This window comes from Erythrobacter mangrovi (genome assembly GCF_013260645.1).
Classification (GTDB): domain Bacteria; phylum Pseudomonadota; class Alphaproteobacteria; order Sphingomonadales; family Sphingomonadaceae; genus Qipengyuania; species Qipengyuania mangrovi.
On sequence record NZ_CP053921.1, the window covers coordinates 1,286,779 to 1,344,449 of the forward strand.

A 57,671-nucleotide genomic window follows, 5' to 3' on the forward strand; every position below is an offset into this window, starting at 1 on the left:
GGCGAATCGACCAGCGTTTCGTAATCGACCGTCGCCCAGCTCAGCGTGTCGCCCTTGCGCGCCTTGCCGTCGAGTGCGGTGAAGACTTCCCAACCCTGCGGCACCGTCACGCTTGGCGTCACCGCGATGCGGCGGGTGTAATGGCCCGCGGGGTAGAGGCTCATCTTCTCCCACTGCAGGTTGAGCATCTCCTGCGTCATGGTGATGCGTCCCTCGCTGCCGGTAATCGGCGAGGTGTGGACGAAACTGGCGACTACTTCGCGGGTTCCGGCAGGGACGCTCACGATGAAGCGGTACACGTCGAGTGCATCGCGCTTCCAGCTCAGCGGCTTGCCGCCGGCGGTAAAGCGGATGTTCGAGAGCTGCGCGATCGGCCCGCGCGGTGCGTGATTGCCGGGCAGCCATTCCGGAAACAGTAACACCAGCTCGCGCGTATCGGCGGTCACCGGAATGGTCTCCGTCACGCGATAGACTCTGCGCTGTGTGTCGCTGGCATCGATGGCGAGCCGGATCGTCCCGCCCGGCCAGGGCGTGTCTTGCGGCAGCGGGGTCGCATCTTGCAGCTGTGGTGCGATCGGCGCGGAATTGCCTTCGGGACGGGCTTCGGCAGCGGGGGTGAGAAGGAGGGTGGCGGCGAGTGCGAACGGCGCGGTGCGAATAATCATGGCGCGCCTCATGCGAAAACCTGCCTTGCGAGGCAAGGGCAGGCTCGACGAGCGGCTTTCCCCGTTCCGCCGAACGCGCTAAGCGCCGCGCCAACATGAGCAAGACTCCCCAAGCCATTCGCGGCACGCAGGACATTTTCGGTGCCGATGCCGAAGCCTTCGCTTTCGTGGTCGAGACCTTCGAACGCGTGCGCAGGCTCTATCGCTTCCGCCGGGTCGAGATGCCGGTGTTCGAAAAGACCGAGGTATTCAGCCGTGCCATCGGCGAAACCACCGATGTCGTATCGAAGGAGATGTACTCTTTCGACGACCGTGGTGGAGAGAGCCTGACGCTGCGTCCCGAATTCACCGCGGGGATCGCGCGCGCCTATCTCACCAATGGCTGGCAGCAGCATGTACCGTTGAAGCTCGCGACCCATGGCCCGCTCTTCCGCTACGAACGGCCGCAGAAGGGTCGCTATCGCCAGTTCTACCAGATCGACGCCGAGATCATCGGCGTGGCCGAACCGCAGGCCGATGTCGAATTGCTGGCGATGGCCGACCAGATCATTCGCGAACTCGGCATCGAAGGCGTGACATTGCACCTCAACACGCTCGGCGATGGCGACAGCCGCGATGCCTGGCGCTCGGCGCTGGTCGAGCATTTCCGGGCGGTGAAGGATGAGTTGAGCGAAGATTCGCAGGAGCGGCTTGAGAAAAATCCGCTGCGCATCCTCGACAGCAAGGATCCGCGCGACAAGCGCTTCGTTGCCGATGCGCCGAAGATCGACACCTATCTGTCGGACGAGGCGCGCGCCTTCTTCAATGCGGTGACCAGCGGCCTCGACGCCGCGGGGGTGAAATGGGTTCGCGCGGAAAGCCTCGTGCGCGGGCTCGACTACTATCGTCACACCGCCTTCGAATTCATTCCCGATGAGGGCAGCGAGGCGGCCGGCAAACTCGGCAGCCAGAGCACCATCCTCGGCGGCGGTCGCTACGACGGGTTGATGGAAAGCCTCGGTGGCGCCCCCACACCGGCGGTAGGCTGGGCGGCCGGGATCGAACGGCTGGCGATGCTGGTTGGAGACAAGGGCGAACCGAAAGCGGATGTCGTCGTCGTGGTCGAGGATGACGAGCTCATCGCCAACGCGATTGCCGCCATCGGACGGATCCGGGCGGCGGGTCACTCCGCGGAGCTCGTGGCGACGGGCAGCCCGCGCAAGCGCTTCGACAAGGCCGTTAAGGCCGGTGCCGAAAAGATCGTTGCCTTCGCGCTTCGCGATGGGGTCGAACATGTTCGGATCAAGGCGGATGATGGTGCACGCAGCCACATCGAAGGCCTGCTCGGCTAAACATGACGATACCCGCCGAACGCCTTGACCAGATCACGCATCGCTTTGCCGAGCTCGAGGCGCGCATGGCCTCGGGTACGCTCGAGGGCGAGGCCTTCGTGCGCGCGAGCCGCGACTATGCCGAGCTTGAGCCGGTGGCCAAAGTGGCGCGTGAAGTGCGCGAGATTCGCCATGAGATAGCCGAACTGGCGCTGCTGGTCGAAGATCCGGAGATGAAGGCGCTGGCCGACGAGGAACTCGCGCGGCTGCGCCAGCGCCTGCCCGAGGCCGAGCGTGAGCTGGCCATCGCCATGCTTCCGCGCGATGCGGCTGACAGCCGTCCCGCCATGCTCGAAATCCGCGCCGGCACCGGTGGGGACGAGGCGGCGCTGTTCGCGGGCGATCTCTATCGCATGTACGAACGTTTCGCCGCCGAACAGGGGTGGAAGGTCGAGCCGGTGAGCATGAACGCTTCCGAAGTCGGCGGCTTCAAGGAAATCGTCGCCGCCGTCACCGGCAACGGGGTCTTCGCCAAGCTCAAGTTCGAGAGTGGCGTCCACCGCGTCCAGCGCGTGCCCGAAACCGAAAGCGGCGGACGCATCCACACCAGCGCCGCGACCGTAGCGGTCCTGCCCGAACCCGACGAGGTCGATGTGCAGATCGATCCGGGCGACCTCAAGATCGACGTCTATCGCGCCAGCGGCGCCGGCGGGCAGCACGTCAACACCACCGACAGCGCGGTGCGCATCACGCATCTGCCGACCAATACGGTGGTTACCTGCCAGGACGCGCGCAGCCAGCACAAGAACCGCGAGAAGGCGATGCAGGTGCTTCGTGCGCGGCTCTACGAAGCGCAGCGCGAAGCGACGCAGGGCGCCGAGGCCGAGGCACGCAGGGCGATGGTCGGCAGCGGCGACCGCTCGGAGCGTATCCGCACCTACAACTTCCCGCAGGGCCGCGTGACCGATCATCGCATCGGCCTGACCCTGCACAAGCTGCCCGAAATCCTCGCGGGACCGGGCCTCGCCGAGCTCATCGACGCGTTGATCGCCGAGGATGAGGCCAAGCGGCTCGCGGCGCTCAGTGACTGATACCGTCGCCGGGGCGCTGCGCAGGGCAAGCGAGCGGCTCTCGACTTCGAGCGACACGGCCCGGCTCGATGCCGAGTTGCTGATGGCGCATGCGCTGGGCGTCTCGCGCTCGGACCTGCTGTTGAAGCATATGCGCGATGCCGCCCCCGAAGGGTTCCTGCCCCTCGTCGAGCGTCGCGCGAAGAAAGAACCGGTGGCCCACATCGTCGGGATGCAGGAGTTCTTCGGTCTCGATTTCACGGTGACCCCCGATACGCTGATCCCGCGTGGCGATAGTGAAACGGTGGTGCTGGCTGCCCTGGAGGCGGCCCCCGATGCGGCGCGAGTGCTCGACATGGGGACCGGTACCGGGGCCTTGTTGCTGGCTTTCCTGCATGAGTGTCAGCAAGCGCGGGGCATCGGGATCGATGCTTCGCCCGGCGCGCTGGCAGTGGCGCAGGTCAATGCCGAGCGGCTGAGACTGGTGGGCAGGGCAGGCTTTCGACTTGCCTCGTGGCATGAGAAAGGCTGGACCGACGAGCTTGGCCGGTTCGACCTGGTCCTGTGTAACCCCCCCTATGTCGAGGATGATGCCCAGCTCGAGCCCGACGTCCGCGATTATGAACCGGGAACTGCCCTGTTTGCGGGACCGGAAGGGCTTGACGACTATCGCGCAATCGTCCCGCAGCTTGGCAAGCTTCTTTTGCCGGGAGGCGTCGCGGTCCTCGAAATCGGTGCGAATCAGGCGGAGTCGGTGTCCGCCATCGCCCGCGAATCGGGGTTCGCTGTGGAGCTTCGCCGAGACCTTGGTGAGCGGCCTCGTGCACTGATTCTCAGATAAGGCTTGGCAAAGCCGATTCGACCCTCTACCTCTGGCCGTAGGCCAGTGGTGCGCGACACGTTCGTCCCAGGGGTCTAGCTCCGACATTTGCAGTTCCGGTGCGCGGCCACAAGCCTCGTATACCATGCACAGACTGGGGCACGCGATCCGCGACAAGCGCGGGCGCGCAAGGGGTCACGCGGCCAGTGCGAACCGATGGGTTCGTGCCGCGAATTTGATGAGGACCAGCTACCCTTGAACAACAATCGCAATAACCGTCGTCGCGGACGCGGTAACAATCGCAGCCAGGGCGGTGGCAACAATGCCAACCGCATCGATAGCCGTGCGCGGGGCAATGCGCCGCAGCTGCTCGACAAGTACAAGAAGCTCGCCCAGGACGCGCAACACAACGGCGACCGGGTGCAGATGGAATACTACCTGCAGTTCGCCGACCATTATTTCCGCGTGATTGCCGACAACAAGGCGCGCCAGGACGAAGCCCGGGGCAAGCGCTTTGACGAGCGCGATCAGGACGAGGACGAGGATGAGGACGGCGAGGATCGCCGCCGCAGCCAGAACAACCGCCGCGAGCGCGGCCGCCGCGACGATCGCGACGCCGACCGTAACGACGAACCGCAGGGTGAAGACAGCGATGGCGGCGCATATGAGCCGCCCGAGAATCCCTTCACCCGCCGCGAGGAAGAGCCGCGCAAGCGCCGCGCCCCGCGCAAGTCTCGTCGTGATGAGGAAGGCACCGGTGGCAAGGACGGCGAGATCGATGCAGCGGTGCTGCCGCCGTCCCTCAGCTCGAACGATGATGATGCGGCTGAAAAGCCCGCTCCGCGTCGGCGTCGGCGCAAGCAGGAAGAAGACGAAGAAGCCAGCGTGGCCTGATCACGCTTGATTGGCTGAACCAAAACCCTATTGGGCGAAGCCGATGGATGTGACCCTCGGCTTCGCCCGCCGCCACCCCCGATGGACCGCACTGGCGCTGGGCGCCTTGGTCGCGCTCGGTCTTCCACCGCTCCATCTGTGGCCGCTGGCAATCGTTGGGATGGGTGCCTTTGCGCTGCTCATCGCCGAAAGTCCCACGCGCAAGGAAGTCTTCCTGCGCGGCTGGTTGTTCGGGGTCGCCCATTTCACCTTGGTGAACAACTGGATCGCGACGGCCTTTACCTATCAGGCGGAAATGCCCGCCGTTCTCGGTTGGGTCGCTGTGCCGTTGGTCTCGCTCTACCTCGCGGTCTACCCCGCGATTGCGGCGCTGCTCGCCTGGTCGATCACACGCCGCGGCCCCATGCCAGCCTTTGCCCTGTCGTTGGGGGCAAGCTGGGTCCTTGCCGAATGGCTGCGCAGCTGGGTCTTTACCGGATACGGCTGGGGTCCGTTCTCGCTGATCCTGCTGGGGGAATGGGATCGACCGGGTTGGGGCATTCTTCTCCCCTTCATCGGGACCTATGCGCTTTCGGGCATCGCGGTCACGCTTGCCGGGTTTGCTGCTTGGCTGGTCGTACAGCGCAACTGGCTGCCTCTCGGCAGTCTCACAGTCCTGCTTGCAGTTGGCATGTACTGGCCCGCTGCCCGGCCCGATGAGGGCGTGCTTCCGCTCACCCTGGTGCAGCCCAATCTCAAGCAGGAAGAGATCGTCGATCCGACCAAGTTCGAGGGCCAGTTCCAGAACCTGGCGCAATTGAGCATGCCGCTGACCCCGCTCAGCCATCGGCTGGTCCTGTGGCCGGAAAGCGGGGTGCCCGACTACCTGCGCGAAGGCTATCCGCAGCGCTACTACAACCAGATGACCGCCGCCGGCGATCCGGTCTTCGCCAGGCGCAGGATCGGCAGCGTGCTCGGCAGCGGCGGACTGCTGCTGACCGGCGTGGTCGATCTCGAGATCGGCGATGTCGACGGCATGCGCAGGGCCGTGGGGGCCTACAATGCGATTACCTGGATCGACCCGGCAGGCAATCTTGGCCCGCGCTATTCCAAGGCCCACCTCGTCCCCTATGGCGAATATCTCCCGCTCGGTTGGCTGCTCGAGCCGCTCGGTCTTTCGCGGCTGGTGGCAGGTTCGATCGAATTCATCCCCGGCCCCGGCCCGCAAACCCTGAATCTTGGCGATTACGGCAAGGCGGGGATGCAGATCTGTTACGAGATCGTCTTCTCGGGCGAAGTGGTCGATCCAGGCGAACGCCCCGACTACATCTTCAATCCTTCGAACGATGGCTGGTTCGGATCTTGGGGGCCGCCGCAGCACCTCGGCCAGGCGCGCATGCGGGCCGCTGAAGAAGGGCTACCCGTGTTGCGGTCGACCACCACCGGCATCAGTGCGGTCATCGATGCGCGGGGCGTGGTGCGCGAACATATCGACCGGCAGGTCGCGGGCCGCATCGATACGCTGGTACCGCCGGCCGCGCCGCCGACGCTGTTTGCGCAGCTCGGGCATTGGTTGACGCTGGCCTGGGGTTTGCTGCTGCTCGCGCTTTCGCTGGTTGCCATCCGGCGGGCGGGAGGCTACCGCCCGCGTAGCACATAAAGACTTCTTTATATCGGGATCTATAGCTGCATGCGCACCAACTACTTGTTTACCTCCGAAAGCGTCTCGGAGGGTCATCCCGACAAGGTTTCCGACCAGATCAGCGACGCGATCGTCGACCTGATGTTGGCGCAGGACCCCGAGGCGCGTGTCGCCTGCGAAACCATGACCACGACCCAGCGCGTGATCCTTTCGGGCGAAATCCGCTGTGCCCCGATGTACGACGCCAAGAACCCCAACTGGGCCGAGAATGGCGGCTGGGCCCCCGGCGCCAAGGAAGAGATCGAGAAGGCGGTGCGTCGGACGGTCCGTGAGATCGGCTATGAGCAGGACGGCTTCCACTGGCAGACCCTGACCTTCGAGAACCACCTCCACGGCCAGAGCGCGCATATTGCGCAGGGGGTCGATGCCAGCGGCAACAAGGACGAAGGTGCCGGCGACCAGGGCATCATGTTCGGCTTCGCCTGCGACGAGACGCCCGACCTGATGCCGGCGACGATCGACTATTCGCACAAGATCCTCGAGCGGCTCGCCGCAGACCGCAAGAGCGGTGCGGCACCCTTCCTCGAGCCCGACGCCAAGAGCCAGGTGACATTGCGCTACGAAAACGGACGCCCGGTCGAATGCACCGCGGTGGTCGTTTCGACCCAGCATGCGCCTGGCTATGACGAGGGCGAGAAGGAAGCCGAGCTCAAGAACTATATTAAGCGGGTGGTCGACGAAATTCTGCCCGATGGCTGGATTACCGATGCGACCGAATGGCACATCAACCCGACGGGCGCCTTCGAGATTGGCGGGCCCGATGGCGACGCAGGGCTGACCGGCCGCAAGATCATCGTCGATACCTATGGTGGAGCGGCCCCGCATGGCGGCGGCGCCTTCAGCGGCAAGGACCCAACAAAGGTCGATCGCTCGGCTGCCTACATCACCCGCTACCTTGCCAAGAACATCGTCGCAGCGGGTCTCGCGAAGCGCTGCACCATCCAGTTGAGCTATGCGATCGGCGTATCGAAGCCGCTTTCGCTCTACGTCGACACGCACGGCACCAGTGCGGAAGGGGTAACCGACGAAGGGCTCGAAGAGGCAATCCGCGGTATCGACAAGCTTGGCGGCCTGACCCCGCGCGGCATCCGCACGCACTTGGGCCTCAACAAGCCGATCTATCGCCCGACCGCTGCCTATGGCCATTTCGGGAGGCAGGCCGATGGCGACTATTTCCCGTGGGAACGAACCGATCTCGTCGCCGACCTGAAGGCCGCTTTCGCCTAGGAGTCCTGCCCCTTGCGCGGGCTCGGCCGATCGAGCGCGAGCTCGGCATCGGAAAAGGTGAAGGGGCTGCGCACGCCGGGGATGCCGTCGAGTTCGATCTGCATCCCCCGTGCGATGACCTGGCGGTCGGCGAAGACCTGATCGATCGCGTTGATCGGCCCGGCCGGGATGCCAGCGTCGCCGCATTCGGCCAGCAGCTCTTCCTTCTGCCACTTGGCGGTCTCACCCGCGATCAAGGCATCGAGTGCGGCCCGATTGGCGAGGCGTCCCTCGTTGCTGGTAAAGCGCTCGTCACCGAGCAGGTCCTCGCGACCGAGCAATGACAGCAATCGCCGGAACAGGCCGTCATTGGCGGGCGCCAGCACCACTTCGCCATCGGCCACCGGGAATACGCCATAGGCGCTGACCTGTGCATGTTCGTTGCCCATGCGCGGCGGATTGGTGCCGGTCGTCAGGTAGTGCATCGCCTGGCTGGCGAGCAGGCCGACCGAGCAGTCGAGCAGCGCCATGTCGACATGCTGGCCGCGCCCGGTCCGCTCCCGCATGGCCAGCGCGGCCTGGATTCCGATCACTGCGTAAAGCCCGCAGGCCAAGTCGGAAATCGAGACGCCCATTTTCATCGGCTGCCCTTGCGGCTCGCCCGTCAGCGCCATGAAGCCGCTCATGCCCTGGATGACGAAGTCGTAACCCGCCTCATGCGCGCGCGGGCCGGTCTGGCCGAAACCGGTGATCGAGCAATAGACGAGCCCGGGATTGGCTTCCGAAAGCACTTCGTAGTCGAGCCCGAACTTCGCCAGCGTGCCGGTCTTGAAGTTCTCCAGCACCACGTCGGCGCTTTCGGCAAGGGCCCGGACGCGCGCGAGGTCGTCGGGATTCTTGAAGTCCGCGACGATGCCGCGCTTTCCGCGATTGGTGCCATGATAATAGGCTGCCTCGCGCGCACCGTCTTCGCGCTCGATCCAGGGCGGGCCCCACTTGCGGGTCCCATCGCCATCGGGGCTTTCGACCTTGATCACGTCCGCGCCGAGGTCGGCGAGGATCTGGCCCGCCCAGGGGCCGGCCAACACGCGGGCAAGTTCGAGGACTTTCAGTCCGGCGAGAGGGGCCTTGGGGTTGCGCGGGTTATCGAGCCACATGGGCAGCGCTGCTGCGCTTCCGGATCGTCCCGGTCAAGCGTTCAGATGGCGTAAGCGTTGGGGTCTTCGTCGGGCCAACGCACCAACCTTGGGTTGCTGCGGTTAAGGAAGACCGCGGGCAGCTTGGCCAGCATCAGCGACTTGTGGATCCAATAGTCGGTCCACTTCTCGCGCCAGCGCGGCTTGGGGCGGCGGCCATGCGCCCGCAGCCAGCTGTCATAAGGCATCCAGTGGCTCGGTTCGTCCTTCTCCACCACCTCGAAGATGCGCTTGAGGCCCTTGTCTGAGAGGATATGGCGGTTCTTCAGCAACACCTCGACCTGGTCCATGCCGCGCTGTTCGGTGATCATGATCACCCGACAGAGTTTCTCGAATTCCTCGCCGTTGGCGACGATCGCCTGCGTGTCGAGTTCGTCGATGGTGCAGCCAAACACGGTCTCGATGAAATGGTCGATATGCCCGCAGGTGCGGTCGACCTTGAGCGGCATCTTGCCCTGCAGTTCGAACCAGCGGCGGAACATGCGATAGTGCTTTTCCTCGTCGGCGCGGTGCTTTTCAACCGCGGCAATGAACTCCGCATCGTCGGGGCAGCGCGCCCGCACCGCCTCGAGCACGCGATCGAGCGAGGTGTATCCCCGGTGCTCGTTGTAGATGTATATCGACCCGAGCACGTCGAGAAACCGGTTACGAAAGGCAGCCTGCAAACCCATGCGACTAGTGTCGCATGGATCGCGAGTCGGCGCGAAGCCTTATTCGGCGAGCAGGCCCGAAAGTCCCGACACTGCCTCGATGAATTCCTCGCGGAAATCCTGCACGACCTGGCGACTCGAGCGCACCTGTTCGACCAGCCCGACGCCCTGGCCGACGAAATAGCTCACCAGCTCTCGGGCTCCGTCATTGCCCGCGGCAGCCTCGCGCTCGATCCGCGCAAAGGCGGGTTCGGAGACCATGCCCATCAGCGGCATGGGCAGCGTGCCGGGCCCATCGGGCGCATCCCAGGCATCGTGCCAGGCGGTCTTGAGCTGGCGCGCGGGCTTGCCGGTACGGCTTTTCGAACGGACCGTGTCGCGGCTGCGCGCGGCGACCATCTTCTCGCGGAAGGCTTCGGAGGTCTCGGCCTCGGGCGTGGCCAGCCAGATCGACCCGGTCCAGGCGCCTTGCGCGCCGGCCGCCATCATCCCGGCCATCTGCCCGCCGGTCATGATCCCGCCCGCTGCGAGCACGGGAATCTGGTGTCCGGCACGGTCGAGTGCGCGGACGACTTCGGGGATCAGCACCAGGGTCGAAACCTCGCCGCAGTGCCCGCCTGCCTCGGTGCCTTGCGCAACGATGATGTCGACCCCGGCCTCGGCCTGGCGGATCGCGTGTTCCTTGGCCCCGACCAGCGCCGCCACCGGCACGCCGCGCTTCTTGCCTTCGGCGATCATGTCGGGCGGGGCGATGCCGAGTGCGTTGGCGATAAGCTTGATCGGGTGGCGGAAGGCGACCTCCATCAGCGCGAGACCGTTTTCGGGCGTTATCCCCATGCGTTCCCTGAGGATCGGCATCTGCGCCTCGGGCGCGATGCCGTAATTGCCCAGCACCTCGTTGACGAAACCCTGGTAGGCCGGGTCGATCGCGGCGGCACGGCTGCGGTTGTCGGCCAGTTCGCGCACGCGTGGGTCGATCACTTCGGGGACGAGCACGTCGACGCCGTAAGGGGCACCATCGACATGCACGTCGATCCAGGCGAGCTCTTCTTCGAGTTGTTCGGGGCTGAACCGCGTCGCGCCGAGCACGCCGAAGCCACCCGCCTTGCTGACCGCGGCGACCACGTCGCGGCAGTGGCTGAAGGCGAATAGCGGGAATTCGGCCCCGGTCAGTTCGCAAACGCGATTCATCGGCATCGGTGTTTCCTCTCTCCTGATCACTGATGTTAGCTATCGGGCCTTCGACCCGAAAGGAACAGCATATTGCCGCATGGTTCGGCAGCTTCGAGGGTGAAGTGCCTTTCGAATGCGGCGATCACATCGTCGCGCGTTTCCGGCTCGGCGGCCTCGCCTTGCTTGTAGAGCTGGCGCAGCATGAAATCGCCGGGGTTGCGTCCGGCCAGTGTCAGCGTGCCAAGCGCCACGGGTGCGCCCGGGCTGACGAGGTCGCGAAGCTGGGCGAGGTAGCCCGACTTGCTGCCAAATACATGCAGCATTCCCCACCCCATCGCTCCGGCGAAGCTGGCCGGCGCAAAGGGCGGGGCAAAGGCATCGCCCTGTATGAAGCGTGCGCCGGGAAGGCGCCCCTGGGCGCGCTCCAGCATGCCCAGCGAGCGATCGAACAGCACCAGGCGCTGTTCGTGTCCGCGATAGGCATTGGCGGTGAAAACCAGCGATCCGCACCCGAAATCGAGCAGGGGGCCGTCGGTTCTGTCGAGCATTCGCCGTGCGGCGGCGTCATAAGCCCGCTTCGGGCATCCCCAGACAATCCGATTGTATATCGGATTGCCGACTACCAGATCGTAAGCCTTTGCGAGCCGGTCGTACTCCGCGCCGCGCTCGGCTTCCGGCAAGGCAGTCTCGATGCCACCGGGTAGCCGGTCGAGCTGCCCATGCTTTGCCACTAGATTGCGACTTCGTAGTTTGCCGTGGTTCTTGCCGCGATTTCGTCTGCGGTGATGCCGGGGGCCATCTCGATCAGCTTGAACGGGCTGTCGTGATCGGGTCGCTGGAACACAGCGATGTCGGTGATGATCATATCGACCACGTTCTTGCCGGTCAGCGGCAGCGTGCAGGCCGGGATGAACTTGGGGCTGCCGTCCTTGGCATTGTGTTCCATCACCACGATGATCTTCTTCACGCCCGCGACGAGATCCATTGCGCCGCCCATGCCCTTGATCATCTTGCCCGGGATCATCCAGTTGGCGATGTCCCCGTTCTCGGCCACCTCCATCGCACCCAGCACGGTCAGGTCGATGTGCCCGCCGCGGATCATGGCAAAGCTCGCCGCGCTGTCGAAATAGGCGCTGTGCGGCAGTTCGCTGATGGTCTGCTTGCCTGCGTTGATCAGGTCCGCGTCGACCTCGTCCGCATAGGGGAAAGGGCCGATGCCCAGCATGCCGTTCTCGCTCTGCAGCGTCACATGCATGCCTTCGGGGATATGGTTCGCGACCAGCGTCGGGATGCCGATCCCGAGGTTGACGTAATACCCATCCTTCAATTCGCGCGCCGCGCGGGCGGCCATCTGGTTGCGGTCCCAGCCGGTGCGGGTCGCGGTATCGGTCATCTTACTTGCCTTCGTTCATGATGTCGGGCGCGGTGCGCACCAGGGTGTCGGGTGTCCAGCGGGCGTCGGGCGGGAACACGTCATCGATCGTTCCCTTCTGCCAGAAGCCATAGGCCGCGTTGGGGATCAGGAACCAGCCATTGCCCCACAGCTGCGCGATATCGCCGCGCGCGGCGAGCTCGCGACGTTGCTGCACGCTGAGCGTCCTGTCGTTGAGCAGCTCGGCAAAATCGCCAAGGTTGTCGCCGCCCAGCGCGATCACGCAATAGCTGTCCGAAATGATCTTGCGGCGGCCGTCCTTGTTCCCGCCCAGGGCATCGTCGCCAGACAGGTACAGCGTTTCGCCGTGCACCGCCGGGCCAACTCCGGCTTTCTCGATAGCGGCAATCGTGCCTGCAGCGGTCGCGCTTGGGCGGTTGGTATTGAAAAGCACCGCAATCCCCGCTTCGCGCAGGCGGCGAATGCCAGTGACAGCGCCAGGGACCGGTACCGCATAGGCCGCGCCCTCATTGGCCCACTTCATGAAGGCTTCCGGCGTGAAGTCGTTGCCGAGGGACAGCCAGTATTCGTAGCCGCGATTGAGGATGACCGTCTCGTCGACGTCGAACACCGCGGCGAAGGGCTTCTGCGTCCCGTCCTCGCGCTGGCAGCTTGGTGTGCCGAGGCCTCCGGGCGTATCGGGAAGGCCGAGCGGAACCGACTGCGGCAGCCTGCGCTGGCGCGATACGGAGATGGTGTAGTCGGCGATCAGGCGCCAAGCCTGGATCGACGCGGCCGCAGCCTCGCCTGAACCATAGGTCCAGCGCATGGGATCGGGGGCAGGCGCTTTGCCGCCCATCGGGGCGGGCGCGGCGACGGGCGCTGGTGCACTGGCCACCTCGCTGGGCGCAGTTGCGCAACCCGCCAGGGCCAGGGCTGCAAGGACACTGGTGCCGGTAAACCTCATCGGGAAGCCTCCATATCGGCGGGCAGGGGAATATCGGGTTGCTCGACCTGCCACAGCAGCGAGAGCACGCGCCAGCTGCCGTCCGCCTGCCGCATGAGCTGGAATGAATTGATCCCTCGCGTGCCGCCGGTGGTGCCATCGGGCTCGGTCCAGTTCCCCGAATAGGACGACCATACATGGGCAATCCCGCCATAGACGAGCACCCGATTGACCAGCGTGCCTTCGCTGAAACCATTGGCGACGAGGAAGTCGCGCTTGGCGGCGATGTATTCCTCGAGCGTACAGCTCTCGATGCCATCGGCGCGAATGGCGGTCAGCCGTGCATGCGGCAGATAGAGTGCGCGCATCGCATCCCAATCACGCCCCTGCCCGGCGGGGCCGGAAATCGCCGCGTAGACTGCGTCGACTATGCGACAAATCTCCGTCTCTTCGCTCATTGCATTGCGCTCACGCGATCGAGCCGGTTTCGGGGTCGATCTGCCGTGGCGTATCGGTGGGGTATGATCGCTCCGCGTCGAAACCTTCCCAGATCCTCGCCAAGGCTTGTTTCTCGGATATGCCGACCGCCTGTGCATAGGCCTTGGCGCCGTGGCGCGCAGCATCGACCAGCGCCATACCAAACAGGAATGGATCTGCCCCGATGCCGCGAGGTTCGATTATCGCCGTGAGATTTTCGCCATCTTCGCTCCAGAGCCGGGCAAACTCGGTGGACTTCGCGAGGAAGCCGAAGTCGGAGACGTCTAACTCTCCTGGCCAGGCCTTCTTCCTGCCGAACATCACGCCACCTCTCTTTCGCGCGTAGTGACGAACTCGATCTTCTTGTCGTAGGGGGCGCCAACGATCATGCGCTGCACATAGACGCCGGGCAGGTGGATACAGTCCGGATCGAGGCTGCCGACGGGCACTATCTCTTCGACCTCGACCACGCAGACCTTGCCGCAGGTCGCGGCGGGCTGGTTGAAGTTGCGGGCGGTCTTGCGGAACACGAGGTTGCCGGTTTCGTCGGCCTTCCACGCCTTGACGATGGCGAGATCGGCGAAGATGCCGCGTTCGAGGATATATTCCTCTCCGTCGAAGACCTTCACTTCCTTGCCCTCGGCCACCTGCGTCCCAACGCCGGTCTTGGTGTAGAAGCCGGGAATGCCGGCGCCGCCCGCGCGCATTCGTTCGGCCAGCGTGCCCTGCGGGCAGAATTCCACCTCGAGCTCGCCCGAGAGGAATTGCCGTTCGAACTCCTTGTTCTCGCCGACGTAGGACGAGATCATCTTCTTCACCTGGTGCGTACGCAGCAGCATCCCGATGCCCTCGCCATCGATCCCGGCATTGTTGCTGGCGAAGGTCAGTCCTTTCACACCCGAATCGCGGATTGCGACGAGCAGCCTTTCGGGGATCCCGCAAAGGCCGAAGCCTCCGCTTGCGATCAGCATGTCGTCCTTGAGGAGCCCGTCGAGGGCGGCGGCGGCATCGGGGTAGAGCTTGTTCATGGGCGCGACTTAACCACTTGCGGCGCGTCTGTCACGCGCATGCCGTAGCGTCCGCGGGGCATGCCCTGTTTTTGTTGCATTGCAAAACACTGTGACCGCAATGTGATTGCCAAGATCGTGATAATTCAATAGGTTGAACCACATCGACTATGTATGTGTTGCAACGCACGCAACAAAAATTGCCCTTTTCGCACTTGCACAATACGGGTCCGGGCAACATATCTCGACCTGCCTTTCAGGCATCCTCTCCCAAGACTTTCAAGCCCGGTGGGTTCGCCCGCCGGGCTTTTTTCTTGCCGATTCCGGACCCGTCTCGCCTATTCGTTCATTGCATCGGCAAGGCCCAGTTCCCAGCTAGGGCCAAGCGATTGATTGGACGGATGAAGGGATTGGATCTCCCATGGCGGAAGTGGACGCGGCAGTAGCGGACAAGACGGTGCGGCTGCAGGTTGCGGCGGCGCGGCAGGAAGAGAGCGGTCAGGGCATCGCCCGCATGCCGCGTTCGGCCTTCCAGGCGCTGGGCATCACCGAAGGCGATGTGGTGGAGATCACCGGCAAGCGTTCGACTGCGGCTGTCGCCATGGCCGCCTATGACGAGGACCAGAGCCTCGACGTGGTCCGCCTCGACGGGCTCCAGCGTGGAAATGCCGAAGTCGGCTCGGGCGAGCACGTCAAGATCGCCGCTGCGGAATCGCGCCCGGCCACCCGCGTGGTGTTTGCACCGGCGCAACGCGAAATGCGGCTGCAAGGCCCGGCCCAGGCGCTGAAGCGCAACTTCTTCCGCAAGCCGATTGTGGCTGGCGATCTTGTCGCAACCACCGGACAGCAGCCGGTCGAGAACATGCCGCCCGAGGTGCGTCGCATGTTCAATGCACCCGCCTATGCGCTCACGCAGATCCGGCTCAGCGTCGTCTCGACCGTGCCCAAGGGTATCGTCCACATCGATGACGATACCGAAGTCGAGCTGCGCGCCGAATTCGAGCCGCCGCGCGACGGTCGCGCGGTAGTGAACTATGACGACGTCGGCGGGATGGGCGATACCATCCAGGCGCTGCGCGAAATGGTCGAACTGCCGCTCCGCTACCCCGAACTCTTCACCCGCTTAGGTGTCGATCCGCCCAAGGGCGTGCTGCTCCACGGTCCACCGGGAACCGGCAAGACCCGCCTCGCCCAGGCCGTCGCCAATGAGAGCGATGCGAGCTTCTTCACCATCAACGGACCCGAGATCATGGGTTCGGGTTATGGCGAGAGCGAGAAGCGGCTGCGCGAAGTGTTCGAGGAGGCAAGCAAGTCGGCCCCGGCGATCATTTTCATCGACGAGATCGATTCGATCGCTCCCAAGCGCGATCGCGTGCCGGGCGAGGCGGAGAAGCGCCTTGTCGCGCAGTTGTTGACGCTGATGGATGGGCTCGAAGCGCGGGCGAACCTGGTGGTGATTGCCGCGACCAACCGGCCCGAAGCCATCGACGAGGCGCTGCGCCGCCCCGGCCGTTTCGACCGCGAGATCGTCATCGGCGTTCCCGACGAGAAGGGGCGTCGCGAAATCCTCGGCATCCACACCCGCGGCATGCCGCTGGGCGACAAGGTCGACCTCGATGAACTGGCGCGGGCGACCTACGGATTCGTCGGCGCGGATATCGCCGCATTGGCACGCGAAGCGGCCATCGACGCTGTCCGCAGGATCATGCCGCGGCTCGATCTTGACGAGCGCACCGTGCCGCAGGAGGTGCTCGACGACCTTTATGTGAGCCGCGAGGACTTTCTCGCCGCGCTCAAGCGCATCCAGCCTTCGGCCATGCGCGAGGTTATGGTGCAGATGCCCAACGTCCGCTGGAGCGACATCGGCGGCATTCCCGACGCCATCGCCACGCTCAAGGAAGGGATCGAGCTGCCACTCAAGAATCCCGATGCCTTCCATCGCCTGGGCATCCGGTCAGCCAAGGGCTTCCTGCTCTATGGCCCTCCGGGGACGGGCAAGACCCTGCTTGCCAAGGCCGTCGCCAAGGAGGCCGAGGCCAACTTCATCTCGATGAAGTCGAGCGACCTCCTGTCGAAATGGTATGGTGAGAGCGAGCAGCAGATCGCCCGCATGTTCAAGCGCGCCCGCGCGGTTGCGCCATGCGTCCTCTTCATCGACGAGATCGACAGCCTCGTGCCCGCGCGCGGATCGGGCCAGGGCGAGCCGCAGGTCACCGGGCGGGTGGTCAACACGATCCTTGCCGAGATGGACGGGCTGGAGGAGCTCCAGTCCGTCGTGGTCATCGGCGCAACCAACCGCCCCGCCTTGGTCGACCCGGCGCTGCTGCGCCCGGGCCGGTTTGACGAGCTCGTCTATGTCGGTACGCCGGATAGGCCGGGGCGCGAACAGATACTGGGCATCCACACCGCCAACATGCCGCTCGCGAAAGATGTGAAGCTGGCTGACATTGCGGAGAAGACCGAACGCTTTACGGGCGCAGACCTCGAAGACGTGGTTCGCCGCGCTGGTCTCAACGCGATCCAGCGCGGTGGCGGTGAGGTCAAGACGGTCGCTGCAGCGGATTTCGAAGAGGCGCTCAAGGACAGCCGCGCAACGGTCACTCCCGAGATGGAGAGCGAGTACCGGAAGATGCGCGGCGAGCTGAAGAAGCGAGCCGCCGAAGTCCACCCGATCGGCTTCCTGCACGAAGGAATGGTCGAAAGCACCCGCGCCGCCAAGCACGAGTAGCGGGGGCTATTTGCCCTGCTTGGCTCGCTGGTTCGCCGCTTCGACCTCCAGCCGGTGCCGGATCAGCGCGCCGGGTTGTTCCTTGCGCAGCCAGCCGAGCATATGCTCGCGTACGTCGCAGCGCAGGGTGAACAGGTCGCCGATGGTATTGGCGCTCATCGCCAGGCGCAGCTCGATACTCTCGGGGTAGGCTTCGGTCATCAGCAACTGCAAATTGCGCCCATCCCACAGCGGGTGCTCCCGGACATAGCGCTCGAATTCCGCGCGAATCGACCCAATCTCGGTGTCCGGGTCGAGGTGAAGGAACACCGGGCCGGTCAGCTTCTCGTTGATCCGCGACCAGTTCTCGAAGCTCTGGTCGAGGAAGCGGCTGGTCGGCACCACGATCACGCGTTCGTCCCAGGTTCGCACCGTCACGAAGCTCATGCGGATTTCCTCGACCCGGCCCGTCTGCTCATCGACCTTGACTAGGTCGCCCAAGCGAAGCGGCTGGGTCAGCGCCATCTGCAGCCCGGCGATGATCGACTTGAGTGCCGGCTGGGCGGCGGCACCCACAGCCAGGGCGGCCAGGCCCGCCGATGCGAGCATGGTCGTGCCGACATCGCGAACCCCGGGAATGTTGAACAGGATCAGCGAGATGGTGATTATCGTTATTGTTACGCGGATCGTCCGCGAAAGCACCGCAATACGGGTCAGTCGCCCACGCTCGGCAACCGGATCGGCAGACTTATTGACCTGCTCGGCAAAGCCAAGGGCGACACCCTTGACTGCGGCATAGGCGACCCAGCCGACTACGGCGGGGGTCAGGAAGCTGGCCAGCACATCCCACTCGCGCCCGACCAGGGCATCATTCTCCGCTGCGATGGATACGGCGAAGGTGATCAGCGCGAGCCGCACCGGGCGGCGGACCTTCGCGATCACGACGTCGTCGAGCGGGGTGTGCGATTGCGTGGCCAGGCGCTTGAGGATGGCAAAGCCGATCCAGTGGATGATCAGCGCGCCGGCAATGGCGACGCCGAGTACCGTAAGCACTTCGATCAGGGCGGAAGTCGATATGGTCCAGCTGCGCGGCAGGAAAGGTTCGAGCATGGTTGGCATGCCTATGGCCCCAAGGCGCCCGATTCAACCCACCCGTTCAATCGGCAGTGGGCAGGTCGATGCAAACGATCAGCCCGCCGGGCGTGAATTCCCGAGTGACCGTTCCACCGAACTGGCGTGCCGCGCTGTCCATCATCATGGTTCCGAAACCCTTGTTCCCGGGCTCGCCAACGACTTCGGCACCATCTTCCTTCCAGGTCAGCCGGACCCGGTCGCCCTCGCGCTTCCAGTCGACGGCGATCGACCCACCGCAACTCCAAGCGCCATATTTGACCGCATTGGTAGTCAGTTCGTGCAGCACCAGACCCAGCGGGGTGACCCTTTTGGCCGGAAGGAAAACCTCCGGCCCTTCGATCGTCGCGGTGTGGCTGGGCGAACGATAGGGTGCCAGAGTGGTCTCGACCAGCTGGGCAAGTGCGGCCACCGGCCGGTCTATCTCCCCCTGGGTAACTTCATGCGCGGTCAGCAGTGCGCGAATGCGGTTGCTGATACTCTCGGTCAGCTCCCTTGCCTCGGGCTTGCCGCGCGCGCTCATCTGGACGATCGCGAGAACCACGGCAAAGAGGTTCTTGACCCTATGGTTGAGCTCGCGCGCGAGCAGGTCGGCGCGATCGCGGGCTTCCGCCAAGGCCGCGGCCTGCGCCGCTTCCGCTTCCGCCCTGGCCGCCCGACTTACCAGTGCGGTGCCGGCGATCATGGCCAGCACCAGCATTGCCAGCAGTCCGCCCAGCAAGGGCAAGACACGCGATTCTGCGAGTGCTGCCTGCGCCGTTGCTTCGCCCAGTATTGCGTTTTCAATCTGCTCCATCTCGCGCATCGCGCGGTTGAGCCGTTCCATGGTTTCGACGCCTTCGTCGGTCAGCACGGCGCGACGCGCGTCGAGCAGGCGCCCACTTTCGAGCAGCGCGACACTTGCTTCCATCTCGTCGAACTTGGCCCGGGCCAACACGTCGATCTCGTCGATCAGCTCCGACTGGCGCGGCGTGGCCTGTTCGCCGAGCAATTCGCGCAGCCTGTCGAGTGCCGGGCCGATCTGCTCGCGGCCAACCAGATACGGTTCGAGGTAGCGCCGATCGAGCGTGATGAGGTAGCCGCGTTGGCCGGTCTCGCCGTTGATTGTCGCCCGTCCAATCCGGCGAAGTTGGTCAAGCACTTCGACCGTCTTTTCCGCCTGATCGCGTTGCGCGCGTTCTGCGTCCACCGTCTTGTAAACGAGGAACAGCAAGGCGAGCATGGCGGCGCCAATGATCGCGAGCAGCGCGACATTCACCCAGCGCAGCCGCCGCTGACGCATGGCAAAGGCGAAGGTGCGCTTCAGTGCGCCGCTCCCCAGCTCGCCCCCGTGCCGATCTCCACGCCCAATGGGACGCTAAGTTCGACTGCCGGGCGCGCTGCTTCGGCCATGATGCGCTCGATGACCGGCGACGCTGCTGGCACATCGCCTTCGGGGAGCTCGAACACCAATTCGTCGTGCACCTGCAGCAGCATCCGTACATGGCCCAGCCCGGCCTGTTCCAGCGCCGGGACCATCCGGGCCATTGCGCGCTTGATGATGTCGGCGCTGGTGCCCTGGATCGGCGCGTTTATCGCCGCGCGCTCGCTCCCTGCGCGCTCGTTCGGGTTCTTCGAATTGATCCGGGGGAACCAGGTCTTGCGCCCGAACAGCGTTTCCGAATAACCGCGTTCGCGCACGCTCTCGAGCGTCGAATGGATATAGTGCTGAATGCCCGGGAAGCGCTGGAAATAGGTGTCGATCATCGCCTGCGCTTCTTCCGGAGTGACCCCAAGCCGTCCGGCAAGACCCCAGCGCGAAATGCCATAGAGGATGGCGAAATTGATCGTCTTGGCGCGTCCACGCGTGTCGCGATCGACCGTTCCGAACATCTCCATCGCGGTGCGCGCGTGGATGTCCTCGCCGGCTGCAAAAGCAGCCTTCAGGCTTGGAACGTCGGCCATGTGCGCGGCAAGGCGCAGCTCTATCTGCGAATAGTCGGCAGCGAGCAGAACGTTACCCGGCTCCGCGACAAAGGCCTCGCGAATCTGGCGGCCGATCTCCGTCCGGATCGGGATGTTCTGCAGGTTGGGATCGGTCGAGGACAAGCGCCCGGTCTGCGCCCCGACCAGCGAGTAGCTGGTGTGGACGCGATTGGTTTCGGGATTGATCGCTTCCTGCAGGGCATCGGTATAGGTCGACTTGAGTTTCGCCAGCTGGCGCCATTCGAGCACCTTGTCGGCGATCACCGCGCCTTCTCCCGAAAGCCGTTCGAGGATTGCCTGGTCGGTTGAATACTGCCCGCTCTTGCCCTTGCGCCCACCCTTGTAGCCGAGCTTGTCGAACAGGATATCGCCGAGCTGCTTAGGGCTTCCAACGGTGAAAGGCTCGCCCGCAAGCTGGTGGATCTCGCCCTCGAGCCGCGCGGTCTCCTTGGCGAACTCCTCGGAAAGCTTGGCCAGGTGCGGGCGATTGACGTGGATGCCGTGGCGCTCCATCTGTGCCACCACCGGGACCAGCGGGCGGTCGACCCGCTCATAGATCCGCGTCCCGCCTTCCTCGGACAAGCGCGGTTTGAGCAGTGCGTGCAGCCGCCAGGTGACGTCGGCGTCCTCCGCGGCATATTCGGTCGCCTTGCCAAGCGGGACCTCGCCGAAGGGGATTGCCTTCTTGCCCGTTCCGCAGACGTCCTTGAAGGCGATGCAGGTGTGGCCCAGGTGGCGCTCGGCCAGTTCATCCATGCCGTGCCCGCCACCGATCCCGTCGAGGCCGCGGCCGGCATCGAGATCGAAACTGATCACCATGGTGTCGTCGATCGGAGACACCATGATGCCTTGCCGGGCGAGCACGTTGAGGTCGTATTTCCCATTGTGGAAGACCTTGAGCACCGCGTCGCTTTCCAGCAGCGGCTTGAGTGCGGCCAGTGCGGCGGCCTTGTCGATCTGTTGCGGCTTGTCGGAGAACATGTCGCTCCCGCCGTGACCCAGCGGGATGTAGCAGGCGTCATTGGGCCCGATCGCGAGACTGACCCCGACCAGCTCCGCGCGGATCGCGTCGAGGCTGCTGGTTTCGGTGTCGACTGCGACCAGTCGCGCCGCCTGCGCCCGGGCGATCCAGTGCTCCAGCCGTGCTATCTCCTGTACGCATTCATAGGCCGACCGGTCGACGGTCGGCATCTCGGGCAGCGGCTGGCGATTGCCCCCGTCACTCGCCGGGGCGCTCGCCGTTTCCTGCTTCGCCGGATTGAGATTGGTCGCGCGCGAGGGGCTGCCCGCGCCTGCGCCCAGGCGCTTGAGCAGGCTGGTGAAGCCATGCTTGGCCAAGAAGGCGGCGAGCGGTTCGGGCGGTACGCCTTCGAGCTTGAAATCGTCGAGCGGTTCGGGGAGTTCGCAATCCTCCTTGAGCGTGACCAGCACCCGGCTCAGCTCGGCCATATCGCGGCCTTCGAGCAGGCGTTCCTGCAGCTTGGACTTCTTCATCTCGGGCGCTGCATCGAGCGCCGCGGTGAGCGAACCGTGTTCCGAGATGAGTTTCGAAGCCGTCTTGGGGCCGATGCCGTAGATCCCCGGGATATTGTCGACACTGTCGCCCATCAGGGCGAGTACGTCGCCGACCAGCTCGGGCGGGACGCCGAACTTCTCCTCGACTTCTTCGCGATAGATCCGCTGGCTCTTCATGGTGTCGAGCATGTCGATCCGCGCGCCGTCGACTTCACCGACCAGCTGCATCAGGTCCTTGTCGGAAGACACGATGGTGACGTTCCAGCCCTGGCTTTGTGCAGCGCGGGCGTAGGAGGCGATGAGATCGTCCGCTTCCAACCCCTCTTCCTCGATGCAGGGCAAGCTAAAGGCGCGGGTCGCGTCGCGGATCAGCGGGAACTGCGGCCGCAGGTCCTCTGGCGGTGGTGGCCGGTTGGCCTTGTACTCGGGGTAGATGTCATTGCGGAAACTGTAGGAGCCCTTGTCGAGGATCACCGCGAGGTGCGTGGGGCCATCGGCCTTGTCGAGGTCGTCGGCCAGCTTCCACAGCATCGTCGTGTAGCCATAGACCGCACCGACCGGTGTACCTTCGGGGTCCGTCAGCGGCGGCAGCCGGTGATAGGCGCGAAAGATATAGGCGGACCCGTCGACGAGGTAGAGATGCGGTTTGACAGCCATCCGGGCGGCTTAGCAGCGCCTTGCGCGCATGGGGAGCGCTTTTGGGGTCATGCTTCCATGATCGAAAATCCTGCGCGAAATCAGCTGTATGATGTGGGTGAGAACCAACAAAGGGGCGAAACTCCTTGCGATGCCACAATCTGGCCATTATTTAGCCACTGTGAGGCCCGATTCCGGGGCTCGCGTGGGCGAGCGGCCTTCAAGTCGCAAGCCCGCACCCTTACTCGCTGTTCAAGGAACTATCCTATGCGCAAGATCGCTCTCGTTGCTGCCGCTTCGGCTGCTGCCCTGGCTCTCGCCGCCTGCTCGGAAAAGACCGAAGACGCTGCTGAAGCCACCGCTGACAGCATGGCTGCCGACGCCGAAGCCAATGCCGACGCCGCTGGCGACGCCATGGAAGCTACCGGTGACGCCGTCGCCGAAACCGCTGAAGACGCCGCCGACCAGGTAGAAGAAGCTACCGATTCGATGACCGAAGAAGCGCCCGCCGAGTAATCGGACCTGCGCTTCGGACGGGTATCCGGTCCGGAACAAGAAAGGGNGGCACCGCATGGTGCCGCCCTTTTTCTTTAACGAGTGGAGCTTGTCGCCCTAGCGTGCGCCGTAGGAGGCGCTGGCCCAGTTGCGCTGGTTTTCCTCAGCATAACCATCGTGCAGCGCGCGGGCGATCTGCGCGATCCGTGCTTCGCGCTCGAGCCGGGTACCCTGGCCGGTGACGTAGATTGCCACGGCAACCGCGCGCCCATCGGCAGTCTCGAGGATACCGACATCGCTCGAGGTGTTGTTGAGCGAGCCGGTCTTGTGGCTCACCCGTACTTCGGCCGGCATCAGGGCCGGAATACGGCGCTTGCCGGTAATCGTGCGGCTCATCGCGCCAAGGAGTACGCGGCGGCTTTCATCGCTCAGGAACTTGCCCTGGTAGAGGCCCGTCAGCAGCTGGACCATCGCCTTGGGCGTGGCGCTGTCGCGCGTATCGATGTGGTTCGCGGGATTGAACTCGCCATCGTCGCGCACCAACGTGGCGATATCGCGGTCCAGGCTGAATTCGGTGATGCCCTGGCGGCGGACCCAGTCGTTGACCTTCGGGGGTCCCCCCACCACCCGCAGCAGCGCATCGGTGGCCGCGTTGTTCGAGCGGGTGATCATCATTTCGATCAGGTCGATCGCCGGGAAATGCTGGCCTTCGCTGACCGGGGCCCGAGCGCTCGAAAAGGGGGCGGACCGTTGCGGTACCAACAGCGGGAACTCGCTGGTCAGGCTCCAGCGGCCCTTTTCCACTCCTTCAAGGAAGGTCGCGGCAATGGCGATCTTGCTGGTGCTGGCCATCGGGAAGCGCTGGTCGCCCAGGACGCCTACATAACGGCCGGTCGAAAGATCGACCGCTGCCACGCCGATCCGGCCTCGGGAACCGTCGGCAATAGTGGCGATCCGCCGCTCCAGGTCGCTGTCGTAGCGTGCTTCGAAATTCTGAGGTGTGCGTACTTCCGTGCCGAGAGTACTGTCGAAAGTCTTCTCGAAAGACGGCGCGTCACCCTGCGCGACTGCGGGCGCTGCCAGCATCATTGCGCCCGCTGCCAGAACCGTCCTGAGAAATCCTGTCCGCATTCGACCTCGGTATCACTGCTATGGTTGCCTTTTGTTTAATATAGGCAGGGAATCGCTGGCAAGCAGGAACGCGATGAAAAGTGTTCCGTTCGAGACAGGCTCTTATCTGAGCGGGTAATTTCCGGAAACAAAGATGCGCGCTCCTTGCGATCGAGGGCGTGAGATCGGTTCTTGAGTGAAACCGATTTTGCCTGCAAGCATGGGGTATGGGAGAGTCGGATAGCGGGACTGCGCTGGAGCGCGGGCTTGAACGGGCGTTGGCGCGGGCCGGATTGCCTGCACCTGAAAGACTGACCCGCCTGACGGGCGGGGCAACCATGGAGAGCTGGCGATTTGCCAGCGGCGGTGAGGACTTCGTGCTCCGCCGCGCGCCCTCCGCCGCGATGATGGAAGGCCGCGCAATCGGTCACGACATAGAGGCTGCAGCGATCCGCATGGTCCATGCGGTGGGCGTTTTGGCCCCTGAGATCGTAGTCGAACTGGAAGAAACGGACGGCCTCGGCACCGGCTTCGTCATGCGGGCGCTGCCGGGGACACCCGATCCGCGGACGATCCTGGCCGACAATGCCGGCGATGCCGAGGGCAAGGGGCTCGCCGATCAGTTGGCGCGAGAGCTTGCCGGAATCCATGGCGTCGATCACGCGGCGCTCCCGCCAGGCCTTCCGACACTCGACCCTGAAGCAGGGGTTGCCGGCTTGCGCGCCCAATTCGAAGAGGCGGGCGGCGATCGCCCGGTCGTCGCGCTGGCCCTGCGCTGGCTGGAGGACAACCTGCCCGCACCGGCGGAGCCCGCGTTGATCCATGGCGACTATCGCCTGGGCAATGTGCTGGTGGCGGGCAACGACCTCACCGGCGTGCTCGATTGGGAACTTGCCCACCTCGGCGATCCGCACGAGGATCTTGCCTATGCCTGCATGACGGTGTGGCGGTTCGCCCGGATCGATCGTCCTGCGGCGGGTCTCGCCAGCCTCGACGATTGGTTCGCGGCTTACGAAGCGGCCGGCGGCAGGACGGTCGATCGTACCCGCTTCCACTGGTGGCTGGTCTATCGCACCTGTTGGTGGGCGCTCGGTTGCTGGCGCATGGGGCGTACCTGGCGCGAAGGCGCGGATCGCACGGTCGAGCGCGCGATCATCTCGCGCCGGACCAGCGAACAGGAACTCGATCTGTTGCTGCTGCTGGAAGGGGAGGCGCCGCGCGCCGAACGTGACCGACCCTTGCCGCCATCGGCATCGCTACCGCCGCCGACGGGCGAAGCAACCGCCGGGGAACTCGCAACCGCGATTTCCGAATGGCTCGCCACGGTCAAGGACCGGATGGAAGGCCACGACCGCTTCCAGCATGCGGTGGCCCGCAACGCCTTGGGCATCATTGCTCGCGACTTTGCCGCGAAGGTCGATCCGGCGGATGCGAAACTCGCAAGGTCGCTGATCGCCGGCACGCGCACGCTGGCCGAACCCGGCCTGCTCGCACAGTTACGCCGAACCGCGCTCGACAAGCTGGCGGTCGACATGCCCAAATACCCCGCGCTTGACGTCGCCCGGCGCCAATGGACAGGAGAGGACTGATGGATTTCACCGTGCCGCAGGAGCTGGAGGACTACTACGCCGAACTCGAGCGCTTCATCGAGGCCGAGATCGAGCCGCTCGTCGCGAAGGACGACAATATCCGGTTCTTCGACCATCGCCGCGAATGGGCGCGGACCGATTTCGAGAACGGCGGCCTGCCGCGGCACGAATGGGAAGACCTGCTGCGCGAAAGCCGCAAGCTGGCCGACGCCGCGGGCCACTGGCGTTTCTCGGCACCGAAGAAATACGGTGGCAAGGATGGCTCCAACCTGTGGATGGCGGTGATCCGCGACCGTTTCGCTGCGCGCGGGCTGGGCCTGCACAACGATCTGCAGAACGAGCATTCGATCGTCGGTAATTTCCCCTTCGTCGCCATGTTCGAGACCTTCGGGACCGAGGAGCAGAAGCAGGAGTTCATCCTCGGCGGGTTCGAAGGTACGCGTCGGGTGGCGTTCGGCCTTACCGAACCGCACCATGGCTCCGACGCGACCCACATGGAAACCAAGGCGGTGCGTGAGACCCGGGACGGGGTCGACGGCTGGCGCATCGACGGCGAGAAGATGTGGATTACCGGCATGCATGTCGCCACGCATTGCGCCATGTTCGCCCGCACCAGCGGCAAGGATGGCGATGCCAGCGGGATCACCTGTTTCCTCGTGCCCAATCCCACACCGGGGCTGGAGATCGAGGAATGGATGTGGACCTTCAACATGCCGACCGATCACCCGCGCCTGTCGGTCAACAATGTCTGGGTACCCGATAGCGCGATCCTGGGCGTCGAAGGCCGTGGCCTGGCCCTGGCGCAGAGCTTCGTCCACCAGAACCGTATCCGCCAGGCGGCTTCGTCGCTCGGCGCGGCGAGCTATTGTGTCGAGGAGAGCGTAAGATACGCCCGCGAACGCAAGCCGTTCGGCGAGGAACTGGCGCGGAACCAGGCGATCCAGTTCCCGCTGGTGGAGCTGGCAACGCAGTGCGAGATGCTGCGCCTGCTGATCTACAAGACGGCCTGGGAAATGGACAACATGCCGCATGAGATGATCGAGAAGACCATCTCGGACAAGGTCAGCATGTGCAACTACTGGGCGAACCGGCTGGTATGCCAGGCGGCCGATCGGGCGATGCAGGTCCATGGCGGGATCGGCTATTCGCGCCACAAGCCGTTCGAGCATATCTATCGCCACCACCGCCGCTATCGCATCACCGAAGGGGCGGAGGAGATCCAGATGCGCAAGGTCGGCGCCTATCTGTTCGGTTATCTCGGGCCGAAGCGGGGCAAGTACGGCTAATCGACCAACGGCATTGCCAAGCGGCTTCAAATTGTTAGCCAGTGCTCACTGAAATTCTGGGAGCACTTCATGATTGCACGCTATTCGTTCGCCGCAGCCCTGCTGGCGTCGGCCGCACCACTCTATGCTGCCGACGAGGTGCCGATTGTCCTGCCCGGCGCACCGGGCGAAGCGCCCAAGGTGATCGATGCCAAGCAGGCGATCGCTCTCGCCAATACCAGCTACTCGCCGGGCGACGTCGCCTTCATGCAGGGCATGATCGTTCACCACCAGCAGGCGGTCGACATGGCGCAACTGGTCAAGGCGCGAACCAATAACGAAGCGATCCTCAAGACTGCCGACCGCATCGAGGCGAGCCAGCAGGACGAAATGAAGTTCATGCGCAGCTGGCTCGAGGATCGCGGGCAAGATGCGGCGATGGCGGGCATGGGGCACGCGCACCACACCATGAAGGGCATGGCCAGCCAGGCGCAGATGCAGGCGCTCGCGGAAGCCAGCGGGACAGCCTTCGACCGCCTGTTCCTCGAACTGATGGTCGCGCACCACAAGGGCGCAGTGACCATGGTCGACGACCTGCATAATCTGCGCGGGACGGCATATGATCCGGTGATGTTCGAGTTCACCAACGATGTGGTCACCGACCAGAAGTCCGAGATCGACCGGATGAACAGCGTTCTCACCGGCCTTTCGACCGATCCTCGCGCGACGCTCAAGCCCGGTTTTCGCGACGCGGGCGAAGCAATCCTGAACCTGCGTCACGTCACCGCCATGCCCAAGCCGGCCGGTTTCTTCGACCCGGCCAACCCGGCGCAGCTGCAGCCGCGGATCGAGAAGAAGGCCACGGAAGATGCAACGGCAGCTGCGGCCAAGGACGGAGAGGAAGACAAGCCCAAGTTCGGCGAGCGCGGGTCGCTGCTCGACTTTGCTTTCACCGATATGGCCTTCTCGGGCGATATGCTGGTGGCGGGCAGCTATCACGGCTTCAACGCCTATCGTCTTGGCAATGACGGCATCCCGCAACTGGTCAGCTCGACCGTCTGCCCCGGCGGGCAGGGCGACGTCTCGATCGCCGGCAGTATCCTCGTCATGAGCGTGCAGGACAGTCGCGCACGGGTCGATTGCGGGCTCGGCGGGGTCGAGGATCGGGTCAGCCCCGAACGCTTCCGTGGCATCCGCATCTTCGACATTTCCGACATTACTCGCCCGCGCCAGGTCGGGCAGGTACAGACCTGCCGCGGCAGCCACACGCACTCGATCGTCAGCGCCGATGACGCGCGCCTGATCGTCTATAATTCGGGTACCAGCTACGTCCGTGACGCGGACGAACTGGAGGGCTGCTACGAACTGGGCGGCGACAACACCGCGCTGTTCAGCATCGACGTGATCGAAATCCCGCTGGCCGATCCTTCGCAGGCGCGCATCGTCGATCGGCCCCGCGTCTTCGCCAAGGATGGCGAGATCGCGGGCCTGTGGCGTGGCGGCGATCATGGCGACGGAACGCAGGAGACGTTCCGCACCGACATGTGCCATGACATCACCGTCTTCCCGGCCAAGAACCTCGCTGCGGGGGCCTGTTCGGGCAATGGCATCATCCTCGACATCAAGGACCCGCTCAAGCCCACGCGGATCGACGACGTGACCGACAAAGGCTTTGCCTATTGGCATTCGGCGACCTTCAATAATGACGGCACCAAGGTCCTGTTCACCGACGAATGGGGCGGGGGCGGGCGGCCGCGCTGCCAGGCGGGCGATCCCAAGAACTGGGGCGCCGACGCCTTCTACGGCATCGAGAACGGCAAGCTGGTCTATCGCGGGACCTACAAGCTGCCCGCACCGCAGACCGACAAGGAGAACTGCGTCGCGCATAATGGCTCGATCATTCCGGTTCCGGGACGCGATATCTTCGTCCAGGCCTGGTACCAGGGCGGTATCTCGGTGATCGACTTCACCGACCCGGCGAACATCCAAGAGATCGCCTATTTCGACCGTGGACCGATCGACAAGGACCAGATGATCACTGGTGGTTACTGGTCGGCCTATTGGTACCGCGGGCGCATCTATGCGACCGAGATCAGCCGCGGGCTTGACGTTTTCGCGCTCAAGCCGAGCGCGTTCCTGACCAAGGAAGAGATCGCTGCCGCCGAAGGCGCGATCTATGCGGGCGACCTGTTCAACCCGCAGACGCAGACGCAGGTCACCTGGCCGGCCGAACTGGTCGCGGCGGCGGAGGCGAGCCGCAAGGGGGGCTGACAGGACCGGTCAGGCGAAGGCGACAAGGCGACAAAGGCGACTCGGTGTCGCCTTCGCTTCAGAGGCTATATGGTCCTGTAAAACCGTGAGAATTTTCGCACGAAAGGCGTGAAGGCGACACTCGGGCCGGTTCTGCGATAAAATCCGGCGGCTCCGACTGGCTGATCCGGAATGCGGGTCATTCGCCTTCGCCATAGACTTAGGCCAATCCCTCGTTCCGGGCTTGATTTTCATCCAGCCCGGGATCGCCCCAGGCAAAGTCGCGCTCGTCCTCGAGATCGCACCATTCGGTCGGTCCGTGCGCGATCCGGTCGAGCAGGCGTGACAGGCCGCGCTCGGAAAATTCGCGCTCGGGACCGCGAAGGTGGACGGTGGCCCGCTGCAGCGCGCCGCTCGCGAGCAGTGCCGTGGTCAACCGTTCGTCGTAGCGGCGCGAGGTGCCGATCAGCTCGCCTTTCCAGTAATGCGGCACTTCGACGCCGTTGACCGCCCGCTCGATCGCCGCGTCGAGCACGCTGTCGCGTGCATTGCGCAGCGCCAGCCGCCACGCCGCGCCGAACGGCTGGTCGTCGAGCCGCGCGCGCAGCTTGTAGGCCGACTGCCGCCCCATCCCCACACTCCGCGCCGCCGCTGCGACATTCTGCGTAGTTGCGAGCATGCGCAGGAAATCGACCTGCTTGTCGACCGTCCAGCCATCGTAGCGTTCCGCGCGGGAGGGGACAGAAGGGGTGAGGGCGAGTGGTTCGCCGCGGGTCTGCTCGTGTGCAATATAGGTTATTAGGCACGATCGTGGCGTGTAGGAAAGCCTTGCCTTGCGCCGCTCAAATGGACTGAAAACGGGATGGCAGCTATCGACCCGATTGCAGACCAAGCAAGTTTTTTCTTACGGTGCTGCCAAACGCCAGATTCAGGGTGGGGAGCAGAGGATGAGAATAGGAGTATACTGGCTCTTGCCTGTCGCAATTCTTTCTGGCTTTGGAGGGTTTCTAGTCGGGAGCAGTACACCCTCAGATGTGATCTACGGCGACGTGCCTGCATCCGCGATAGAGAAAGCACTGGATGGCGATACAATCCTGATCGATGGCCAGATCATAAAGATTAGGGGTCTGGATGCCCCAGAAGTTGGAAAAAACGCGTCTTGTCTTGCGGAGGCTGCCCTAGGTGGCTTGGCGATGCAGCATTTGGCTGGCGAACTTCACAACTTCGGCGAAACTGTTTGGGAGCTTCGAAACGTCGACAACCGTTCAGGAAGATTGGAGGGTGATTTGGTCCGTTCTGACGGTAAAAACATAGTCGATCATATGACGATTAATGGATTTGCCATTTCAAGCGAAGCTCGTTGGGAATGGTGTAGGGTCGTGCCAGACTTTGACGACAACCAGCTTTATCCAGCGATCAACGTGGGGTCTGGACCACCATCTGACGTCGAGTTGGCCGACGACTGATTTCCACCCCATCAGGTGACGCTCTCACCGAGCTAGCGATGTGCAAGGAGCGGACTAGCCGTTAACGACCCAATTGCTGATGCTTCGAATAGTCAATCAACGAGACCATTTGCCGATTGAGTCTATGAGGTCGTCAATCTCGCTTTGGGAGAACATTTCCTGGCCTCCGTGGCCATTCTTCTTTTCGATATATCTTTGCGCGGCATATCTGGAGCCACCGCGCCGATGGATACCCCTTACATGCTCAACGAAGAACTTTCGCCAAAACACGCGTGATTGCAGTCTTAATCTCTTAGTGTCCCCATACTCGCGAATATTGAAGTGGTCCTTCAAGGTTGAGTCTATTTCTTCGTCTTTGATTACATGCGCATCTGCCCGCTCGACGAATTCGAGCGGCGTCTCATCTTCTAAAGGTCTTAGGGTGATCATGGTGCCATAGTAAGACGGGCAAATCTGTTCGTCAAAGCTCTCACCATGTCGGGTCTTCGAGCAGTAGCAGCTCCATACTTTTACGCATCAACCAAGCTGGCCTCGAACGTCCACTTCCTACCCATCATCAGACAAAAAGGCCCGGCGGATCGCTCCGCCGGGCCTCTTTCTGTCCGGTAGGTCGGGAGGGGCTTAGAAACCCATGCCGCCCATGCCGCCCATGTCGGGCATTGCCGGGGCAGCCGGCTTGTCTTCCGGCTTCTCGGTGATCGCAGCTTCGGTCGTGATCAGCAGGCCGGCGACCGAGGCAGCGTCCTGCAGCGCGGTGCGGACGACCTTGGTCGGGTCGATCACGCCGGCAGCGACGAGGTTCTCGTAGGTGTCGGTGGCTGCGTTGAAGCCGAGGGTTTCGTCGTTCGCGTCCATCAGCTTGCCCGAGATGACCGCACCGTCATGGCCGGCGTTCTGGGCGATCTGGCGGACCGGCGCGGTGATCGCCTTGCGGACGATGTCGATACCGCGGGTCTGGTCTTCGTTGGCACCGGTGAGGCCAGCGAGCGCCTTGGTGGCATAGAGCAGAGCGGTACCGCCGCCCGGGACGATGCCTTCCTCAACCGCGGCGCGGGTCGCGTGCAGCGCGTCGTCGACGCGGTCCTTGCGCTCCTTCACCTCGACTTCGGTGGCGCCGCCGACCTTGATCACGGCCACACCGCCGGCGAGCTTGGCGAGACGCTCCTGGAGCTTCTCGCGGTCGTAGTCGCTCGACGTGTTGTCGATCTGGGTGCGGATTTCGTTGACGCGAGCCTTGATGTCGTCCGCTTCACCGGCACCGTCGACGATGGTCGTGTTGTCCTTGTCGATGGTGACCTTCTTGGCCTGGCCGAGCATGCCCAGAGTGACGTTCTCGAGCTTGATGCCGAGGTCTTCGCTGATCATCTCGCCCTTGGTCAGGATCGCGATGTCCTGCAGCATCGCCTTGCGGCGATCGCCGAAGCCCGGCGCCTTGACCGCCGCGACCTTGAGGCCGCCGCGCAGCTTGTTGACCACCAGGGTGGCCAGCGCTTCGCCTTCGATGTCTTCGGCGATGATCAACAGCGGACGGCCCGACTGGACAGCCGCTTCGAGCACCGGCAGCATCGCCTGCAGGTTCGACAGCTTCTTCTCATGGATCAGGATGTACGGGTTTTCGAGCTCGACCGTCATCTTTTCCGGATTGGTGATGAAGTAGGGCGAGAGGTAGCCGCGGTCGAACTGCATGCCTTCGACGACATCGAGTTCGAATTCGAGGCCCTTGGCCTCTTCCACGGTGATCACGCCTTCCTTGCCGACCTTTTCCATCGCTTCAGCGATCTTTTCGCCGACTTCGGTGTCGCCATTGGCCGAGATGATGCCGACCTGGGCGATTTCCGACGAACCGGCAACGTCCTTCGAACGACCCTTGAGGTCTTCGACGACCTTGGCGACGGCGATGTCGATGCCGCGCTTGAGATCCATCGGGTTCATGCCGGCGGCAACCGACTTCATGCCTTCGTTGACGATCGCCTGGGCGAGCACGGTGGCGGTGGTGGTGCCGTCACCCGCAGTGTCGTTCGCCTTCGAGGCGACTTCCTTGATCATCTGCGCGCCCATGTTCTCGAACTTGTCCTTCAGTTCGATTTCCTTGGCGACGGTGACGCCGTCCTTGGTGATGCGGGGTGCGCCGAAGCTCTTGTCGATCACGACGTTGCGGCCCTTGGGGCCCAGCGTGACCTTGACGGCATTGGCGAGGGTATCGACGCCGCGCAGGATGCCTTCGCGCGCGTCGCGGCCGAACTTTACGTCCTTGGCTGCCATTGGTGTTTCTCCTGGAATTCGTGTGTCTGGTGGAAAGCGTCAGGAATCGGCGATCAGCCGATGATCCCCATGATGTCGCTTTCCTTCATGATCAGCAGGTCTTCGCCGTCGATCTTGACTTCGGTGCCGGACCACTTGCCGAACAGCACGCGGTCGCCCGCCTTGACGTCCAGCGGGGTGACCTTGCCGTCTTCAGCCCGGGCGCCCGAACCGACGGCGACGATTTCGCCTTCGCTCGGCTTTTCCTTGGCGCTGTCGGGAATGATGATCCCGCCGGCGGTCTTTTCTTCGGCTTCGATGCGACGGACCAGAACGCGGTCGTGCAGCGGACGAAATGCCATGGTGTTGACCTCTCTTCTAAGAGTGTGAAACGAGACTTGGCACTCCTCGTACGAGAGTGCCAGCGGGGCGCATTTGGGGCGGCACCCGGGGTGAGTCAACGGGTCCCTTCCAAATTTTTTGGTTCGTCAGCCTGGGCCCGGGTGCTCAGGCCGTTGCGGCCCTGCGATGCGTGAGGCCAAACCGTTCGCGCCACGTCCAGCGCCAGGTGAGCAGGCCGGCGGCGAAAACAAGGCCGGCGGCGAGGCCGATCCATACACCGGTGCCCTCGAGCGGGGTACGGAAACCCAGCCACAGCGCTATCCCGATCCCGGGGACCCAATAGCTGAACACCGCAATGAGCATTGGCATGCGCGTGTCCTGCAAACCGCGCAGCGCCCCGGCCGCGACCGCCTGCACGCCATCGAACAACTGGAACGCGGCGGCGACCTTCATGTAGCGTACGGCAAAGCCCACCATGGCCGCGTTTGCCGCCAGGGTTGGGTCGATATAGATCCGCAGCAGCAGCATCGGCGCCAGGATCATGGCGGATGCGGTGGTCAGCATGAACGCACCGGCCATGGCAATGCCGACCCAGCCGGCCCGGCCCATCGCGGCATGGTCTCCCGCGCCGAAATGATAGCCCACGCGGATCGTCGCCGCCTGCCCCAGGCCGAAGGGTATCTGGAATGCCAGCGCCGCGATCTGCAGCGCGATCGTGTGCCCGGCAAGCTGTGCCGGGCCGATCCAGCCCATCAACAGCGCCGCCCCGCTGAACAGGCCGGCCTCGGCAATGATGATGATCATCACCGGGCCGCCGAGAGCGACCAGCTCGCGCAGTCGCGGCCATTCGGGCCGCCACCAGTTGCCGAAGATGCGGTAGCGACGAAGCCGGCGATCCGTGTAGATCGCGACCAGGTAGCTGGCGAACTGGACGAGCGACGTGACCACGCTCGCCAGGGCCGATCCCTCCAGCCCCATGGCGGGTGCGCCGAAGTTGCCGAACACGAAAGCGTAATTCGCAACCACGCTGACCACGAGCGCGACCCCGGTGATCGAGGTGGCAAAGACCGGCCGGCCCAGCGCGGACACGAAGTTTCGCAGCACGCTGGATCCGATCATCGGTATCATGGCGAACATGATGATCTGGAGGAAGGTCCCGGCACGCGCTGCGAGGGCGGCGTCCTGGCCCGCGAGGCGCAGTAGGTCGCCGCCGTACCAGCAGATTGCCATGCCGATGATCCCCGATGCGACCGCCAGCCATAGTGCCATGCGGACCGAACGGCGGACCTCGCGGACCGAGTGGCGACGGCGGCCGAGTTCCTCCGCAATCAGGGCGGCGACCATGCCGACCAGCCCGGTGAAGGCCCACATGGTCAGGCCGAACAGCGCCACGCCAAGGGCCGAGGCGGCCAGTTCCTGTTCACCCAGTCGCGCAACGAAGATCACGTCGACCGCATGCACCAGCATCTGCAGCAGGTTGGCGAGCGCCAGCGGCCAGGCGAGACGGAAGGTCTCGCGAAGCTCGTCGCGCCAGCCGTCGCTGTCGATCGGCAGGGGTTCAAGGGCGTGGTCGTGCGTCATGCAGCCGGCCCGGATAATCGCGGTGGCCCGGTACTTCAAATGCAAGTCGCGGTTGCGGTCGCTTATGGCGTCGGGTGTGGCCGTGAAGCGACAAGGATACCGCCAAGGACACTACCGAGGCGTAACCCGAACACGGATCGTGCCGTAATTACAGAGGTTTGCGGCTGGACGGGGCGGGCTCGCCGCCCGTCGCAACGCGGTTGACCGCAGTTCACGCCTGCAGCAAACGCAGGCAACTCTACATTAACCGGGCTGGCGCTAGACTCGGTCCTGAAGAATCAGAGGTCGCAATGATTCAATCCTTCCCCAGCGGGAAAGGCGTATTCGCTATGCAAGGAAGACTCGAAGTTGAAGCCGAGGGGCCAAGCCAACGCGGCGAACCCCGCCGTCGACTGTTCCTCTCCGGCAGTGTCACGCAGACCGGATCGACATGCGAAGTGCGGGTGCACAACCTGTCGGCGACCGGCATGTTGCTCAGCACCGATGGCCACTTCGACCTCGATGAACCCTTGCTCATCGTGTTCGGGGAAGCGGGCGAGCGGCTCGCGCGGATCGTATGGTCTGCCGATGGTCTCTTTGGTTGCCGTTTCGATGAGAGCCTGACGAAGGCCCAGATGAGCGCCATCCTGCTGCGTTCGGAGCCGGTCCCGTCAGAAGAGGTGATCGAATCCATGCAGGCGGCACGCGACGAAGGTTTCGGTGCGCGCCTCAAGCGACTGCGCAAGACAACCGGCCTGTCGATGGTGGATTTCGCCAGTCAGTTCGGGGTCACCAAGCCGACGCTGTGGAAGTGGGAGACCGAGCGCGCCCGGCCCCGCAGGGCCGTGCTGCGCGATCTTGCCGCCTATTTCGGCCTCACTGAACAGGAGCTGTTGTACGGGTCGAACGGCGTGGCCAAGCAGCCATCCGATACGCCCGCTGACGCGGCGGCCGATCACCTGACGGGCTCCCTTTCGGAGATCGTGGCGCGCAGTCGCTCGGCCATTGCGCGTGAAGCCGGTGTGCCGATCAAGCAGGTATCGATCGCCATCGATTGGAACTGACCCAAAACCGGTCACCCCCGGTTGCGATTCGCGCAACTACGGTTCCCATGATAATAAGCTGCCGGACTCGGGAGGGTTTTGTGCAGTTCATTGGACGGGCTTGCTTGCTTGGGACATTCGCCGTCGCCAGTCTGGCGGCGAGCGAACGCGCCTTCGCTGGCGATGGCCAGCCAGTGGCCGTTGCCACGATTGGGGCGACCGACTTCGCCGTCGATTTCGACGACGTGCCGATGGACGATCACGACGAACCCGTGATTCATTTCGGTCGTGCGGTGGACCTTGCCGGGGCCGACATCGAGCCGGTCGGACGTGGCGGTGCGATCCTGCCTGGATCCATCCCCGGTGGACTGCCCTTGGCTGGTGCGCGGGTCACGAGCGGTTTCGGCATGCGCTATCATCCAATCCTTGGCGAAACGCGGTTCCATGCGGGTATCGATCTCGCGGCGCCGATGGGAACGCCGGTGGTGGCGACGTCGAGCGGGCGCGTGGCAAGCGCGGGCTGGCGCGGGAATTACGGTATCCTGGTGGCGCTAAGCCACGGGGGATCGGTCGAGACCCGCTACGCCCATCTCTCGGCAGTCGCAGTCAGGCCCGGGCAGACAGTCGAGGCCGGTCAGGTGATCGGCTATGTCGGCTCGACCGGCCGTTCGACCGGACCACACCTGCATTATGAAACCCGGGTCTCCGGGCGACCGGCCAATCCGGGCGGCTGAGAATAATCGCCCGCGCTAGCGGGTTGCCAGCAAAACGGAATCGGTTGTCGGGTCATACCGTAGGTCGATCCCCATCCTGCGCAGATCCGAAAAACTGACCAGGCCACTGCCTCGCACAGTCCCGGACAGGTCTGCTTGCTCCAACAGGCCGCGCACGTCACGGGCATCGACAAGCAGGCGAGATTCCGTATCGACGTGAACTGGCAGGCTGCCGATTTCCTTCTGGCCCATGCGCACGGACTTGCGCACGATAATCGCCTCGCCGCCGACTGCCTCATCTCCCACACCGGGCGTGAGAATGTCGAATTCGATCGGGATGAAGGCGGAGGGTGGCTGCTGCGCTGCCGTTGGTGCAGGCGCGCCCGAACCTGGGACAGCCGAATTCACAGGTGCAGCTTCTTCCGCACTTTCTGCGATGACCTGGGCAACCTCACCGGTTGCGGAGTTGGCGCTTGGGGCTGAGTCGATCCGTTCCGGCAGGCGGAAGCGATTGTAGTTCGGCACGGTCGCGCGGCTGATGAGGCCCTTGTCCCATTGTCCGGCCAGCGTGGTCGCGATGATTGGAATTGTGGCGGCGGCGATCGCCACCCCCAGCAACAGGATGCCCCATCGCTTTCCCGTCACACGCAGCGTGCCAAGCACCTAACCCCTCCTCCAGCCGCCGTCGGGGCGATCTCTAGCATAGGCGGTTGGCCCGCGCGAGATCGTTGGATTGGGAGCAGTCAGGCGGAAAGGCGGCTGCGGTAGGTGACGTTCACCCGGTCAGACAGCATGAGATAGGGCAGCCAGACGAAGATGCTGATGAGCACCTTGGTGATATTACCCTGCAAGAGATCGCTCAGCGAAACCGCGACGTTGTAGGGCACAGGCCCCTGCATGCCGACCGCCTGCGCAATCGCGAACTGCATGCCGATATCGATCACCCAGACGATCGCCAGCATGCGCGGAAAGTAGGGAATGGTGCGCAGCGCCATGACGAAGCAGACCGCGTAGAGGAAGTTCATCGCGATCACGTCGAAGGCCATGGCAAGGAACAGGGTGCGCCCCCAGCCGGGTGCCATCTGGCCCATCGCCGGCACAGCCAGCATGAATTCGGTACTGCGGAATACGACGTTGAGCAGCATCCCGATCAGCAGCGAGGCCATGAACCCGGCTGGGCCGAATAGCGGGTGTTGGCGTGCCGTGGTGCGATCGAGGCTGCGCCAGCGCCCGATCATGGCGAGGCGGAAGCTGGGCTGCCACTTGACTTCGCCCGGCGGGAAAGCCGCCTCGGCCAGACGCAGGCCCGCGATCGGTGCCAGGCCAATCAGCGCATAGGGCAGGAAGATTCCGGCGAATTCGACAAAGGACGTTATTGGCGTGAGGGCTGTAGTGATCTTGAAGGCTGCAAGCGTGAGCCAGCCCAGGATCCACCAGGGTAAGGCGCCTTCGAGGAAGGGCCTGATTCCGGCTGCAATCGCCCGAGAACGCCGTTCGATTGCAGCGGCATAGCGCTTCGTCGCGACCTCTATTGTGTGCCAGATTGAAACCATTCCGACCATCATGGCCCCCACAAGCCCGGTTTTCAATTCACGCCACCAAAGTGCCCGATTTCGAATCAACATGGCCGGAACGGGGTGAAACAATTGCGAATCACAGACTTACCGGTTGCCAAAACCGTTGCCCGGTTGCCATTGAGTCCATCGAAGTTAACCAAAATATTAAACTTCCTTGGATTTAACCAATTGTATTTATGTGGAAAAAATAAACGGTTTAGGAAAAGTTGACTGGTTTCTCAACTGTGGAATTATACAGGGGTTCCGTGAGGGAACGGCGTTTCTGAACCGGCGTCATCGTCGGAATAACAGAAAACGGTCGCGCCGGTTCCAGAAATACCCGCACGGACAGGGCAAGCCGGAAATAGAGGCCGGAGCCTTTGTGCATCAGGTGGGGGGACCCCGCCAGCTTGTTTTAGGGTATAGTATCATGACCAATTTCCTGAAGACTTTCGTCGCTGACGAATCGGGCGCCTCGGCGGCCGAATATGCGCTGATCCTTATCGTCATTGGCATCGCCATTGTTGCAGGTGCTACCACGCTTGCCACCTCGATCGGCGGCGCAATGACAGGCACTGCTACCTGCATCGACGATCCTACCGTCGCAGGCGCCTGCTAAGGCAGGAAGTAAATGGGCGGCTGTCAACGATGGTCGCCCATTTCGTTCTTCCGGGGCATTTCAAAGGGGGTTGGACTGTGGAACGGCGCAATATCATCATCATTGCAGCGGCCGTGGTGCTCGGTCTGCTCGCGGTCTACCTGACCAACGCCTATTTCTCGGGCGTCGAGGCGCAACAGGAGCGTGTTGCCGAAGAACAGCAACTGGTCCGCGTCGCGGTTGCCGCGCAGGATCTCGAATTCGGATCGCCGCTGACATCCGACACCGTGCGGCTTGTCAACTGGCCGTCGCAATCGGTTCCGTCTGGCGCGATCACCGATATGGCCAAATTCGCCGGCACCGACGTGGCGATCCGCCCCATCGCGCAGGGTGAACCCATCCTGCAATCGCGTATTTCCAATCGCGCGGTGCTGTCCGAAAATATCCCGGACAACATGCGTGCGGTGACCATTCCCGTGAACGAGGTGGCCGGTGTGGCCGGCTTTGTGACCCCAGGCGATGTCGTCGACGTGCTGATGACCCGCACCATCCCTGGCGGAGACGACGAAAAGGTCACTTCGGTCGTGCTCGAAAACGCCCAGGTGATCGCCATCGATCGTCGCGCCTCGGAAAACAGCACCGAGCCGCAGGAACTCAAGATGGCGACGTTGCTGACCGACCAGTACAATGCGCAAAAGCTTGCGCTCGCCGCTGAAAGCGGCCGCCTGACGCTGGCACTGCGCAATGTCGAAAATCAGATCGTCGGGGGGACGCAGGTCGTCACCACTCGCGATTTGCCCGGTGGGCGCCTGCGCTATTCATCGCGCAGTGGCGGCGGTGTCGCCCCGGCACCCAGCGGCAGTGCGGTGCCCTATCGCCCGTCCGGAACTGCTCCGGCGGGTGCGGTTTCTCCCACTTACAAGGGCCCGACCATGACAATCTATCGCGGCACCGAAGGTGCGCGCCAGGAGGTGAACCGTGGCACGAACTGATATGATCCGCCGCGCACTTGCCGTTGCGGCCTTGCCATTGGCGCTGGCTGCGGCTGCACCCGCGGCAGCGCAACCCAGCCCTGGCGGCATCCATGCCGGTACGCTCGAAATCCCGGTTAACAAGAGTCAGGTGGTTACGGCCGATCGCCCGATCGCCAAGGCGCTGATTGGCAATGCCGAGATCGCCGACATCGTCGCGCTGACCGAGAATTCGCTCTACGTGCTGGGCAAGGGGATGGGGACCACAAGCCTCACTCTCTACGATGCGCGCGGCCGGGTGCTTTCGGTCATGGACATATCGGTTGGACCCGATGCCGAAGCCTTTCGCACCCAGGCCGCCCAGTTGCTGCCCGGCAGCGAAATCGACGCGCATATTTCGGGCGAGTCTTTGGTGCTGACAGGTATCGCCAATGACGTCGGGATGATCGACCGGGCGGTACGCCTGGCCAGCACCTATGCCGGCGAAAACGTCGTCAACATGATCTCGCTGGGCAGCAGCCAGCAGGTCATGCTCGAGGTCAAGTTTGCGGAGGTCAAACGCTCGGTCGGAGAAGATATTGGCGTCAGGGGCTTCGGCGCCGCCCGCGATGGCGATTTCAACGGCGTCTTGGGGCCGGGCAGTACGCTAACGCCTGACCCTGATACAGGTGCCCCGGTGTTGAGGGCCGGGAGCGTCATCGACAGTTTCGGAATCTTTGGTACGACCTTCTCCGCGCTGGGCATCGATTTCGAGGCCTATCTCAACGTGCTCGAGAGCAAGGGTTTCGCCAAGACTCTGGCAGAGCCGACACTAGTTGCCCTCTCGGGTGAGAAGGCGTCATTCCTCGCCGGTGGCGAATTCCCCATTCCCGTTATCCAGGGCAATAGCGGCGGCGGCGGTACAAGCACAAATGGCGGGAACAGTGGAATTACCATTGAGTTCAAGCCCTTTGGTGTAAGCCTCGGCTTCACCCCGACGGTTCTGGGCGACAACACCATCAACCTCATCGTCGAACCCGAGGTGAGCTCGCTCGACCCTGCGGCATCGATCCAGATCAATGGGCTCACGATTCCTGGGCTCCAAACACGCAGGGCTTCGACCACGTTGGAGCTGCGCGATGGTGAAAGCTTCGCCATTGCCGGCCTGTTGCAGCAGGACTTCCAGACTACGGTCAGCCAGGTGCCGCTGCTGGGCAGTCTGCCGATAATCGGCGCGCTGTTTCGTTCGACCCAGTTCCAGAAGGGTGAGACCGAACTGCTGATCGTGGTCACGCCGCGGCTGGTCAGGCCGATCAAGCCTTCACAGGTCCGTCTGCCAACCGATCGCGTGAACGATCCGACGGCGGCGGGAACCGTGCTCACGGGCGAGCCTTATGATCCGGTCGCGGCCAGCGAGCTCGCTGCGCCAAAGGAGCCTGCAGTCGATCAGGGAGACGATTATGAATACTGATAAGCTGCTGCGCTGGACGCTGGTTGCCGCCCTGCCCTTGCTGGCAGGCTGCGCTGACAGGTCGATCTTCGAAGCGCCCGGCGATGCCTCCTTTGGTGAGGCCAACCGCCAGACGATGATGGCGCAGGTCATCGATCCTGAACCCGAATACGATGGCGAGATGGTGACCAGCGGCGAACACGCCGCCGATGCGGTCGAACGCTATCGTACCGACACGGTGAAGCAGCCGGACAGCATCCGGACCACCGACGTGGGCGAAGGTTCGGGCCCGAACTAAGGATATGCGAGGCGGACATGGGTTGGTTGCGGAGATTCAGGAGCGATGAAAGCGGGGCCAGCGCCGCGCTTTACGCGCTGGCTCTTCCCGCCCTGGTTGCTGCAGCTGGGATCGGTTTCGATTATGCCCGAGTCGCCGGGATGGACTCCGAACTGCAGAATGCAGCCGACCAGTCGGCCCTGGCGGGTGCGACCCAACTCGACCAGCTGAGCGACTCGATCACCCGCGCGACCGCAGCGGCCCGTAACGTAAGCTTACCCGCGATCAATCAGACGCTGTTTTCCAACGATAGCGAAGGGCTGACCGTCGATGTTCCCGATGGCCAGGTCTACTTTTACGCTACCCAGGCAGATGCTGAGGCCGATACCAATCGGGTAACCGACGCTGCGCTGGCCCGCTTCATTCGCGTTAAGGTTGAGACCCGTCGGGCCAACTATGCTCTGACGCCGGTGGTCGGTGCCTTCTTCGGCGATATCTCTGCCGAAGCTGTGGCGGGCATCGGATCGGCAGTGTGCCGCATTCCGCCCCTGATGATCTGCAACCCCGACGAACCGTTGAACAACACGGACGAGAACGTCGACTTCATCGCTGCCAACCATGTCGGACAGGGCCTGTTGGTGGTTCAGCAGGGCTTCTGGGATCCCGGCGCGTTCGGATTTCTCGACCTGGGCGCAGGCGCAACTGGTGTGGAACAGGCGCTCGCATGGGTTTCACCAACGGGCAACTGCATCCCGGTCAATGGTCCCGAGGTGATCGACGCCGAGATCGAACCAGGCCTCAAGGCATCGACACAGGAAGCGATCAACACCCGCTTCGACGTATATGACAGCTGCCCGGCTGGCGGGACCTGCCCGTCCTCGATCAATGCGATCAAGGACGTGACGCATATTTCGGACACCGCGGGCGTTCCGGACTTCAGCAATGGCAAGGCCTGCACCTTTGGCCAGAATGGTGAATCGAATGGCTGGCTGGAGCCGACCAATCCGTACCTGCCCACCGCCGACGCAGCGCTACCCGATACCGTAACGCCCAGCGCTATGGGGCATCCGCGAGATGTATGCCATGCGATCGATCCACGCAGTTGCGGCCGTTTCGGCGACGGTTTCTGGGATCGCGACGCCTATTTCCGCTCGCGCTACGGCTGGACCCAACAGCAGTGGCTGGACAATACGGGACTATCTCTTGGTGCGGGAGCCCGGCCAAAGACGCCGACGCGCTACGATGTCTACAAGTGGGAAATCGCAAATCGCGGTAGCACATTCGATGGCGCCACCGTTCTTGGCAATCAGGTCAATGGAACGCGAACCAATTATGGAACGCCGATCTGCAGCCCCCACAAGTCCTACGGCTCGGGCTCCATCCCGGCAGACGATGTAGCCGACCGGCGACGGATGTCGGTGGCAGTGATCAACTGTCATGCCGAAGATGTGCGGGGCAAGAGCGGCCCCTACCGGATCCGCAAGTTCATCGACGTGTTCCTCGTCGAACCCAGCCTCAAACGGACGCGGACCGCGAAGACCGATATTTACATGGAAATCATCGGCGAATCCGATGCGAGTGCGGTCGGCGAAACAGCAGGGACGGTCATCCGCCGCGATGTTCCGTATCTGATCAAGTGAGGCGCTTGCGATCCTTTGTTGGCCGACAGGATGGCGCCGCCGCGGCCGAGCTTGCGCTGCTGCTGCCCTTGCTGGTGCTCATGCTGTTTGGCGCGTTGGAAGTGTCCTATTACTTCTACAACCAGCACCAGGTGGTGAAGGGCGTGCGCGATGGCGCCCGCTATGCCAGCAGGCAGAGCTTTACCTCGATCAACTGCGATTCCGGCTCCTCGATCCCCACTGCGGTGGAGACGGCCATCAAGGAAGTCACCCGCACCGGCCGCCCGTCGGGCGGTACCACGCGGGTGCCCGGCTGGGTCAATGCGGACGTTACGGTTGCGGTGATCTGTCCGGGAACCGCGGTTACGACAGGGATCTATACCGGCGAGACCAATGCTCCTGTTGTCAGCATAACCGCCAGCGTCGACTATCAATCGCTGTTCGATGGGGTCGGCGTGCTGACCGACAGCTATAGCCTCAATGCAACCCAGCAAGCCGCGGTGATGGGCATATGACCGCGCGATCCTTCCTTCGCCGGTTCCTCGCGGACCAGACTGGCGCCGTGGCAGAGTTCGCGCTGCTGCTGCCTCTGATCATGCTGTTCATGCTCGGGCTCATCGATGCCGGGCGCTATGCCTATGATTTCAACCGCGGCGAGAAAGCGACACAGATCGGGGCCCGCGTAGCGGTGGTGACCGATCCGCTGGTGCAGCAACTCACTACCTACACTTTTTCCGGCGTGACGGTTGGCGGGGTCCAACTGGGCCAGGGCGACCGAATTCCGCAGGGAGCCTTGGGTACGATCACCTGCACGTCGACCGGCTGCACCTGCACGGTGGCGCCGTGCCTCGGGGGCACCCTCACCTTGGACACGGCCGCGTTCGCCGTCATGGCGAACCGCATCAAGCAGATCTGGCCGAAGGTCGAGGATGCGGACATCACGGTCGAATATACGGGATCTGGCCTCGGTTACGCAGGCAACCCATCCGGAATGGATATCGCACCGTTTGTTACAGTGCGATTGGCCAATATGGATTTTACGTCAATATTTCTGTTCGGAACGACCGTGGGTCTTCCGGATTTTCACTATACACTAACAATGGAAGACGGGGCGGGGGTAAATTACAACTAATAGAGACATTTCGGTATAATATCTGAATTTGCAATGTCTCAATTTTGTGACGGATTACATGGAAGAGCTTGGAAAGAACACTATGGGCCACGGCGAATACATTGCTGATCGAATGAAAGGGGCCGAGTTGCAACTATCCGCACCGCTTTCGGTTATCGCTTCGCCTGAGCATATCGAGGCGCTCCGATCCTCCAGCGGATCGGGCTGGCTGTCCGATGCCAACTACATTCCCCTTGGCGCTGGTGAGCCTATTCCCGACCAGGAACTTGGCCAGTCCGGGATTGTCCTGTTCGAAGTCGATCCCGCGATTCCTGCCAGCATGGACCGTATCCGGCATTTGCATCGGATCAGGCCGGGAATGCCGCAAATCGTTGCGATGCGCGATGTCGACCTGAAACTGGTTCGCACGCTTGTCCGCGAAGGGGTTGCGGACGTCGTCGAAATCCCATTCTCCGCGGAGGAGATCCTCCAGACGGTCGTGGCGGTGCTTGAGACCCACCGCGAGGCGGTTGGCTCCGAGGTACGGCTCGCTCCGCTGATTGCCGTAACCCGAGCGGTTGGCGGCTCCGGAGCGACGACGATCGCGAGCCACCTTGCTGCCGGACTTGCCGCAGGCAAGGCGCATGCGAAGGTCTGCATCTTCGATCTCGATATCCAGTTCGGCCGGATGGCCGAGGTGCTGGGCCTCACCCCGCGGAGGACGCTGAGTGACCTGCTCGACGCGGGCGGCCGTATCGACAGCGCCCTGCTGCATACCGTCGCGCAGAGCCACCATGACGGCCTCGACCTGATTGCGGCGCCTGCCGAGATCGTCCCGATCGAAGCGGTGCGGGCCGAAGACTTGGCGCGGGTCATCGACCTCGCGCGCAAGGAGTATGACTTTGTCGTGCTCGATCTTCCCGCGAGCCTGACCAACTGGTCGCTCTCGGTTCTGGCAGGCGCCAGCAGCATCGTGATGGTAGTCGAGCAGAGCCTCGCCAGCTTGCGGCAGGCGCGGAGGCGGCTCGATCTCTTCCGCAACCTTGGCCTCGACCACCGTCGTGTGTCGATCGTCGTGAATCGGACCGAGAAGAAGCTCTTCAGCTCGATCAACATGGGCGATGTCGAGGAAGCGCTCGGGCGTCCGGTGCTGGCTGGCGTGTCAGCAGATCCGGCTACCCTGTGCGCAGCCCAGGACCGGGGAATATTGGCGGACGCGGTCCGCCGGAAGAGCCCATTTGTGTCCGATATGGAAAAGCTGTCCGATCTCATCGCCGCGACAGTCGCGGAGGATGTCCGATGAAGTGGCAGCTGGGCAATCGGGGCGAACCGAGTACCGTCTCAAGCGAGGAGCAAGGCTATGTGCCTGAGATCGCTCGTTCGTTCGAAATCGATGAGGAGCTGGAGAAGCTCCTCTCGCTGAAGACGGCGATCCATCGCAAGCTGCTGGACCGGATCAACCTTAGCATGCTCGAGCGCCTCTCGCGCGAGCAGATCGAGGAGGAGATCGGGGACATTGTACTGGGTCTGCTGATCGAGGAGGATGCGGCGCTCAACGCGGCCGAGCGCCAGCGCCTGGTCGGCGAAGTGCTCGATGAACTGCTTGGGCTCGGGCCACTCGAACCACTGCTGGCGGACGATACGATCACCGATATCCTGGTGAACGGGCACAAGGACGTATTCGTCGAGCGCTTCGGCCTGCTCGAACGCGTATCGACCCGCTTCCAGGACGAGCGCCACCTGCTCCGCATCATCCAGAAGATCGTGAGTGCGGTTGGACGGCGCGTGGACGAATCTTCGCCGTTCGTCGATGCCCGCCTCGCCGATGGCTCGCGCGTCAACGCGATCGTTGCCCCGCTGGCGCTCGATGGTTCGCTCCTTTCGATCCGCAAATTCGCCAAGAAGCGCATCGGGATGGAAAAGCTCATCGAGCTCGGCAGCATCCCCGCTGCGGTGGCCGAGGTTCTTTCGGCCATCGTCCGATCGCGCCGCAATGTCCTGATTTCGGGCGGTACGGGCTCGGGCAAGACGACGCTGCTCAACGCACTGTCTTCCTATATCGACGGGCGCGAACGCATCGTGACGATCGAAGACTCGGCCGAATTGCAGCTGCAACAGGAGCATGTCGCACGCCTGGAGACGCGGCCGCCGAATATCGAAGGCAAGGGCGAAGTCACTCAGCGAGACCTGGTGAAGAACGCCCTGCGTATGCGGCCCGACCGGATCATCGTGGGCGAAGTTCGTGCCGGTGAAGCATTCGACATGCTGCAGGCTATGAATACCGGTCACGACGGCTCCATGACCACCGTCCACGCCAACACGCCCCGTGACTCGCTGGCTCGTGTCGAGCAGATGATCGGGATGAGCGGGGTCGAAATCTCGCCAACCTCGGCGCGCGCTCAGATCGCTTCCGCAGTCAACGTCGTCATTCAGATCGGTCGGCAGGCCGACGGGCGCCGCCGCTTGCTGAGCCTTTCCGAACTGGTCGGAATGGAAGGCCAGACGATCTCGATGCAGGAAATCTTCCGCTTCAAGATGGAAGGGCGCGGCGAGAACGGAGAGGTGTTGGGACGCCACGAAGCGACCGGCATCAGGCCCAAGTTCCTCGACAGCGCGGCAGAGCACGGCATCGCCCTGTCTCCCGACCTGTTCCGTCCCAATCTCGATTTGGGGAGGATCTGATGCTCTCGGGCGACCTTACCCGCTTGCTTATCCTGCTGGCGGTATTCGCGTCGATCTTCCTCGCGTCGCAGCTGTTCCTGAGGGCGGCGGTCGAAGGGCGCGCGCATATCGGCGCGGTGAATAAGCGGCTCAAGCTGATCGCCACCGGGCACAAGCGCGAAGAGATCCTTGGAGCGTTGCGCAAGCACGATCCGATGGCAAATCCGCTTAACTTCGGCATCCTCGGCCCGCTCTACAGCGCGTTCCAGCGAAACCTGCTGATGGCTGCCGTACCGTTTGGATTTGCGCAAATCCTGCTCGGAATGGCGGCTTTTTTCGCCTTGGTAATGTTGGTCGTTACCGTTCTCGCGCTGTCGTCAGGCTATACCCTCACACTGGGGGTGATCCAGCTTATCATCGCCGTGGCGCTAGCCACCGCGGTCGGCCTGCCGGTGCTGGCGGTAAGCTACCTCGCGCAGCGGCGGCGCAAGACCATGCAGGAACAGTTCCCGGTGGCGCTGGACATTTTCGTCCGTGCGCTGCGTTCGGGGCATCCGGTTTCCTCTGCAATCGAGTTGCTCACCCAGGAAATGAACGATCCGATCGGAACAGAGTTCGGCCTTATTGCCGATGAAATTTCCTATGGTGCAGATCTGAACGAGGCACTGGATGACATGGCAGAACGCTGGGATCTCGATGACCTGCGTATGTTCAGCGTTTCCCTGTCGGTTCAGAACGAGACCGGTGGCAACCTGGCCGAAATCCTCGACAGCCTGTCCAAGGTCATCCGGGAGCGGGCCAGCCTGTACCTGAAGGTCCGCGCGCTCAGTTCCGAAGGGCGTATGACGGGCTGGCTCCTCACAGGGCTGCCGGTGCTTACCTTCGTGATCCTGTTTTCGATGAACCCCCAATTCTACCTGGAGGTAGCGGGCGACCCCATCTTCATGATCGGCTTCCCGGCGATGATCCTCTGGTTCTTCGTCGGGGTTTTCTGGATCAAGAACCTCGTGAACCTGAAGGTGTGAGATGCTGAACTTTCTTGTCACCAACCAACTGGCCAGACTGTCGCTTCTCGCACTCGTTTTTGCCTTGGTCATTTTCGCCGTCATCAGCGTCGGCCGGATTTCGGCGCGGCGAATCGAGACCCGCCAGAACATCCAGCAGATTGCTGGCGGCGGCATCAAGCGGCGAGACACGCTCCAGGACAAGCGCTCCAGCGCATGGGCCGACCTGGCTGACAGGCTGGAACGAGCGGGGCTCAATCTTTCCGATACGCAGGGGGATGTCCTTCGCGACAAGCTGTTGGCTGCTGGCTATACGTCCCCAGCAGCGCCGAAGATTTTCACGCTTGCGCGACTGGTGCTTATCTTTGCACTGCCGCTCGCCTTGTTCGCCTATCTACAACTGGCTGGCACGGAACTGGGCGGTGCCGGCCTATACCTCTACGGCTCGTTGGCAGCCCTGCTTGGATTGTATCTCCCCAACCTGATCGTCTCCGCCAAGGCGGACCGTCGGCGCGAGGCGGTCACCAATGGCTTCCCCGACTGCCTCGACCTGATGCTCGTCTGCGTTGAAGCCGGACTCGGTCTCGAAGCCTCGATGGATCGCGTGGGCCGCGAAATGGTGCACTCGCATCCGTTGATTGCGGGCATCATGCTGGAGGTGACCTTGCAGTTGCGCGCCGGCGCCCGGCGCGAGGACGCCTTGCGCCGCATGGGCGAAAAGAGCGGCGTCACGGAGATCAAGAGCTTCGCGACCCTCCTCATTCAGTCGGACAAGCTCGGCACCAGTGTGGCGGATACGCTGAGGGTCTACTCCGCGGAGATGAGAGAGAAGCGGAGGATGCGGGCCGAGGAGCGGGCGCATCGCCTGCCCGTCCTCATCTCGATCCCGCTCGTCGTAAACATGCTGCCGACGATGATCGGCGTGCTGATGATGCCCGGAATTATCAGGGTCATTCGCGAACTGTTGCCTGCAATGGGAGGAAATTGACCATGCTTGAAGTCAGGAAAATCTTGGTAGTAGCCACGATGGCTGCGGCCGTCGCAGGGTGTCAGTCTTCGCCTTGGCATGGGCGTTTCATGGCCAAAGCGAACGCTTCACCGTCGCTTCGCGGAAGTGAAACCGGTGCCCAGCAATTGGAAGAAGGCCGGCAATATCTGAGGGAGGGCAACCTCTCGCGCGCCGTCGCTTCCTTCCAGCTGGCGCGATTGGATAGCGATAGCGCGGCCGAAGCCAACAATGGCCTTGCGGTCGTCTATGCCAAGCTTGGTCGTCCGGACCTTGCCGAACGCTATTTCCGGACGGCGATCCTGCTGAAGCCGGACGACACGCGGTACGTCGCAAATTTGTTGCGACTGCAAGGCCGGGTCCTGATGGCCAGGCAGAGAACCGCGACCGCCCGGCTCGCGTCGGCGACCGCCGCACCCGTTGCCAGGCCTTCGGCGGCGTCCGTTCGTGTGCATCGAGTCTCGGCCGGTGAGTTCCGTATCCAGACTGCCGAACCGGAGCGGGCACCCACGATGAAAATCGAGTATCGGCAGGCTGCCGTAGTTCAGCCCATTCCCGCTGAGGAGGCTTCGGCGCCTTCCCTGCCCGAGATCGAGTTGGCAAGCGCCCATTCATCGCGTCCGTTCGAGGTAGTGTTCGCGCCGTGGCTGCAGAAATAGCGCTGGCCCTTGCGGTCGCTATTGGGCTGACGGGCGCGGTTTGGGATGTCCGAACCCGCCGCATCCCCAATCTCCTGGTGCTCCCCCTGGCGGTCGCGGCGGTAGGCGCGACTGTCCTGGGGGCCGATTGGTCGGTGCTCGGCTCAACCGCGCTGCACGCGGCAATCGCCTTGGTCGTTGGAATGCTGCTCTTTGCGGGCCGGCTGATTGGGGCCGGGGACGCGAAGTTCTACGCTGCGGCAGCGCTTGCAATTCCGTTGGATCGGGCACTGCCGATGCTGGGCTGGGTGGCCCTGAGCGGCCTTGCCTTGGTTGCGCTCATGACGATTTGGTATCGCGGACTCAAGATAACCCGAAACGGCGAAAGGCAGAGCTGGACGTTGCCCTATGCCGTCCCGATTTTCTGCGGATTTCTGGCCGAGTCGTGGCCAAGACTCGAGGTCGTTTTTTAGCGCGTCCACCCGGAGTCGCCTTTTAATCGACCCTCAAATTGGCAACCGGTGTCCCTATTGAGAGACCAGTCCAGCCGCGGGACACCTCCAAAATTCCCGTAATTTCGCTATAAATCCTTATTTATCAATGTGTTGATTCAAGGTCATCGATTGCGCTCAAGGTTGCTTAAAAGAATCCCTAAACGGTTAATTCTATTGCAACTACGCCAGATCGCTGATTTCATTGTGAGAACGAATCATCGCATGCCGGGAGCGTCCCGTCGTTGCGAAATGAACCGGAACGGGCCGCGAAGCACTGGATCGAAGGAAGACTGCGCCCGACTCGTTTCGGGTGAGCCTTCGGTGTTTTCGGTGCTTCGCGTGCGGCATCGACATTGTCGGTGTCCTTCCGTTCTGTGCGGAGGGACTTGTAATGATGGACTACACTGGTCGCGGCATCTCGGAAGATGGCCAGGAGAATCACGAGGATTTGTCCAGCGAGCTGGGCCAAGCCCCGATTGTCGCAATGGTCCAGGCGGGCCTTGGTGCGCAGCAAACCCAGATCGTCGGGCCGGACAATGTCGTGCGTTTGCCGGCAGGTGTGTCGCTAGACGCCATTGCCGTTGATGGTCGCGATCTGATCATCACGCTCGAGGATGGCTCGGTCATTCGCATCCCCGATGGCGCAATCATCGTCCCGCAGTTCGAAGTCGATGGGGTCAGCGTCCCCCCGCAGAATATCGCTGCGCTACTGACGGGGAATGAACCCGAACCGGCCGCCGGCAGCGTGCAGAGTTCGGGTGGCAATTTCGCCGGCGATGTAGGCGACATTCAGGCCGCCTACGGGCTTGGCGATCTCCTCCCTTACACCGAGCTCGCCTTTCCCGAGTTTCCCGACGAAGAGATCATTCCGGACATCGTCAACGAACCGCCGGTGATTGTGATCGTTACGCCGGACAATCCGGCCGGTGCGATCGCCGCAATCGCGTCGGTCGATGAGGCGGGGCTTCCCGCGCGTACGGTCGACGGTATTGCCGAATCTGCTGGTACGGCTTCGGAAACCGATGTCGAGACAACGACCGGCACGATCGTGTTCGACGCGCCCGATGGCGCCGCTGCGGTGCTGATCAACGATGTTGCGATCACCGCCATCGGCCAGACCTTCGTCTCCCCCTTCGGCACGCTGACGATCACCAGCATTGACCTTGCCGGCGGAGAGATCGGCTTCAGCTACACGCTCGCCGACAACCTGCTGGGCGAAACGGTCGATGGCTTCTTCACCATGACCATCGTCGACACCGACGGTGATCGGGCGTCGGCGACGCTCCAGATCGAAGTCATCAACGACGAGCCTATTGCGCGCAACGATTCCGCTGCTCAGGACTCGGAATCTGCCCCCGTCACTGTCGATGTCTTCGCCAATGACACACCGGGCGCAGATGGCGTTGCCCTTTCGACGATCCAGTTCGTCGACGGTACGCTGAGCGGCACGGGTACCCTCGTCAACAATGGCGACGGGACCTTCACCTACACGCCCGGACCGGGCGAAGAAGGCCAGGTCACCTTCGATTACACCATCACCGATGGCGATACCGACACTGCCCGCGCGACCGCCACGATCACTCTCGTCCCCGATACGGTTCCGACCGGCGGCACGGTGACGGCCACGGTTGATGACGATGGCCTGGTAGGCGGCAATCCCAATTCGACCACCGGCGACCTCGACGCAAATGCCGGCGATGATCCGGCAGACACCAGCGAGGCCAGCTTCACCGGCACGCTGACCTTCGATGTGGGTGTTGATGCGCCCGCGGCGGTGGCCTTCGATCCGGCGCTCAATGGTGCCACGGCAACCATCGGTACTGAGCAGGTAACCTACTCGCTTGCGGGCAATGTGCTGACGGCCACCGGGCCGCGCGGCGTCCTGTTCACGGTCGAGCTGACCGACCCGGTCACTGGCGAGTACCAGGTTACTCTGGTCGATAACGTCCTCCACGCCGGCGGCCCGAATGACGAGGCGATCGACGCCACGACCGCGATCGGCTTCATCGTAACCGACAGCGATGGCGATAGCGTCGCGACCACTCTCAATATCGTGTTTGACGACGATGCCCCCACGGCCTTCGACAATGTCGCAGGCGTCGAGGAAGGTGGCACGGTTGGCGGCAATTTGCTGTCTGATGGCACGGACGACGTTCCCGGTGCCGACGGCTTTGCCGGCATCATCGGCCTCACCAGCACCAATACCGAAAGTGAGACCAGCACCGTCGTCGATGGCAATCTGGTGCTCCAGGGCCAGTACGGCACGCTGACCGTGAACGCCACCACCGGCGTCTACAGCTATGTTTCGACACCCAACTCGACCAATGCCGACGCGACCGACACCTTCACCTACACGATCGTCGATGGCGATGGTGATACGTCGACCGCGACCCTGACGGTCGGCATCGATAACGTGGCCGGTAACGTCAGTGACAATGACGCGCTGGTCAACGAAGCGGGCCTGCCCGCGGGTAGCGACTCGGCCAGCAACAGCGAAATCGCCAGCGGCCAGATCACCGTGTCGGATGCCGTCGGACCTTTCGTCTACACCCTCACCGGCTCGGGCGACGGCACCTATGGGACCCTGGTCCTGAACGAAGATACCGGTGCCTACACCTATACGCTCGATACCCCGTTCACGGACGGCGATACGAGCGAGAATTCGCGCAATGTCGTGAATGGCGCGGATAGCTTCGGCTATGAAGTCCATGACACCGCGGGCAATCTGATCGGCTCCGGCACAATCAACGTCAGCATCGTCGACGACATCCCCGATGCAGTGGACGAACTTGCCCGGTCCATTGTCGAAGGCAATGCAGTGGGTCTCTCGGGCAACCTGATCGACAACGACGTCGAAGGCGCCGATGGGGCAACCGTCACCTCGGTCAATATCGGCGGGACGGATTATCCGGTCGCTGCGGCCGGGACCACTTTGGTCACGACCGCCAATGGCAGCTACACCTTCGATGCGCTTGGTAACTGGACCTTCGTCCCCGTCGCCGGGCTCGATCAGACCAACGGCCCGATCGATGCGTCCTTCACCTATACGCTGACCGACGGCGACGATGATTTCGATACGGCGACGCAGCCGATCACCATCACCGATGGGCCAGGGCCTTTCCCCGGTACTCCGATCAATCTGACCGTCGACGACGAGAACCTCGCCGACGGTTCGGATCCGGCGACGCCGGTCACCGATGCCGCGTCGATCGTCTTCACCGAAGGGTCCGATCCGATCGTCTCGATCATTTTCGACGATAGCCTGACGGCGCTCGACAATCTTGGCGGTGGCCTGACCTGGGAGCGTGTTTCGGACACGCAGATCGTCGGCCGTAGCGGCGCCGATACGATCGTTACGCTCGATCTTTCGGTTGTCGGCACCACCGCGACCGTCACCGTCACCCTGAACGACAATTACGCGCTCCACCCCAACCTCGGCGATGATCTCGCCGCGCTGGGTTCGGTGCTCGTCGTCGCGACCGACCTTGATGGCGACACGGCTTCGTCTTCGGTTACCGTCAGCGTTTCCGATGACCTTCCGACGCTTTCGACTTCGGCGCCGGAGAGCGGTGCGCTCGAAGTGGATGAAACCGATTTTGCCACGGATGCGACGGCCGATTTCTCTGGCCTGTTCACGCCGGACTACAATGCCGACGGACCAGGCAGCGTCTCGGGCTATACGCTCGGTATCGCTGCCGGCTCGACCGGGCTGGTCGATACGCTGTCGGGCCAGGCCGTGGTGCTTACGCTCGAAAGCGGCGCCGTGGTCGGCCGGACCGAAACCGGGGGCGATATCGTCTTCGTCCTGACTGTCGACGCCAACGGCACGGTTACGCTCGATCAGCAGCGCGCCGTGGTCCATGCCGACGCGGGCGATCCTGACGATCCGACCGGTCTTTCCAACCCTGATCTCATCACCCTGTCGGCCACTGTGACCGACGGTGATGGCGACACGGCGAGCGCGACAGTCTCGATCGGCAATGCGCTAACCTTCCGTGACGATGCGCCTGCGGCCGGCACGAACGCCGACGTCCAGCTGGACGATGAGACGCAGGCTGGCGGGATCGCCGGGGGTATCGGCGATGTCGATCCGGATACCGCGAATACCAGCGGTATGCTGGCCCATGATTTCGGCAATGACGGCGGCTCGATTGCCTTCCTGACCAGCGGGGCGCCTTCTGGCTTCCAGTACGTCGCCAGCGGGGACGATATCCTTGTCCAGCAGATGCAAGGCGGCAGCTGGGTTACGGTGGTGACCGTTACGCTCAATCCCGCGACAGGCGCCTACTCGGTAACGCAGAACGCCAATGTGCTGCATGCTGACGGCGGTGATGAGAACGATACCTCGTTCACCCTCACCTATCGCGTGACCGATGGCGACAATGATACGGCCGACGGTACGCTGACGATCAACGTCGACGACGATACGCCGACCGCGAACGCGGGTGTCGAGCTGACCGGATCGGTTGACGAGGATGCGCTTCCGGGCGGCATCGAAGGCGGCCCCGGCGACATCGGCGTGGTTGGCCTGACGACGGGTGGCAGCGTTGCGACGCTGTTCAACTCGGGTGCGGACAGCCCGCTGACCTATGCGTTCCAGTCGGGAAGGATCAACGTCGCAGAACACGTGGAGCGACTGAGGTTATCCGATGCGTCTGACCCGCCGTAACATTGTCAAATCGATCGGCGCGACCAGCCTGGCGATCGCCAGCGGACGGGTCGGCGCAACAAGTTCACAGACTTTGGACGTGGCCGTAGTCGGCGCAGGCGTCTTTGGCTCCTGGACTGCTTGGCATCTTCGGAAGCGTGGCCTGAAGGTTGCCCTCTATGACGCCTATGGCCCGGGGAATGTCAGGAGTTCGTCCGGCGGCGAAAGCCGGGTCATTCGCCTGAGCTATGGCGGCGATCCGCTCTATTCTTCGATGGCGCTTGAATCGCTGGGTTACTGGAAAGCACTGTCGGATCGCCAGAGCACGCCGATCTTCTACCCGACCGGCGTCCTGTGGTTTTCGCCCGAGCGCGACCAATACATGCAGCGCAGCCTGGCATGGCTGGAAGCACAGAAGATCAGCCACCGATCGGGGAATGCCGATTGGCTTGGCAAGAACTGGCCGCAAATCCGCTTCGACGCGAATGAGGTGGGATTCATCGAGGAAGACACGGGCGGCCTCATCGCCAACAGGGCGGTACAGGCGACGGTGCGGGATGCCGGTTTGAAGCCGGTGATTGCGCATGTCGGACCACCCCGAAACGGGCAGGCCGGCGGCTTCGAATTGCCTGACGGGCAAAGGGCGCGAAAGCTGGTCTATGCACTCGGCCCGTGGTTGGGAAATCTCTTCCCCGGCACGCTGGGAGAGCGGCTCTCTGTTACCCGCCAGGAGGTCTTCTATTTCGGCCCCCCGGATGGTGATGACCGTTTCGCCGCTGGTCGCTTCCCCGTGTGGGCGGACTTCAACGGCGGCGATATCGTCTACGGCTTGCCGGATATCGAAGGCCGAGGCTTCAAAATCGCCTTCGATCGACACGGCCCGGCAATCGATCCCAATTCGCTGGAGCGAGAGCCGAGCAGCGAGGGAATTTCCATGGCCAGGGCATTCATCGCGAACCGTTTCCCGGTGCTTGCCGATGCGCCCCTGGTCCAGGCCAGGGTGTGCCAATATACCAATACCTCGAACGGCGATTTCCTGATCGATTGGCTGCCCGGCAACAGCGACATCCTCCTTATCGGCGGAGGGTCCGGCCATGGCTTCAAGCATGGCCCAGCCGTGGGCAAGCGCGCGGCCGAGCTGCTTCTCACAGGATCGGCGCAGACCGAGCCTCGGTTCTCTCTGGCAACCAAGGGGATCAACGCCGATCGCCAAGTCTATTAGAGCGAGATTGGTTTTCGATGGCGGTTAGGATTGCAAGGTCCGCAAATGGATTTTTAGGTGAACAGTGGCTCAGCGGGCCAGCCTTTTTCTACAAATCGGATACGAATGGGGTGGGATGCCCAACGTTTGGTTGGTGCATCTCGCACCAACAACTCGTAGTGGTATTCGGCTTGCAAATATCTTTCCCTATGTAAAAAGGTACGCGACCAGAAGATCAGGAGGGAATGGTTGAAATACACAGGCTTTTATCCACTCCTATTCTTCCTGCTGATGAGCTGCAGCGAGCCTGCAACCCAATCACCTGCGAAGGAATTGATCAAACAGGTCGAACCTCGAAGTTCTGGCGCTGCGCCTCAGAATCAGTTCGGTTTCATGGAAGCGATGGAACAAGGCCCCGATTTGTTCGGAGAGGCGACGCCGCGCGCGCGGATGCTGGCAGTAAACGTCGCAACCAAGGATGCCGCTTCCAATGAGAGCGGTGTTCAGTCGATGAAAACCGCTGCAAACCAGAAGATTGCCTATTCTTACGGATATGGCTTTCAGATCGAAAGCGGCAAGATTGGCGAACTTCAGTCGGCACATATCGCCGTATGCGAAGCTATGGGAACAAACTGCCGTATCCTACGCACTTCGCATGCCAGTAGCGATAGCTGGGATGGCTATGGTGAAATACAGTTGGAGGTTGCGGCAACTGAAGCAGGGGATTTTGGTGAAAGCCTTGCCCAACCCGCCGCGGCGCTTGGAGGAAAGCTAATATCATCGGTTCGGGACGGGGAAGATCTGTCTGAACACATCATTGATTCTGAAGCCAGACTTCAATCTCAGCTCATTCTACGTCAGAAGCTTTCGAGTATCTTGGAAAGGAACCGGGGCACAGTTTCCGAGCTCGTCGCAGCAGAGAAGGCTGTTGCCGACGTGAACGAGCAGATTGATGCGGCTCGATCGAAGTTGGAGCAATATCGGGATCGAATCCAATACAGCGATGTGCGCATCGAATACGAGCCGTACTTTGGCCAATCACAGTTGGGTTTGGGTAGACCCATCATTACGGCCGTAAGATCGATCGGAACGACGCTGGGAACTACTATTGCAGCTCTGATCTATCTGGTGACGGCGCTGGTCCCCGTTATCCTTTTGGTCTTGGCAGTAAGATGGGTGCTACACCGCTTTGATTTGCGCATTCGGTTCTGGCGAACGACCCCGAATACAGCTGAGAGCGAGCGCTAGTTGGAAATCATTCTTCTTCAGCGTCGATCAATGATCCTCTCAACGCCATTGAGAACTCGCCGTTCGTCCTGATCATGCGCTCTGGCGCTGATGGGATGGTTTGCCCTTGATTCGGCCTGAACCCAACCCATTCAAAGCCTGGCGAAAGTGGACACGATCCACTTCTGCACCAGCTTGATAGAGGGCAGCCGGCGCAGGTCGCGGTGGACGAGGAGCCATGGTTGGCGCGAGGGTATCGTGAAGGGCGATGCGACTTCGACCAGGTCGGGCTCGCGCGCGGCGAAGGGTATGGGCAGCATTGCAATGCCCGCCCCGGCCAAGGCCGCGGTCAACAGCCCTCGCGTGCTGCCCGTCCGCATGGCTGCCGCTTCGGCAAGGCCGTGGCGCACCACCCATTCGAGTTCGGGCAGTCGCCCATAGCTGTCGTCATAGATCAGCAACTTCTCGGCGCGGAAGTCGATCGCGTCTGGCGAACGGTCGGCAAGATAGTCACGCGATGCGAACAGGCCCAGCCGGATCTCCGCCAGCCTTCGTGCATAAAGGCTCGCGCCTTCGGGCCGGGCCATCCTGATCGCAAGATCGGCGTCGCGGCCGGCGAGGCTCACCACCGCGGCCTGCGACTGCAGGTGGACGGGGAAATCGGCACCTGCCGCCCACAATTGGTCGAGCGCCGGGGCCAGTACGTCGGAGATCATGATTTCGGTCGCCGAGATTC

General features: G+C 63.0%; 52 protein-coding genes (2 of these 52 only partly in view). 30 read left to right on the forward strand and 22 right to left on the reverse strand.

All coding sequences use genetic code 11. From position 1 onward, the window contains the following. On the reverse strand, positions 1 to 665 hold the 5' end (the start) of the coding sequence (locus HQR01_RS06705) for a M61 family metallopeptidase (protein ID WP_173213715.1). Its footprint begins 1,276 nt before the window's first position; the window shows 665 of its 1,941 coding nt (coding positions 1-665); the start codon lies at positions 663 to 665; its stop codon lies off the left edge, out of view. Positions 666 to 760: 95 nt separating this feature from the next. On the opposite strand from HQR01_RS06705, the gene hisS reads away from it, so the two are divergent. The 6 genes from hisS (at position 761) to metK (ending at position 7,667) form a co-directional block, all read left to right on the forward strand. Beyond that, the gene (gene hisS / locus HQR01_RS06710) at positions 761 to 1,996 is read left to right on the forward strand and encodes a histidine--tRNA ligase (RefSeq protein ID WP_173213717.1); all 1,236 of its coding nucleotides are present in this window, start codon (positions 761 to 763) and stop codon (positions 1,994 to 1,996) included. A 2-nt stretch (positions 1,997 to 1,998) separates the two neighbouring features. Then, positions 1,999 to 3,066, forward strand: coding sequence for a peptide chain release factor 1 (gene prfA / locus HQR01_RS06715; RefSeq protein ID WP_173213719.1), 1,068 nt, complete (start codon positions 1,999 to 2,001; stop codon positions 3,064 to 3,066). Further along, positions 3,059 to 3,886 (forward strand): peptide chain release factor N(5)-glutamine methyltransferase, encoded by an 828-nt coding sequence (prmC, locus tag HQR01_RS06720; RefSeq protein WP_407644598.1) that lies wholly within the window; start codon positions 3,059 to 3,061, stop codon positions 3,884 to 3,886. Before prfA ends, prmC begins: the two co-directional genes overlap by 8 nt. 234 nt (positions 3,887 to 4,120) lie before the next feature. Next, a complete protein-coding gene (locus tag HQR01_RS06725) occupies positions 4,121 to 4,759 on the forward strand; it encodes a DUF4167 domain-containing protein (RefSeq protein WP_173213722.1) in 639 nt (212 codons plus the stop codon). Between the two features lie 43 nt (positions 4,760 to 4,802). After that, complete coding sequence (gene lnt / locus HQR01_RS06730) at positions 4,803 to 6,398, forward strand: apolipoprotein N-acyltransferase (protein WP_173213724.1); 1,596 nt, start codon at positions 4,803 to 4,805, stop codon at positions 6,396 to 6,398. 30 nt (positions 6,399 to 6,428) lie between these two features. After that, positions 6,429 to 7,667 carry a methionine adenosyltransferase gene (gene metK / locus HQR01_RS06735; protein WP_173213726.1) on the forward strand — a complete coding sequence of 413 codons (1,239 nt, stop codon included), beginning with the start codon at positions 6,429 to 6,431 and terminating at the stop codon, positions 7,665 to 7,667. On the opposite strand, the gene HQR01_RS06740 is transcribed toward metK, so the two are convergent. Genes HQR01_RS06740 through HQR01_RS06780 form a run of 9 tightly spaced genes read right to left on the reverse strand, consistent with a single transcriptional unit; the run spans position 7,664 to position 14,488 of the window. After that, positions 7,664 to 8,803, reverse strand: a complete 1,140-nt coding sequence (locus HQR01_RS06740) for a CaiB/BaiF CoA transferase family protein (RefSeq protein WP_173213728.1) — start codon at positions 8,801 to 8,803, stop codon at positions 7,664 to 7,666. The genes metK and HQR01_RS06740 overlap by 4 nt on opposite strands. Before the next feature lie 41 nt (positions 8,804 to 8,844). Next, positions 8,845 to 9,513 carry a ferritin-like domain-containing protein gene (locus tag HQR01_RS06745; protein WP_173213730.1) on the reverse strand — a complete coding sequence of 223 codons (669 nt, stop codon included), beginning with the start codon at positions 9,511 to 9,513 and terminating at the stop codon, positions 8,845 to 8,847. 39 nt (positions 9,514 to 9,552) lie between these two features. Further along, the gene (locus HQR01_RS06750) at positions 9,553 to 10,689 is read right to left on the reverse strand and encodes an NAD(P)H-dependent flavin oxidoreductase (RefSeq protein ID WP_173213732.1); all 1,137 of its coding nucleotides are present in this window, start codon (positions 10,687 to 10,689) and stop codon (positions 9,553 to 9,555) included. A gap of 29 nt (positions 10,690 to 10,718) precedes the next feature. Next, positions 10,719 to 11,396: a methyltransferase domain-containing protein gene (locus HQR01_RS06755; RefSeq protein ID WP_173213734.1), complete on the reverse strand. Its 678-nt coding sequence runs from the start codon at positions 11,394 to 11,396 to the stop codon at positions 10,719 to 10,721. Then, positions 11,396 to 12,058, reverse strand: a complete 663-nt coding sequence (locus tag HQR01_RS06760) for a CoA transferase subunit B (RefSeq protein WP_173213736.1) — start codon at positions 12,056 to 12,058, stop codon at positions 11,396 to 11,398. Before HQR01_RS06760 ends, HQR01_RS06755 begins: the two co-directional genes overlap by 1 nt. A 1-nt stretch (position 12,059) precedes the next feature. Further along, positions 12,060 to 13,004: an HAD family acid phosphatase gene (locus HQR01_RS06765; protein WP_173213738.1), complete on the reverse strand. Its 945-nt coding sequence runs from the start codon at positions 13,002 to 13,004 to the stop codon at positions 12,060 to 12,062. Further along, positions 13,001 to 13,441: a Cif family virulence factor gene (locus HQR01_RS06770; protein WP_173213740.1), complete on the reverse strand. Its 441-nt coding sequence runs from the start codon at positions 13,439 to 13,441 to the stop codon at positions 13,001 to 13,003. The genes HQR01_RS06765 and HQR01_RS06770 overlap by 4 nt, the downstream gene beginning before the upstream one ends. Positions 13,442 to 13,451: 10 nt before the next feature. Continuing rightward, entirely contained in the window at positions 13,452 to 13,781 is a 330-nt protein-coding gene (locus tag HQR01_RS06775; RefSeq protein ID WP_173213742.1) for a DUF5076 domain-containing protein, read from the reverse strand. Continuing rightward, positions 13,781 to 14,488, reverse strand: coding sequence for a CoA transferase subunit A (locus tag HQR01_RS06780; protein WP_173213743.1), 708 nt, complete (start codon positions 14,486 to 14,488; stop codon positions 13,781 to 13,783). Before HQR01_RS06780 ends, HQR01_RS06775 begins: the two co-directional genes overlap by 1 nt. Before the next feature lie 400 nt (positions 14,489 to 14,888). Between HQR01_RS06780 and HQR01_RS06785 the strand changes: the two genes are divergently transcribed. Next, positions 14,889 to 17,195: a CDC48 family AAA ATPase gene (locus HQR01_RS06785; protein ID WP_173213745.1), complete on the forward strand. Its 2,307-nt coding sequence runs from the start codon at positions 14,889 to 14,891 to the stop codon at positions 17,193 to 17,195. A gap of 6 nt (positions 17,196 to 17,201) precedes the next feature. Here HQR01_RS06785 and HQR01_RS06790 read toward each other — a convergent pair whose 3' ends face one another. From HQR01_RS06790 to polA, 3 genes are read right to left on the reverse strand one after another with little or no spacing between them, the layout of a single operon-like run. After that, positions 17,202 to 18,284, reverse strand: a complete 1,083-nt coding sequence (locus HQR01_RS06790; protein ID WP_173213747.1) for a mechanosensitive ion channel family protein — start codon at positions 18,282 to 18,284, stop codon at positions 17,202 to 17,204. Positions 18,285 to 18,330: 46 nt separating this feature from the next. After that, positions 18,331 to 19,587: a sensor histidine kinase gene (locus tag HQR01_RS06795; protein ID WP_173213749.1), complete on the reverse strand. Its 1,257-nt coding sequence runs from the start codon at positions 19,585 to 19,587 to the stop codon at positions 18,331 to 18,333. 20 nt (positions 19,588 to 19,607) lie between these two features. Further along, positions 19,608 to 22,442, reverse strand: a complete 2,835-nt coding sequence (gene polA, locus HQR01_RS06800; RefSeq protein ID WP_173213751.1) for a DNA polymerase I — start codon at positions 22,440 to 22,442, stop codon at positions 19,608 to 19,610. Between the two features lie 246 nt (positions 22,443 to 22,688). Between polA and HQR01_RS06805 the strand changes: the two genes are divergently transcribed. Further along, positions 22,689 to 22,937: a hypothetical protein gene (locus tag HQR01_RS06805; RefSeq protein WP_173213753.1), complete on the forward strand. Its 249-nt coding sequence runs from the start codon at positions 22,689 to 22,691 to the stop codon at positions 22,935 to 22,937. 96 nt (positions 22,938 to 23,033) lie between these two features. Here HQR01_RS06805 and HQR01_RS06810 read toward each other — a convergent pair whose 3' ends face one another. Continuing rightward, a complete protein-coding gene (locus HQR01_RS06810) occupies positions 23,034 to 24,005 on the reverse strand; it encodes a serine hydrolase (RefSeq protein WP_407644599.1) in 972 nt (323 codons plus the stop codon). 248 nt (positions 24,006 to 24,253) lie between these two features. Here HQR01_RS06810 and HQR01_RS06815 point away from each other — a divergent pair, with 248 nt between their 5' ends. The 3 genes from HQR01_RS06815 (at position 24,254) to HQR01_RS06825 (ending at position 29,151) form a co-directional block, all read left to right on the forward strand. Continuing rightward, on the forward strand, positions 24,254 to 25,615 hold the full coding sequence (locus HQR01_RS06815; protein WP_173213755.1) for a phosphotransferase: 1,362 nt from the start codon (positions 24,254 to 24,256) through the stop codon (positions 25,613 to 25,615). Further along, positions 25,615 to 26,901, forward strand: a complete 1,287-nt coding sequence (locus HQR01_RS06820; protein WP_173213757.1) for an acyl-CoA dehydrogenase family protein — start codon at positions 25,615 to 25,617, stop codon at positions 26,899 to 26,901. Before HQR01_RS06815 ends, HQR01_RS06820 begins: the two co-directional genes overlap by 1 nt. A 69-nt stretch (positions 26,902 to 26,970) precedes the next feature. Next, positions 26,971 to 29,151, forward strand: a complete 2,181-nt coding sequence (locus HQR01_RS06825) for a DUF305 domain-containing protein (RefSeq protein WP_173213759.1) — start codon at positions 26,971 to 26,973, stop codon at positions 29,149 to 29,151. A gap of 199 nt (positions 29,152 to 29,350) precedes the next feature. Here the strand turns inward: HQR01_RS06825 and HQR01_RS06830 are convergent, their stop codons facing one another. Beyond that, positions 29,351 to 29,809 carry a hypothetical protein gene (locus tag HQR01_RS06830; protein WP_173213761.1) on the reverse strand — a complete coding sequence of 153 codons (459 nt, stop codon included), beginning with the start codon at positions 29,807 to 29,809 and terminating at the stop codon, positions 29,351 to 29,353. A 202-nt stretch (positions 29,810 to 30,011) separates the two neighbouring features. Here HQR01_RS06830 and HQR01_RS06835 point away from each other — a divergent pair, with 202 nt between their 5' ends. Continuing rightward, entirely contained in the window at positions 30,012 to 30,596 is a 585-nt protein-coding gene (locus tag HQR01_RS06835; protein WP_173213763.1) for a thermonuclease family protein, read from the forward strand. A 96-nt stretch (positions 30,597 to 30,692) separates the two neighbouring features. On the opposite strand, the gene HQR01_RS06840 is transcribed toward HQR01_RS06835, so the two are convergent. From HQR01_RS06840 to HQR01_RS06855, 4 genes are all read right to left on the reverse strand, one after another. Beyond that, positions 30,693 to 31,025: a hypothetical protein gene (locus HQR01_RS06840; protein WP_173213765.1), complete on the reverse strand. Its 333-nt coding sequence runs from the start codon at positions 31,023 to 31,025 to the stop codon at positions 30,693 to 30,695. 192 nt (positions 31,026 to 31,217) lie between these two features. Further along, entirely contained in the window at positions 31,218 to 32,858 is a 1,641-nt protein-coding gene (groL, locus tag HQR01_RS06845; RefSeq protein ID WP_173213767.1) for a chaperonin GroEL, read from the reverse strand. 53 nt (positions 32,859 to 32,911) lie between these two features. Beyond that, complete coding sequence (gene groES / locus HQR01_RS06850) at positions 32,912 to 33,199, reverse strand: co-chaperone GroES (RefSeq protein ID WP_173213769.1); 288 nt, start codon at positions 33,197 to 33,199, stop codon at positions 32,912 to 32,914. A 145-nt stretch (positions 33,200 to 33,344) separates the two neighbouring features. Next, positions 33,345 to 34,760 carry an MATE family efflux transporter gene (locus HQR01_RS06855; protein ID WP_173213771.1) on the reverse strand — a complete coding sequence of 472 codons (1,416 nt, stop codon included), beginning with the start codon at positions 34,758 to 34,760 and terminating at the stop codon, positions 33,345 to 33,347. Between the two features lie 329 nt (positions 34,761 to 35,089). On the opposite strand from HQR01_RS06855, the gene HQR01_RS06860 reads away from it, so the two are divergent. Together HQR01_RS06860 and HQR01_RS06865 are read left to right on the forward strand one after the other, a co-directional pair. Beyond that, positions 35,090 to 35,803 (forward strand): helix-turn-helix domain-containing protein, encoded by a 714-nt coding sequence (locus HQR01_RS06860; protein ID WP_173213773.1) that lies wholly within the window; start codon positions 35,090 to 35,092, stop codon positions 35,801 to 35,803. Positions 35,804 to 35,907: 104 nt separating this feature from the next. Further along, a complete protein-coding gene (locus tag HQR01_RS06865) occupies positions 35,908 to 36,516 on the forward strand; it encodes a M23 family metallopeptidase (RefSeq protein ID WP_234030279.1) in 609 nt (202 codons plus the stop codon). Positions 36,517 to 36,531: 15 nt separating this feature from the next. Here HQR01_RS06865 and HQR01_RS06870 read toward each other — a convergent pair whose 3' ends face one another. Together HQR01_RS06870 and HQR01_RS06875 are read right to left on the reverse strand one after the other, a co-directional pair. Further along, on the reverse strand, positions 36,532 to 37,158 hold the full coding sequence (locus HQR01_RS06870; protein ID WP_173213777.1) for a hypothetical protein: 627 nt from the start codon (positions 37,156 to 37,158) through the stop codon (positions 36,532 to 36,534). A gap of 80 nt (positions 37,159 to 37,238) precedes the next feature. Then, positions 37,239 to 38,048, reverse strand: coding sequence for a DUF2569 domain-containing protein (locus HQR01_RS06875; protein WP_173213779.1), 810 nt, complete (start codon positions 38,046 to 38,048; stop codon positions 37,239 to 37,241). 178 nt (positions 38,049 to 38,226) lie between these two features. Here HQR01_RS06875 and HQR01_RS15245 point away from each other — a divergent pair, with 178 nt between their 5' ends. The 16 genes from HQR01_RS15245 (at position 38,227) to HQR01_RS06955 (ending at position 56,956) form a co-directional block, all read left to right on the forward strand. Next, positions 38,227 to 38,670, forward strand: coding sequence for a Flp family type IVb pilin (locus tag HQR01_RS15245; RefSeq protein WP_234030280.1), 444 nt, complete (start codon positions 38,227 to 38,229; stop codon positions 38,668 to 38,670). 77 nt (positions 38,671 to 38,747) lie between these two features. Beyond that, on the forward strand, positions 38,748 to 39,641 hold the full coding sequence (cpaB, locus tag HQR01_RS06885) for a Flp pilus assembly protein CpaB (RefSeq protein WP_173213781.1): 894 nt from the start codon (positions 38,748 to 38,750) through the stop codon (positions 39,639 to 39,641). Next, complete coding sequence (locus HQR01_RS06890) at positions 39,628 to 41,070, forward strand: type II and III secretion system protein family protein (protein WP_325064543.1); 1,443 nt, start codon at positions 39,628 to 39,630, stop codon at positions 41,068 to 41,070. The genes cpaB and HQR01_RS06890 overlap by 14 nt, the downstream gene beginning before the upstream one ends. Then, a complete protein-coding gene (locus HQR01_RS06895) occupies positions 41,060 to 41,347 on the forward strand; it encodes a hypothetical protein (protein ID WP_173213783.1) in 288 nt (95 codons plus the stop codon). The genes HQR01_RS06890 and HQR01_RS06895 overlap by 11 nt, the downstream gene beginning before the upstream one ends. 17 nt (positions 41,348 to 41,364) lie before the next feature. Continuing rightward, positions 41,365 to 42,966 carry a pilus assembly protein TadG-related protein gene (locus HQR01_RS06900; protein WP_173213785.1) on the forward strand — a complete coding sequence of 534 codons (1,602 nt, stop codon included), beginning with the start codon at positions 41,365 to 41,367 and terminating at the stop codon, positions 42,964 to 42,966. A gap of 5 nt (positions 42,967 to 42,971) precedes the next feature. Next, positions 42,972 to 43,460: a TadE/TadG family type IV pilus assembly protein gene (locus HQR01_RS06905; RefSeq protein ID WP_234030281.1), complete on the forward strand. Its 489-nt coding sequence runs from the start codon at positions 42,972 to 42,974 to the stop codon at positions 43,458 to 43,460. Then, on the forward strand, positions 43,457 to 44,077 hold the full coding sequence (locus HQR01_RS06910; RefSeq protein WP_173213789.1) for a TadE/TadG family type IV pilus assembly protein: 621 nt from the start codon (positions 43,457 to 43,459) through the stop codon (positions 44,075 to 44,077). The genes HQR01_RS06905 and HQR01_RS06910 overlap by 4 nt, the downstream gene beginning before the upstream one ends. Positions 44,078 to 44,135: 58 nt before the next feature. Then, positions 44,136 to 45,359, forward strand: coding sequence for an AAA family ATPase (locus tag HQR01_RS06915; RefSeq protein WP_173213791.1), 1,224 nt, complete (start codon positions 44,136 to 44,138; stop codon positions 45,357 to 45,359). 164 nt (positions 45,360 to 45,523) lie between these two features. Further along, a complete protein-coding gene (locus HQR01_RS06920) occupies positions 45,524 to 46,738 on the forward strand; it encodes a CpaF family protein (protein ID WP_234030304.1) in 1,215 nt (404 codons plus the stop codon). Next, positions 46,738 to 47,742, forward strand: coding sequence for a type II secretion system F family protein (locus HQR01_RS06925; RefSeq protein WP_173213795.1), 1,005 nt, complete (start codon positions 46,738 to 46,740; stop codon positions 47,740 to 47,742). Before HQR01_RS06920 ends, HQR01_RS06925 begins: the two co-directional genes overlap by 1 nt. Before the next feature lies 1 nt (position 47,743). After that, a complete protein-coding gene (locus HQR01_RS06930; protein ID WP_173213797.1) occupies positions 47,744 to 48,709 on the forward strand; it encodes a type II secretion system F family protein in 966 nt (321 codons plus the stop codon). A gap of 2 nt (positions 48,710 to 48,711) precedes the next feature. Next, positions 48,712 to 49,386 (forward strand): tetratricopeptide repeat protein, encoded by a 675-nt coding sequence (locus HQR01_RS06935; RefSeq protein ID WP_173213799.1) that lies wholly within the window; start codon positions 48,712 to 48,714, stop codon positions 49,384 to 49,386. Next, positions 49,371 to 49,838: an A24 family peptidase gene (locus HQR01_RS06940; protein ID WP_173213801.1), complete on the forward strand. Its 468-nt coding sequence runs from the start codon at positions 49,371 to 49,373 to the stop codon at positions 49,836 to 49,838. Before HQR01_RS06935 ends, HQR01_RS06940 begins: the two co-directional genes overlap by 16 nt. A gap of 412 nt (positions 49,839 to 50,250) precedes the next feature. Further along, a complete protein-coding gene (locus tag HQR01_RS06945; RefSeq protein ID WP_173213802.1) occupies positions 50,251 to 54,528 on the forward strand; it encodes a DUF5801 repeats-in-toxin domain-containing protein in 4,278 nt (1,425 codons plus the stop codon). Next, positions 54,509 to 55,729 (forward strand): FAD-dependent oxidoreductase, encoded by a 1,221-nt coding sequence (locus HQR01_RS06950; protein WP_173213804.1) that lies wholly within the window; start codon positions 54,509 to 54,511, stop codon positions 55,727 to 55,729. Before HQR01_RS06945 ends, HQR01_RS06950 begins: the two co-directional genes overlap by 20 nt. A 228-nt stretch (positions 55,730 to 55,957) precedes the next feature. Next, positions 55,958 to 56,956: a DUF4349 domain-containing protein gene (locus HQR01_RS06955; protein WP_173213806.1), complete on the forward strand. Its 999-nt coding sequence runs from the start codon at positions 55,958 to 55,960 to the stop codon at positions 56,954 to 56,956. 131 nt (positions 56,957 to 57,087) lie between these two features. Here the strand turns inward: HQR01_RS06955 and HQR01_RS06960 are convergent, their stop codons facing one another. Beyond that, on the reverse strand, positions 57,088 to 57,671 hold the 3' portion of the coding sequence (locus HQR01_RS06960) for a LysR family transcriptional regulator (protein WP_173213808.1). Its footprint extends 289 nt past the window's final position; only the last 584 of its 873 coding nucleotides appear in the window; its start codon lies beyond the right edge, outside the window — the gene reads right to left on this strand; its stop codon occupies positions 57,088 to 57,090.

Excerpts from the sequence above, each read along its gene's own strand:
- HQR01_RS06805 (WP_173213753.1), top strand. The coding sequence starts at position 22,689 with ATGCGCAAGATCGCTCTCGTTGCTGCCGCTTCGGCTGCTGCCCTGGCT.
- lnt (WP_173213724.1), top strand. The coding sequence starts at position 4,803 with ATGGATGTGACCCTCGGCTTCGCCCGCCGCCACCCCCGATGGACCGCA.
- HQR01_RS06875 (WP_173213779.1), bottom strand. The coding sequence starts at position 38,048 with ATGGTTTCAATCTGGCACACAATAGAGGTCGCGACGAAGCGCTATGCC.
- HQR01_RS06815 (WP_173213755.1), top strand. The coding sequence starts at position 24,254 with ATGGGAGAGTCGGATAGCGGGACTGCGCTGGAGCGCGGGCTTGAACGG.
- HQR01_RS06920 (WP_234030304.1), top strand. The coding sequence starts at position 45,524 with ATGCTCGAGCGCCTCTCGCGCGAGCAGATCGAGGAGGAGATCGGGGAC.
- HQR01_RS06810 (WP_407644599.1), bottom strand. The coding sequence starts at position 24,005 with ATGATGCTGGCAGCGCCCGCAGTCGCGCAGGGTGACGCGCCGTCTTTC.
- HQR01_RS06910 (WP_173213789.1), top strand. The coding sequence starts at position 43,457 with ATGACCGCGCGATCCTTCCTTCGCCGGTTCCTCGCGGACCAGACTGGC.
- HQR01_RS06935 (WP_173213799.1), top strand. The coding sequence starts at position 48,712 with ATGCTTGAAGTCAGGAAAATCTTGGTAGTAGCCACGATGGCTGCGGCC.
- HQR01_RS06925 (WP_173213795.1), top strand. The coding sequence starts at position 46,738 with ATGCTCTCGGGCGACCTTACCCGCTTGCTTATCCTGCTGGCGGTATTC.
- HQR01_RS06860 (WP_173213773.1), top strand. The coding sequence starts at position 35,090 with ATGCAAGGAAGACTCGAAGTTGAAGCCGAGGGGCCAAGCCAACGCGGC.
- HQR01_RS06745 (WP_173213730.1), bottom strand. The coding sequence starts at position 9,513 with ATGGGTTTGCAGGCTGCCTTTCGTAACCGGTTTCTCGACGTGCTCGGG.
- HQR01_RS06760 (WP_173213736.1), bottom strand. The coding sequence starts at position 12,058 with ATGACCGATACCGCGACCCGCACCGGCTGGGACCGCAACCAGATGGCC.
- HQR01_RS06945 (WP_173213802.1), top strand. The coding sequence starts at position 50,251 with ATGATGGACTACACTGGTCGCGGCATCTCGGAAGATGGCCAGGAGAAT.
- HQR01_RS06950 (WP_173213804.1), top strand. The coding sequence starts at position 54,509 with ATGCGTCTGACCCGCCGTAACATTGTCAAATCGATCGGCGCGACCAGC.
- prfA (WP_173213719.1), top strand. The coding sequence starts at position 1,999 with ATGACGATACCCGCCGAACGCCTTGACCAGATCACGCATCGCTTTGCC.
- HQR01_RS06915 (WP_173213791.1), top strand. The coding sequence starts at position 44,136 with ATGGAAGAGCTTGGAAAGAACACTATGGGCCACGGCGAATACATTGCT.
- HQR01_RS06775 (WP_173213742.1), bottom strand. The coding sequence starts at position 13,781 with ATGTTCGGCAGGAAGAAGGCCTGGCCAGGAGAGTTAGACGTCTCCGAC.
- HQR01_RS06740 (WP_173213728.1), bottom strand. The coding sequence starts at position 8,803 with ATGTGGCTCGATAACCCGCGCAACCCCAAGGCCCCTCTCGCCGGACTG.
- groES (WP_173213769.1), bottom strand. The coding sequence starts at position 33,199 with ATGGCATTTCGTCCGCTGCACGACCGCGTTCTGGTCCGTCGCATCGAA.
- hisS (WP_173213717.1), top strand. The coding sequence starts at position 761 with ATGAGCAAGACTCCCCAAGCCATTCGCGGCACGCAGGACATTTTCGGT.
- HQR01_RS06795 (WP_173213749.1), bottom strand. The coding sequence starts at position 19,587 with ATGCGTCAGCGGCGGCTGCGCTGGGTGAATGTCGCGCTGCTCGCGATC.
- metK (WP_173213726.1), top strand. The coding sequence starts at position 6,429 with ATGCGCACCAACTACTTGTTTACCTCCGAAAGCGTCTCGGAGGGTCAT.
- HQR01_RS06930 (WP_173213797.1), top strand. The coding sequence starts at position 47,744 with ATGCTGAACTTTCTTGTCACCAACCAACTGGCCAGACTGTCGCTTCTC.
- HQR01_RS06765 (WP_173213738.1), bottom strand. The coding sequence starts at position 13,004 with ATGAGGTTTACCGGCACCAGTGTCCTTGCAGCCCTGGCCCTGGCGGGT.
- HQR01_RS06830 (WP_173213761.1), bottom strand. The coding sequence starts at position 29,809 with ATGCTCGCAACTACGCAGAATGTCGCAGCGGCGGCGCGGAGTGTGGGG.
- polA (WP_173213751.1), bottom strand. The coding sequence starts at position 22,442 with ATGGCTGTCAAACCGCATCTCTACCTCGTCGACGGGTCCGCCTATATC.
- HQR01_RS06825 (WP_173213759.1), top strand. The coding sequence starts at position 26,971 with ATGATTGCACGCTATTCGTTCGCCGCAGCCCTGCTGGCGTCGGCCGCA.
- HQR01_RS06895 (WP_173213783.1), top strand. The coding sequence starts at position 41,060 with ATGAATACTGATAAGCTGCTGCGCTGGACGCTGGTTGCCGCCCTGCCC.
- HQR01_RS06855 (WP_173213771.1), bottom strand. The coding sequence starts at position 34,760 with ATGACGCACGACCACGCCCTTGAACCCCTGCCGATCGACAGCGACGGC.
- HQR01_RS06780 (WP_173213743.1), bottom strand. The coding sequence starts at position 14,488 with ATGAACAAGCTCTACCCCGATGCCGCCGCCGCCCTCGACGGGCTCCTC.
- HQR01_RS06840 (WP_173213765.1), bottom strand. The coding sequence starts at position 31,025 with ATGATCACCCTAAGACCTTTAGAAGATGAGACGCCGCTCGAATTCGTC.
- HQR01_RS06785 (WP_173213745.1), top strand. The coding sequence starts at position 14,889 with ATGGCGGAAGTGGACGCGGCAGTAGCGGACAAGACGGTGCGGCTGCAG.
- HQR01_RS06750 (WP_173213732.1), bottom strand. The coding sequence starts at position 10,689 with ATGCCGATGAATCGCGTTTGCGAACTGACCGGGGCCGAATTCCCGCTA.
- HQR01_RS06790 (WP_173213747.1), bottom strand. The coding sequence starts at position 18,284 with ATGCTCGAACCTTTCCTGCCGCGCAGCTGGACCATATCGACTTCCGCC.
- groL (WP_173213767.1), bottom strand. The coding sequence starts at position 32,858 with ATGGCAGCCAAGGACGTAAAGTTCGGCCGCGACGCGCGCGAAGGCATC.
- HQR01_RS06900 (WP_173213785.1), top strand. The coding sequence starts at position 41,365 with ATGGGTTGGTTGCGGAGATTCAGGAGCGATGAAAGCGGGGCCAGCGCC.
- HQR01_RS06770 (WP_173213740.1), bottom strand. The coding sequence starts at position 13,441 with ATGAGCGAAGAGACGGAGATTTGTCGCATAGTCGACGCAGTCTACGCG.
- HQR01_RS06820 (WP_173213757.1), top strand. The coding sequence starts at position 25,615 with ATGGATTTCACCGTGCCGCAGGAGCTGGAGGACTACTACGCCGAACTC.